Annotated in this window: 49 protein-coding genes and 2 tRNA genes (2 of these 51 only partly in view); 36 read left to right on the forward strand and 15 right to left on the reverse strand. The window is 60.7% G+C overall.

Features of this window, described 5'->3' with window-relative positions; all coding sequences use genetic code 11:
- The 9 genes from AC3IX1_RS02560 to AC3IX1_RS02600 all read left to right on the forward strand — a co-directional run.
- Positions 1 to 119 carry the 3' end of an NUDIX domain-containing protein gene (locus tag AC3IX1_RS02560; RefSeq protein ID WP_489387014.1) on the forward strand. It extends 499 nt beyond the left edge of the window, so only the last 119 of its 618 coding nucleotides appear in the window; its start codon lies beyond the left edge, outside the window; it ends in the stop codon at positions 117 to 119.
- The gene (locus tag AC3IX1_RS02565; protein ID WP_007977461.1) at positions 110 to 562 is read left to right on the forward strand and encodes a DUF1249 domain-containing protein; all 453 of its coding nucleotides are present in this window, start codon (positions 110 to 112) and stop codon (positions 560 to 562) included. Before AC3IX1_RS02560 ends, AC3IX1_RS02565 begins: the two co-directional genes overlap by 10 nt.
- A gap of 112 nt (positions 563 to 674) precedes the next feature.
- Complete coding sequence (gene cpdA / locus AC3IX1_RS02570; protein ID WP_489387015.1) at positions 675 to 1490, forward strand: 3',5'-cyclic-AMP phosphodiesterase; 816 nt, start codon at positions 675 to 677, stop codon at positions 1488 to 1490.
- Between the two features lie 202 nt (positions 1491 to 1692).
- Positions 1693 to 2301: a YqiA/YcfP family alpha/beta fold hydrolase gene (locus AC3IX1_RS02575; RefSeq protein ID WP_489387016.1), complete on the forward strand. Its 609-nt coding sequence runs from the start codon at positions 1693 to 1695 to the stop codon at positions 2299 to 2301.
- Positions 2302 to 2351: 50 nt separating this feature from the next.
- Positions 2352 to 4256 carry a DNA topoisomerase IV subunit B gene (gene parE, locus AC3IX1_RS02580; RefSeq protein WP_489387017.1) on the forward strand — a complete coding sequence of 635 codons (1905 nt, stop codon included), beginning with the start codon at positions 2352 to 2354 and terminating at the stop codon, positions 4254 to 4256.
- Entirely contained in the window at positions 4256 to 5245 is a 990-nt protein-coding gene (locus tag AC3IX1_RS02585) for an esterase-like activity of phytase family protein (RefSeq protein WP_489387018.1), read from the forward strand. Before parE ends, AC3IX1_RS02585 begins: the two co-directional genes overlap by 1 nt.
- Positions 5242 to 5766 carry a retropepsin-like aspartic protease family protein gene (locus tag AC3IX1_RS02590; RefSeq protein WP_489387019.1) on the forward strand — a complete coding sequence of 175 codons (525 nt, stop codon included), beginning with the start codon at positions 5242 to 5244 and terminating at the stop codon, positions 5764 to 5766. The genes AC3IX1_RS02585 and AC3IX1_RS02590 overlap by 4 nt, the downstream gene beginning before the upstream one ends.
- Before the next feature lie 7 nt (positions 5767 to 5773).
- Positions 5774 to 8041 carry a DNA topoisomerase IV subunit A gene (gene parC, locus AC3IX1_RS02595; RefSeq protein WP_150754803.1) on the forward strand — a complete coding sequence of 756 codons (2268 nt, stop codon included), beginning with the start codon at positions 5774 to 5776 and terminating at the stop codon, positions 8039 to 8041.
- A gap of 175 nt (positions 8042 to 8216) precedes the next feature.
- Positions 8217 to 8930 (forward strand): PqiC family protein, encoded by a 714-nt coding sequence (locus AC3IX1_RS02600; protein ID WP_489318104.1) that lies wholly within the window; start codon positions 8217 to 8219, stop codon positions 8928 to 8930.
- 252 nt (positions 8931 to 9182) lie between these two features.
- On the opposite strand, the gene AC3IX1_RS02605 is transcribed toward AC3IX1_RS02600, so the two are convergent.
- The gene (locus tag AC3IX1_RS02605) at positions 9183 to 10700 is read right to left on the reverse strand and encodes an AhpA/YtjB family protein (RefSeq protein WP_489387020.1); all 1518 of its coding nucleotides are present in this window, start codon (positions 10698 to 10700) and stop codon (positions 9183 to 9185) included.
- Positions 10701 to 10835: 135 nt separating this feature from the next.
- On the opposite strand from AC3IX1_RS02605, the gene serB reads away from it, so the two are divergent.
- On the forward strand, positions 10836 to 12050 hold the full coding sequence (gene serB, locus AC3IX1_RS02610) for a phosphoserine phosphatase SerB (RefSeq protein ID WP_489387021.1): 1215 nt from the start codon (positions 10836 to 10838) through the stop codon (positions 12048 to 12050).
- A 128-nt stretch (positions 12051 to 12178) separates the two neighbouring features.
- Here serB and asd read toward each other — a convergent pair whose 3' ends face one another.
- The 3 genes from asd to AC3IX1_RS02625 are packed head-to-tail and all read right to left on the reverse strand — an operon-like array spanning position 12179 to position 15453.
- A complete protein-coding gene (asd, locus tag AC3IX1_RS02615) occupies positions 12179 to 13039 on the reverse strand; it encodes an archaetidylserine decarboxylase (protein ID WP_489387022.1) in 861 nt (286 codons plus the stop codon).
- A gap of 18 nt (positions 13040 to 13057) precedes the next feature.
- Entirely contained in the window at positions 13058 to 13873 is an 816-nt protein-coding gene (rhdA, locus tag AC3IX1_RS02620; protein WP_489387023.1) for a thiosulfate sulfurtransferase, read from the reverse strand.
- A gap of 41 nt (positions 13874 to 13914) precedes the next feature.
- The gene (locus tag AC3IX1_RS02625; protein ID WP_489387024.1) at positions 13915 to 15453 is read right to left on the reverse strand and encodes an HDOD domain-containing protein; all 1539 of its coding nucleotides are present in this window, start codon (positions 15451 to 15453) and stop codon (positions 13915 to 13917) included.
- A gap of 167 nt (positions 15454 to 15620) precedes the next feature.
- On the opposite strand from AC3IX1_RS02625, the gene motA reads away from it, so the two are divergent.
- Both motA and motB read left to right on the forward strand, forming a co-directional pair.
- Positions 15621 to 16472: a flagellar motor stator protein MotA gene (motA, locus tag AC3IX1_RS02630; RefSeq protein WP_008048039.1), complete on the forward strand. Its 852-nt coding sequence runs from the start codon at positions 15621 to 15623 to the stop codon at positions 16470 to 16472.
- 3 nt (positions 16473 to 16475) lie between these two features.
- On the forward strand, positions 16476 to 17516 hold the full coding sequence (motB, locus tag AC3IX1_RS02635) for a flagellar motor protein MotB (protein WP_489387025.1): 1041 nt from the start codon (positions 16476 to 16478) through the stop codon (positions 17514 to 17516).
- A gap of 190 nt (positions 17517 to 17706) precedes the next feature.
- Here the strand turns inward: motB and AC3IX1_RS02640 are convergent, their stop codons facing one another.
- The 5 genes from AC3IX1_RS02640 to rsgA form a co-directional block, all read right to left on the reverse strand.
- A complete protein-coding gene (locus tag AC3IX1_RS02640) occupies positions 17707 to 18249 on the reverse strand; it encodes a hypothetical protein (protein ID WP_489387026.1) in 543 nt (180 codons plus the stop codon).
- 318 nt (positions 18250 to 18567) lie between these two features.
- Positions 18568 to 19059, reverse strand: a complete 492-nt coding sequence (locus AC3IX1_RS02645) for a toll/interleukin-1 receptor domain-containing protein (protein WP_489387027.1) — start codon at positions 19057 to 19059, stop codon at positions 18568 to 18570.
- Positions 19059 to 20018, reverse strand: coding sequence for a caspase family protein (locus tag AC3IX1_RS02650; protein WP_489387028.1), 960 nt, complete (start codon positions 20016 to 20018; stop codon positions 19059 to 19061). The genes AC3IX1_RS02645 and AC3IX1_RS02650 overlap by 1 nt, the downstream gene beginning before the upstream one ends.
- A gap of 2 nt (positions 20019 to 20020) precedes the next feature.
- Positions 20021 to 20428, reverse strand: coding sequence for a TIR domain-containing protein (locus AC3IX1_RS02655; RefSeq protein ID WP_489387029.1), 408 nt, complete (start codon positions 20426 to 20428; stop codon positions 20021 to 20023).
- Positions 20429 to 20626: 198 nt separating this feature from the next.
- Positions 20627 to 21658 carry a small ribosomal subunit biogenesis GTPase RsgA gene (gene rsgA, locus AC3IX1_RS02660; RefSeq protein ID WP_007978809.1) on the reverse strand — a complete coding sequence of 344 codons (1032 nt, stop codon included), beginning with the start codon at positions 21656 to 21658 and terminating at the stop codon, positions 20627 to 20629.
- A gap of 107 nt (positions 21659 to 21765) precedes the next feature.
- Between rsgA and orn the strand changes: the two genes are divergently transcribed.
- Both orn and AC3IX1_RS02670 read left to right on the forward strand, forming a co-directional pair.
- A complete protein-coding gene (gene orn / locus AC3IX1_RS02665; RefSeq protein WP_489387030.1) occupies positions 21766 to 22308 on the forward strand; it encodes an oligoribonuclease in 543 nt (180 codons plus the stop codon).
- Positions 22309 to 22395: 87 nt separating this feature from the next.
- Positions 22396 to 23007 (forward strand): trimeric intracellular cation channel family protein, encoded by a 612-nt coding sequence (locus tag AC3IX1_RS02670; RefSeq protein ID WP_489387031.1) that lies wholly within the window; start codon positions 22396 to 22398, stop codon positions 23005 to 23007.
- Here AC3IX1_RS02670 and queG read toward each other — a convergent pair.
- Complete coding sequence (gene queG / locus AC3IX1_RS02675) at positions 22989 to 24068, reverse strand: tRNA epoxyqueuosine(34) reductase QueG (protein WP_489387032.1); 1080 nt, start codon at positions 24066 to 24068, stop codon at positions 22989 to 22991. The genes AC3IX1_RS02670 and queG overlap by 19 nt on opposite strands.
- A 63-nt stretch (positions 24069 to 24131) precedes the next feature.
- Here queG and AC3IX1_RS02680 point away from each other — a divergent pair, with 63 nt between their 5' ends.
- From AC3IX1_RS02680 to AC3IX1_RS02735, 12 genes are all read left to right on the forward strand, one after another.
- Positions 24132 to 25631: an NAD(P)H-hydrate dehydratase gene (locus AC3IX1_RS02680; protein WP_489387033.1), complete on the forward strand. Its 1500-nt coding sequence runs from the start codon at positions 24132 to 24134 to the stop codon at positions 25629 to 25631.
- Complete coding sequence (gene tsaE / locus AC3IX1_RS02685) at positions 25619 to 26089, forward strand: tRNA (adenosine(37)-N6)-threonylcarbamoyltransferase complex ATPase subunit type 1 TsaE (RefSeq protein ID WP_150727883.1); 471 nt, start codon at positions 25619 to 25621, stop codon at positions 26087 to 26089. The genes AC3IX1_RS02680 and tsaE overlap by 13 nt, the downstream gene beginning before the upstream one ends.
- Positions 26090 to 27520 carry an N-acetylmuramoyl-L-alanine amidase gene (locus AC3IX1_RS02690; protein WP_489387034.1) on the forward strand — a complete coding sequence of 477 codons (1431 nt, stop codon included), beginning with the start codon at positions 26090 to 26092 and terminating at the stop codon, positions 27518 to 27520.
- Complete coding sequence (mutL, locus tag AC3IX1_RS02695) at positions 27517 to 29427, forward strand: DNA mismatch repair endonuclease MutL (protein ID WP_489387035.1); 1911 nt, start codon at positions 27517 to 27519, stop codon at positions 29425 to 29427. Before AC3IX1_RS02690 ends, mutL begins: the two co-directional genes overlap by 4 nt.
- Positions 29427 to 30398: a tRNA (adenosine(37)-N6)-dimethylallyltransferase MiaA gene (gene miaA / locus AC3IX1_RS02700; protein ID WP_046039821.1), complete on the forward strand. Its 972-nt coding sequence runs from the start codon at positions 29427 to 29429 to the stop codon at positions 30396 to 30398. Before mutL ends, miaA begins: the two co-directional genes overlap by 1 nt.
- A 92-nt stretch (positions 30399 to 30490) precedes the next feature.
- Entirely contained in the window at positions 30491 to 30751 is a 261-nt protein-coding gene (hfq, locus tag AC3IX1_RS02705; RefSeq protein ID WP_007902656.1) for an RNA chaperone Hfq, read from the forward strand.
- Between the two features lie 12 nt (positions 30752 to 30763).
- A complete protein-coding gene (gene hflX, locus AC3IX1_RS02710) occupies positions 30764 to 32065 on the forward strand; it encodes a ribosome rescue GTPase HflX (RefSeq protein ID WP_008048071.1) in 1302 nt (433 codons plus the stop codon).
- A gap of 96 nt (positions 32066 to 32161) precedes the next feature.
- Positions 32162 to 33337 (forward strand): FtsH protease activity modulator HflK, encoded by a 1176-nt coding sequence (hflK, locus tag AC3IX1_RS02715; protein ID WP_489387036.1) that lies wholly within the window; start codon positions 32162 to 32164, stop codon positions 33335 to 33337.
- A complete protein-coding gene (gene hflC, locus AC3IX1_RS02720) occupies positions 33337 to 34206 on the forward strand; it encodes a protease modulator HflC (RefSeq protein ID WP_056725458.1) in 870 nt (289 codons plus the stop codon). Before hflK ends, hflC begins: the two co-directional genes overlap by 1 nt.
- A 312-nt stretch (positions 34207 to 34518) precedes the next feature.
- On the forward strand, positions 34519 to 35706 hold the full coding sequence (locus AC3IX1_RS02725) for an ATP phosphoribosyltransferase regulatory subunit (protein ID WP_489387037.1): 1188 nt from the start codon (positions 34519 to 34521) through the stop codon (positions 35704 to 35706).
- A gap of 54 nt (positions 35707 to 35760) precedes the next feature.
- Complete coding sequence (locus AC3IX1_RS02730; RefSeq protein WP_477753169.1) at positions 35761 to 37050, forward strand: adenylosuccinate synthase; 1290 nt, start codon at positions 35761 to 35763, stop codon at positions 37048 to 37050.
- A 150-nt stretch (positions 37051 to 37200) separates the two neighbouring features.
- Positions 37201 to 39135 carry a methyl-accepting chemotaxis protein gene (locus AC3IX1_RS02735; protein ID WP_489387038.1) on the forward strand — a complete coding sequence of 645 codons (1935 nt, stop codon included), beginning with the start codon at positions 37201 to 37203 and terminating at the stop codon, positions 39133 to 39135.
- A 120-nt stretch (positions 39136 to 39255) separates the two neighbouring features.
- On the opposite strand, the gene AC3IX1_RS02740 is transcribed toward AC3IX1_RS02735, so the two are convergent.
- From AC3IX1_RS02740 to AC3IX1_RS02760, 5 genes are all read right to left on the reverse strand, one after another.
- Positions 39256 to 40812: an ABC transporter permease gene (locus AC3IX1_RS02740; RefSeq protein WP_489387039.1), complete on the reverse strand. Its 1557-nt coding sequence runs from the start codon at positions 40810 to 40812 to the stop codon at positions 39256 to 39258.
- The gene (locus tag AC3IX1_RS02745; RefSeq protein ID WP_489387040.1) at positions 40812 to 41822 is read right to left on the reverse strand and encodes an extracellular solute-binding protein; all 1011 of its coding nucleotides are present in this window, start codon (positions 41820 to 41822) and stop codon (positions 40812 to 40814) included. The genes AC3IX1_RS02740 and AC3IX1_RS02745 overlap by 1 nt, the downstream gene beginning before the upstream one ends.
- Before the next feature lie 18 nt (positions 41823 to 41840).
- Complete coding sequence (locus AC3IX1_RS02750; protein WP_489387041.1) at positions 41841 to 42071, reverse strand: hypothetical protein; 231 nt, start codon at positions 42069 to 42071, stop codon at positions 41841 to 41843.
- Positions 42072 to 42093: 22 nt separating this feature from the next.
- Positions 42094 to 42180 (reverse strand) — tRNA-Leu (locus AC3IX1_RS02755).
- Positions 42181 to 42347: 167 nt separating this feature from the next.
- Positions 42348 to 42434, reverse strand: a tRNA-Leu gene (locus AC3IX1_RS02760).
- Between the two features lie 225 nt (positions 42435 to 42659).
- On the opposite strand from AC3IX1_RS02760, the gene rnr reads away from it, so the two are divergent.
- From rnr to AC3IX1_RS02810, 10 genes are all read left to right on the forward strand, one after another.
- Positions 42660 to 45287, forward strand: coding sequence for a ribonuclease R (rnr, locus tag AC3IX1_RS02765; protein ID WP_489387042.1), 2628 nt, complete (start codon positions 42660 to 42662; stop codon positions 45285 to 45287).
- Positions 45284 to 46051, forward strand: a complete 768-nt coding sequence (gene rlmB, locus AC3IX1_RS02770; RefSeq protein WP_007973273.1) for a 23S rRNA (guanosine(2251)-2'-O)-methyltransferase RlmB — start codon at positions 45284 to 45286, stop codon at positions 46049 to 46051. The genes rnr and rlmB overlap by 4 nt, the downstream gene beginning before the upstream one ends.
- Positions 46052 to 46357: 306 nt before the next feature.
- Positions 46358 to 46780 (forward strand): 30S ribosomal protein S6, encoded by a 423-nt coding sequence (gene rpsF / locus AC3IX1_RS02775; RefSeq protein ID WP_008048087.1) that lies wholly within the window; start codon positions 46358 to 46360, stop codon positions 46778 to 46780.
- 28 nt (positions 46781 to 46808) lie between these two features.
- Complete coding sequence (gene rpsR / locus AC3IX1_RS02780; RefSeq protein ID WP_002551829.1) at positions 46809 to 47039, forward strand: 30S ribosomal protein S18; 231 nt, start codon at positions 46809 to 46811, stop codon at positions 47037 to 47039.
- A 36-nt stretch (positions 47040 to 47075) separates the two neighbouring features.
- On the forward strand, positions 47076 to 47969 hold the full coding sequence (locus AC3IX1_RS02785) for a hypothetical protein (protein ID WP_489387043.1): 894 nt from the start codon (positions 47076 to 47078) through the stop codon (positions 47967 to 47969).
- Between the two features lie 19 nt (positions 47970 to 47988).
- Entirely contained in the window at positions 47989 to 48435 is a 447-nt protein-coding gene (gene rplI / locus AC3IX1_RS02790; RefSeq protein WP_007973276.1) for a 50S ribosomal protein L9, read from the forward strand.
- A gap of 108 nt (positions 48436 to 48543) precedes the next feature.
- Positions 48544 to 49941 carry a replicative DNA helicase gene (gene dnaB / locus AC3IX1_RS02795; RefSeq protein ID WP_223447618.1) on the forward strand — a complete coding sequence of 466 codons (1398 nt, stop codon included), beginning with the start codon at positions 48544 to 48546 and terminating at the stop codon, positions 49939 to 49941.
- Between the two features lie 188 nt (positions 49942 to 50129).
- Complete coding sequence (locus AC3IX1_RS02800) at positions 50130 to 52433, forward strand: YgiQ family radical SAM protein (RefSeq protein ID WP_489318128.1); 2304 nt, start codon at positions 50130 to 50132, stop codon at positions 52431 to 52433.
- Positions 52434 to 52772: 339 nt separating this feature from the next.
- Entirely contained in the window at positions 52773 to 56048 is a 3276-nt protein-coding gene (locus AC3IX1_RS02805) for a transglutaminase family protein (protein ID WP_489387044.1), read from the forward strand.
- An 88-nt stretch (positions 56049 to 56136) separates the two neighbouring features.
- Positions 56137 to 57671 carry the 5' portion of a circularly permuted type 2 ATP-grasp protein gene (locus tag AC3IX1_RS02810; protein ID WP_489387045.1) on the forward strand. Its footprint extends 952 nt past the window's final position, so the window shows 1535 of its 2487 coding nt (coding positions 1-1535); it begins with the start codon at positions 56137 to 56139; the stop codon falls past the right edge of the window.

Genomic DNA, 57671 nt, shown 5'->3' on the forward strand with positions numbered 1-57671 from the left:
GGGCGTTCGAAGATGCCCTGCAAGCCGTACGCGACGGGCGTATTGCCAACGCGGCGAGCATCATTGCCTTGCAATGGCTGGCTTTGAATCGCGTTGAAGTGAGGGGGTTATGGTTGTAAACAAGCTGCGCGATCGCTATCGGGTGGACCTGGTGGGGCTGCAAGCATCCTGCGAGGCGAACTACGCGCGCTTGATGCGACTGCTGCCGGACATGCGCAGCGAGCCCGCCGCGCGGCGCATCGCCGTGACCCATGGCGACCAGATGCTCGGCGTGCTGGCGCTGGAGGTGCTGCTGACCTGTCCTTACACCACGACCCTGCAGGTGCGTCAGGAGCACAGTCTGCCCTGGCTGCCGGTGCCGCAACTGGAAGTGCAGGTCTATCACGACGCGCGCATGGCCGAAGTGGTCAGCGCCGAACATGCACGACGCTTTCGCGGCATCTATCCTTACCCGAATGCCTCGATGCACCAGCCGGACGAAAAGGCCCAGCTGAACATGTTTCTGGGCGAATGGCTGAGCCATTGCCTGGCGCTGGGGCATGAGTACGAAGTAGTACGTTAGTTGTGAAGCGCAGTTGTGAACCATGTCAGGTTCTCAGGTTTCCCCTTTCGATCGTCCCCCAGCATAATTGCGGCACTTACCCATCCCCGTGATCACGCCCTGGGAGAACGCCTTGCCGAGCGTATCCACATTGACCACCGCCGATTCGGCGTTGCTGGTGCAACTCTCCGACAGCCACCTGTTTGCCCAAGCGGACGGCGCGTTGCTGGGCATGAACACCCGTGACAGCCTGCAAAAGGTCATCGAACTGGTACGCGCGCAACAGCCGCGGATTGACTTGATCCTGGCCACGGGTGATCTGTCCCAGGACGGGACGCTGGAGTCCTACCAGCAATTTCGCGACATGACGCGCCAGCTCGATGCGCCGGCGCGCTGGATTCCCGGTAATCACGATGAACCACGGATCATGGCCGAGGCGGCGGTGCAGAGCGCTTTGCTCGAACCGGTGGTGGATATCGGCAACTGGCGAGTCACCTTGCTCGATTCGGCGGTGCCAGGCTCTGTGCCGGGTTATTTGGAGGATGAACAGTTGCAGCTGCTCGCCCGCGCGTTGAGCGAAGCGCCGGAGCGTCATCATCTAGTGTGCTTCCACCATCACCCGGTTTCGATTGGTTGTGCGTGGATGGAGCCTATCGGTCTGCGCAATCCCGAGGCATTTTTTGAAGTGCTGGATCGTTTTCCACAGGTGCGTGCCGTGCTGTGGGGGCATGTGCACCAGGAAATCGATCAAATGCGTAACGGCGTGCGTCTGATCGCCTCGCCCTCGACCTGCATCCAGTTCGAGCCCGGCAGCGAGGATTTCAAGGTCGGCGAACAGGCGCCGGGTTATCGCTGGTTGCGACTGCTGCCCGACGGGCGGCTGGAAACCGGGGTGGAGCGGGTCACCGGGTTCGATTTCACCGTGGACTACGGCTCCAACGGCTACTGATTGCTCTTTCATTTCCAGAAACCGAGGCGCGGCCATCGCGAGCAAGCTCGCTCCCACAGGTTTTTTGGAGCGCCTCAGGTCCCTGTGGGAGCGGGCTTGCCCGCGATGGCGTCCGTTCAGGCACCCTGAATTCCGCGGATATCCCCGATTCCCCCGGGTCCCTGTAAACTCCGCCTCTTTAGCCGACGCACAGGGAGCTCAAATGTCCGGTTCGATCCTTTATATCCACGGCTTAAACAGCTCGCCGTTGTCGAAGAAGGCCTGTCAGTTGGTCGAGGTGATGGAGCGTCTGGGCCTGGGCGAACACTTGCGCGTACCGGCGTTGCACCACCACCCGCGCCAGGCGATCGCGCAACTGGAGCAGGCGATTGCCGAGCTGGGGCGGCCACTGCTGGTCGGCAGCTCGCTCGGCGGCTACTATGCCACTCACCTGGCCGAGCGCCTTGGCTTGAAAGCCCTGTTGATCAACCCTGCCGTCAGCCCGCACCGGATGTTCGACGGCTTTCTGGGGACGCAGAAAAACCTGTATACCGAAGAGACCTGGGAAATGACCCACGACCACGTGACGGCCCTGGCCGAACTGGAAGTGCCGGCGCCCCAGGATCCACAGCGTTATCAGGTATGGTTGCAGACAGCTGACGAAACGCTGGACTATCGCCTCGCCCAGCAGTATTACCGGGCATGCGCCTTGCGTATCCAGGCCGGCGGCGACCACAGTTTCCAGGGTTTTGCCGCGCGACTGCCGGCCATGTTGAGTTTTGCCGGCATTGGCGCCGATTTGTATCAGGCAATCGATTTCACCGCATTGTGAGCGATAGCCCCATGAATTCCTTTTTCACCGAACACTGACGACGAGACCCCATGGCCACTCCCAGCGCTAGCTCTTATAACGCAGACGCCATCGAAGTCCTCTCGGGCCTCGACCCGGTGCGCAAACGCCCCGGCATGTACACCGACACCAGTCGGCCGAACCACCTTGCCCAGGAAGTCATCGACAACAGTGTCGACGAAGCCTTGGCCGGGCATGCCACATCGGTACAGGTGATCCTGCATGCCGACCATTCCCTGGAAGTCAGCGACGACGGCCGTGGCATGCCGGTGGACATTCACCCCGAGGAAGGTGTTTCGGGCGTCGAGTTGATCCTCACCAAGCTCCACGCGGGCGGCAAGTTTTCCAACAAGAACTACCAGTTCTCCGGCGGTCTGCACGGGGTGGGTATTTCAGTGGTCAACGCCTTGTCCACCGAAACGCGGGTGCGGGTCAAGCGTGACGGTAACGAATACCAGATGACCTTCAAGGATGGCTACAAGGCCACCGAGCTGGAAGTCGTCGGCACTGTCGGCAAGCGCAACACCGGCACCAGCGTGTTCTTTGCGCCGGATCCGAAATACTTCGACTCCCCGAAATTCTCCATCAGCCGCCTCAAGCATGTGCTCAAGGCCAAGGCCGTTCTGTGCCCGGGCTTGCTGGTCAGCTTTGAAGACAAGGCCACCGGCGAGAAAGTCGAATGGCATTACGAAGACGGCCTGCGTTCCTACCTGGTGGATGCGGTCAGTGAATTCGAGCGCCTGCCGAACGAACCGTTCTGCGGCGCTTTTGCCGGTAACAAGGAAGCCGTGGATTGGGCGCTGCTGTGGCTGCCCGAAGGTGGCGACGCGGTCCAGGAAAGCTACGTCAACCTGATCCCGACCGCCCAGGGCGGCACCCACGTCAACGGTTTGCGTCAGGGCCTGCTCGACGCCATGCGCGAATTCTGCGAATTCCGCAGCCTGTTGCCGCGCGGCGTGAAGCTGGCGCCGGAAGACGTCTGGGAGCGCATCGCCTTCGTTCTGTCGATGAAGATGCAGGAACCGCAATTCTCCGGCCAGACCAAGGAGCGCCTGTCGTCCCGTGAAGCGGCGGCGTTCGTCTCCGGTGTGGTCAAGGATGCGTTCAGCCTGTGGCTCAATGCCAACCCGGAAACCGGCATGCTGCTGGCGGAGTTGGCGATCAACAACGCCGGTCGTCGCCTCAAGGCCAGCAAGAAGGTCGAGCGTAAACGCATTACCCAAGGGCCGGCGTTGCCGGGCAAGCTGGCCGACTGTGCCGGGCAGGACCCGATGCGTTCCGAACTGTTCCTGGTGGAAGGTGATTCCGCCGGCGGCTCGGCCAAGCAGGCGCGGGATAAGGAATTCCAGGCGATCCTGCCGTTGCGCGGCAAGATCCTCAACACCTGGGAAGTCGACGGCAGCGAAGTGCTGGCCAGCCAGGAAGTGCACAACATCGCCGTGGCCATCGGCGTCGATCCGGGCGCGGCGGACATGAGCCAGCTGCGCTACGGCAAGATCTGCATCCTCGCCGACGCCGACTCCGACGGTCTGCACATCGCAACCTTGTTGTGCGCGTTGTTCGTCCAGCATTTCCGCCCGTTGGTGGATGCCGGTCACGTCTACGTCGCGATGCCGCCGCTGTACCGCATCGACCTGGGCAAGGAAATCTACTACGCCCTGGATGAAGCCGAACGCGACGGCATCCTTGATCGTCTGGTGGCCGAGAAGAAGCGCGGCAAGCCGCAAGTCACCCGATTCAAGGGTCTGGGCGAAATGAACCCGCCGCAGCTGCGCGAGACCACCATGGACCCGAACACCCGGCGTCTGGTGCAGTTGACCCTGGAAGATTTCGAGGCTACCTCGGAAATGATGGACATGCTGCTGGCGAAGAAACGCGCCGGTGACCGCAAGACCTGGCTGGAGTCCAAGGGCAACCTGGCCGAGGTGCTGGGCTGATGCGTCTGGGCTTTGCCCTGGCCTGTGGGTTGCTGCTGACGTCGATTACGGTATCCGCCGAGCCGGTGCCACAGCTGCGCCTGTTGTCCGGGCATGTCATCGACGGCATGCGCGGTGGCAACCTGTCCGGGCTTGCGCAGTGCGGCAATGACCTGTGGGCAGTTTCCGACCGCGACGATGATCAGATCTACCGCCTGGATACCCGCGAATCAGTGTGGCAGGCACAAACGGTGCACATCGACGTACCGCCGGTGCCTGACAGCGGTTTGCCCTGGGGGCTGAAGTCTCGCGTCTGGGGGGCGTCGTTCGTGCGTGGCGGCGATCTGGATTTCGAAGGCATCACCTGCGACAGCGCCGGCAATCGCTATATCGTCAGCGAAGGCCATGCCGCTGTCTTGCAAGTGCCGCCAATGGGGCCCGCCGCCTGGCTGAAAGTCTCGCCGATGCTGGTTCGCGAGGCCCGGGCCAGAGGCCTGCTGTTGCAATTCAATGCGTTGTTCGAAGGGCTGGCGGTCAATCCGGCGGGGGATCAGATGTGGCTCGCCGCCGAGCGTCAAGGCCGGGGATTGCTGATGATCAAGCGCAAACAGACGTTGTGGGATTGCGACGGTGGCTGCGTGCTGCTGAGCGAGGCGGGCATGGAAATGCAGCCCGAGCAGTTTCCCCATGCCAAGCCCGTGCCGCGGGACTTCTCTGATTTGTCGCTGTTCAACGGCAAGCTGTTCACCCTTGAACGCAATGCCTTCCAGATCTGCCGCCGTGATGCGCAGACGGCCAAGGTCGAGCGCTGCTGGTCGTACGCTGCCGAGTTGTTGCAGGAAAACCGTCGTTATTCACAGGACTACGGGTTGGAAGAGGCGTTGATCGTGGATGCCGATGGCGCCTGGATCGGTGTCGACAACAATTTTGGCGCGCGCGCCGATGGCGAAGTCCGTCCGGTGGTCTGGCGCTTCGCTGCACCGGACGGTGGCTGGAGTGCCAGGCCATGAGACAACAAAGCCCGGGGCAGCGCATCGGCCGAGTGTTCATGGTGCTGGCCTGGTGTGCGGCGCTGTTTCTGGCCACGCGGTTTTTCGGCCAGTGGGAAGCGCGTCAGCAAAATCCGAATGTGGTGGTCAGTTCGGAGCAGGGCGAAGGTTTCATTGAGGTGAAACTGGTGAGCAACGCTCAGGGGCATTTCGTCGCCAGCGGCCAGATCAACGGCCAGACGGTGGACTTCATGCTCGATACAGGGGCGACCGATGTATCGATCCCACTGGACCTGGCCAAGCGCTTGAAGCTCGAAGAAGGATTCGGCGTGACCCTGAGCACGGCCAATGGCCTGAGCCAGGGCTATCGCACCCGTATCGAACGCCTGCAACTGGGCGACATCGTGCTGCGGGATGTACGCGCACTGGTGGCCCCGGGGCTGCATGGCGATCAGGTGTTGCTCGGCATGAGCGCACTGAACAAACTTGAATTTACCCAGCGCGGTGGCACCATGCTGCTGCGCCAGACAACGAACCGATGAGGCCCGCATGAGCGACTCCCTTGATCTCAGCCTGGACGGTGTAGAGCGCCGGTCACTGGCTGACTTCACCGAAAATGCCTACCTCAACTACTCCATGTACGTGATCATGGACCGTGCCTTGCCGCATATCGGCGACGGTCTGAAACCGGTACAGCGCCGCATTATTTATGCGATGAGCGAGTTGGGGCTGGACGCCGATTCCAAGCACAAGAAGTCGGCGCGTACCGTCGGTGACGTGCTCGGTAAGTTCCACCCCCACGGCGATTCGGCCTGCTATGAAGCCATGGTGCTGATGGCCCAGCCGTTCAGCTATCGCTACACGCTGGTCGACGGCCAGGGCAACTGGGGTGCGCCGGATGATCCCAAATCCTTCGCCGCCATGCGTTACACCGAAGCGCGTCTGTCGCGTTATTCCGAAGTGCTGCTCAGCGAGCTGGGCCAGGGCACGGCGGACTGGGGCCCGAACTTCGACGGCACGCTGGACGAGCCACTGGTGTTGCCGGCCCGTCTGCCGAACATTCTGCTCAACGGCACCACCGGTATCGCCGTGGGCATGGCCACCGACGTTCCGCCGCACAACCTGCGGGAAGTCGCCACGGCGTGCGTGCGTTTGCTCGACGAGCCCAAGGCCACGGTCGAACAGCTCTGCGAACACATCCAGGGCCCGGACTACCCGACCGAAGCGGAAATCATCACCCCACGCGCCGACCTGCTGAAAATCTACGAAACCGGCCGCGGCTCTGTGCGCATGCGCGCCGTGTATCACATCGAAGACGGCGACATCATTGTCACCGCGCTGCCGCATCAGGTTTCCGGTGCCAAGGTGCTGGAACAGATCGCTGCGATGATGCAGGCCAAGCCGTCCAAGGCGCCGCAAATTGCTGACCTGCGTGACGAATCCGACCACGAAAACCCGTGCCGGATCGTGATCATTCCGGGTGCGCGGAAAAACTTCGACCACGATGCGTTGATGCAGCACCTGTTCGCCAGCACCGAGCTCGAGTCGAGCTACCGGGTCAACATCAACATCATCGGCCTGGACGGCAAGCCGCAGCTGAAGAACCTGCGGGCGTTGTTGGTCGAATGGCTGGAGTTCCGGGTGCAGACCGTGCGTCGTCGCCTGCAATTCCGCCTCGACAAGGTCGAGCGTCGCCTGCACCTGTTGGACGGTTTGTTGATCGCCTACCTCAACCTGGATGAAGTGATCCACATCATCCGTACCGAGGAGCATCCGAAAGCCGCGCTGATCGAGCGTTTCGCCCTGAGCGAAATCCAGGCCGACTACATCCTCGACACCCGTCTGCGTCAGTTGGCGCGACTGGAAGAGATGAAGTTGCGTGCCGAGCAGGATGAACTGCTCAAGGAACAAGCCAAGCTGCAAGCCCTGCTGAGCAGCGAAGCCAAGTTGAAAAAACTGGTGCGCAGCGAACTGATCAAGGACGCTGAAACCTACGGTGATGACCGCCGGTCGCCTATTGTCGAGCGCGCCGAAGCCAAGGCCCTGACCGAGCACGATCTGCTGCCGAACGAGAAAGTGACGGTCGTACTGTCGGAAAAAGGCTGGATTCGCTCCGCCAAAGGCCACGAAATCGACGCCACCGGGCTTTCCTACAAGGCCGGGGACGGTTTCAAGGCGCTGGCAGCCGGGCGCTCCAACCAGTTTGCCGTGTTTATCGACTCCACCGGCCGCAGTTATTCGGTGGCCGCTCACACCTTGCCGTCGGCCCGTGGCCAGGGCGAACCGCTGACCGGTCGCCTGACGCCGCCGCCAGGGGCGAGTTTCGAATGCGTGCTGATGCCCGAAGACGATGCGCTGTACGTGATCGCCTCCGACGCCGGCTACGGTTTCGTGGTCAAGGGTGAAGACCTGCAGGCCAAGAACAAGGCGGGCAAGGCCCTGTTGAGCCTGCCGAACAACGCCAAGGTCATGCTGCCGCGCCCTGTGGCCGATCGTGAGCAGAACTGGCTGGCGTCGGTGACGACCGAAGGTCGCCTGCTGATATTCAAGATCAGCGACCTGCCACAATTAGGTAAGGGCAAAGGCAACAAGATCATTGGGATTCCCGGTGAACGAGTGGCCAGTCGTGAAGAGTATGTGACGGACATCGCCGTATTGCCGGACGGTGCAACACTGGTGTTGCAGGCCGGTAAACGTACCTTGTCACTGAAAGCGGACGACCTCGAACACTACAAGGGTGAACGTGGCCGTCGTGGCAACAAGTTGCCGCGTGGCTTCCAGCGGGTTGATGCGTTGCTCGTCGAAAACCTCAATTAGGCGACTTAGAAGCGCCGAACTACGAATTAACCCGTAGTTCGGCGCTTTACGCTGGAGTCGGAACGCATATTCACGGATGATATGGCCTTTCAAGCGCCGGCATTGCCGCGCGTTCTTCATATTTATTGAGTATTTTCACTGTGGTCAGCCTTTTAGCGACCACCTGGATGGGACGATGACTGCTCTGCGCCTTCCTTTTATTCTTTTGCTCGCCGGCGTTCTTGGCCTGGCGGGTTGCAGCGTTCACCAACCGGTGTCGCTGTATCAGCTGGACGCGGGTAGTCCGGTTCAGCCCGCACAGAACGCGGGCATGGCGGTATTGTTGGGGCCGGTCACCGTGGCCGACTACCTGCAACGCGAAACCCTGTTGCAGCGTCAGCCGGATGGCAGCCTGCAAGCCTCGACCGACGGTCGATGGGCTGGCAGCCTTTCGTCGGATATCGATCAGCTGCTGCTGCGTCAGGTCGCAGGCCGCCTGGACAGCCAGCGCGTAGTACTGGCCCCGGCGACAGTGGGCTTCACCCCGGACGTTCAGGTGCTGCTGACCATCACGCGCCTGGATTCGGGTGAAAAACAACCGGCGATTCTCGACGCGCAATGGCGCCTGATCGACCGTCGCGGGCAGGTCCGCGACAACCGCATCATCCATTTGCAGGAACAGCATGCCGGTACCACGGCGGCGCAGGTCCAGGCGCAGGGTGTGTTGTTGCAACGCCTGGCCGAGCAACTGTCGGTGGCGCTCAAGCCCCTGGCCAATCAGCCGCCGATCGCCGAAGTCCCGCGCAAGCCGGCAGCCAAGGCGGCAGCACCTGCGGTAGAGCAGGAAAAGCAGCCGAAGATCCCGATGGCCGCGCCGATTCGTACGGATATGGAAGTGTTCCGCTTCTAAGTCTTGATGGATTCAAAAATAAAGCCCGCCTTGATGCGGGCTTTGTTGTATCTGCAGTCTGGAGAATCTTTACTGCCTGTACCGGCCTCTTCGCGGGCAAGCCCGCTCCCACACTTATCTCTGTGAACACAGATCTTGTGTACGACCACGTCTCTGTGGGAGCGGGCTTGCCCGCGAAGGCGTCATGACAGGCAACAAAAAAGCCCGCAGACGATCACTCATCTGCGGGCTTCTTCACATCGGGATCAAGGCTTAAGCGCGGCGCTCGTGCATCCGCGCCAATTGCCGTTCCAGCATCGATGGATACGGCTCCATCAACCGTTCCACGCAGCACGCGCCCTCAGGACTGGCAATCGGGCGGATCCGCGCGCGTTGACGGATCAGCGCGTCATCACTGATCTTGCGCTCCACCAGCAGCAGGTTGCGGCTGTGTTGCGACAGGGCCAGGGCGTCCTGGGCGGGGTCGGTCAGCAGCAGGTCGATCTGGCTCAGGCCGAACAGTTCGTCGCCCAGGGTCAGGCCCAGCTGCAATTGCAGGGTGATGCCGCTGTCCGCGACTTCGATCTGCAACTGGTGGCCCAGGGCCCGCAGCAGCTCGCCACAGCAAATGGCGTTGGTCAGGTAATCGTCACCGCAGTCTTCGGAGTGGAACAGCATCAGCGTGCTGCCATCGTTCAAGGTCTCCACTTCGCCTTGATACAGCGACGCGGCCTGATCGAGGCAGTCGCGATAGCGTTCGAGCAGTTCTTCAAGACGCGCCCGCGGCAGGCGTCGCAGTTGCTCCTGGGAGCCCAGTTGCACCGCCAGCACCGCGCTGTGTTGCGGCACGCTCGGCGTGGCCTTGCGAATCACTGGTTGTGGGGGGCTGTCCAGCGATTCGTCGCGTAGATCGGCGAACGGGTCTTCGTCATCGTCGTCTTCGACGGTGCTGACGATCTGCCGCGGGGCTGGCTTGAGCGCCGCTACCGGGCGACTCTCGTCGAAACTCGGGTCGCGCAGGTTACGGACTTCGAAGGCCGGGTCGGCCTCGTCATCCATGTCGTCGAGTTCCGGTTCCGGTTCCGACACTGGGGCGGGCTCCGGGGCGAAGTTGGCGTGCAGCTGGCGCGCCAGGTCGCCGATTTCGTCCTGGCGGTCGGTGGCCGGGGTGTATTCATCGATATTGCGCAGCCACACCCGCAATTGCAGCAGCGGTGTTGAGAGATAACGCCCCATGCGCAGGCTCAGGGCCAGGGACAGGGCCAGCAGGATGGCGCTCAGGATGCCCATGCTTTGCAGGCTGATGGTCATCGGCTGCTGGAACTGGTCCATGTCCAGGCTGATGCGCAACTGCCCGGCCGTCACGTCCTGGAAGGTGATCTTGCTCTGGTACATACCCTCGGCTTCGCCCAGCAGGCCATGCTTGGGACGCTGGCCGGATTCGGCGAGGATGCGGTTGTCCGGGCTGTAGATGGCGGCGTGGGCCACCAGCTTGTTCTTGGTCAGGTTATTGAGCAGCACATTGAGGCTGAGGATGTCGTTGGACACCAACAGCTCGGTGGCCGAGGTGGCCGTCTGCGTGGTCAGGCTTTCGCCCAGCGCATCCGCCTGCTCGTGCATGGCCTGCTTGAACTGCAGGCCCATCACACCGGCATAGATGACCAGGGCCAGGGCGACCAGGATCACGTTATGGCTGGCAATGCGCAATGCAATCGGTACACGGCGGTGGCGCAGTGCCCGGAAGATCAGCAGGAAGAAGTTGTCGGTTTTTACTGGCGTAGGCCGGTTCACTTGAGCTCGGCTCTTTTGTCCGTGGAGTTGACGCGCAGTATAGCGACAGGCCCTAGGCCGTCAAAGCGCTCACGGTGCCCGATGGTCACTGAAAGTGGGTAGAATGCGGTTTTTTTCCACCTGCGGGGGTGCGCCTTGCGCGAAATCGTCCTGATAAACATCACGGGAGTCGACCGTCCGGGTCTGACTGCGGCCATTACCGGCGTTCTGGCCCAGGGTGGTGTGAACATTCTCGACATCGGTCAGGCGGTGATCCACGACACCTTGTCGTTCGGCATCCTGGTTGAAATTCCCGACACCGAACAAGGCAAGTCCGTGCTCAAGGACATCCTGTTCAAGGGCTATGAACTCGATCAACAAGTGCGTTTCACGCCGGTGTCCGAACAGGATTACCAGCAGTGGGTCGGCAACCAGGGTAAAAAGCGCCACATCGTGACCCTGTTGACCCGCAAGGTGACAGCCGGGCAGTTGCAGGCCGTGAGCTCGATCACCGCCAAATATGGCCTGAACATCGACCACATCGATCGCCTGTCCGGGCGCATGCCGCTGGATACGCCGGCCGACAAGGGCAAGGGCTGCATCGAGTTTTCCGTGCGTGGCGAAGCGGCTGATCCGCAGGCGCTGCGTGCCGAATTCCTCAGCGTTGCCCAGGAACTGAACGTCGATATCGCCTTCCAGGAAGATTCGCTGTTCCGTCGCAACCGTCGCCTGGCGGTGTTCGATATGGACTCGACGCTGATCGAAGCCGAAGTGATCGACGAACTGGCCAAGGCCGCCGGTGTAGGTGACAAGGTCTCGGAAATCACTGAGCGGGCAATGGCCGGTGAGCTGGATTTCCGCGCCAGCTTCAAGGAGCGCCTGGCCTTGCTCAAAGGTCTGGACGTCAACGTGCTGGATTCCATCGGCGCCTCGCTGCGCCTGACCGAAGGCGCCGAAACCCTGTTCGCCGAACTCAAGCGCCTGGGCTACAAGACTGCGATTCTGTCGGGTGGCTTCACCTACTTCGCCAGGCAATTGCAGGCCAAGCTGGGTATCGACTACGTGTTCGCCAACGAACTGGAAGTGGTCGATGGCAAAGTCACCGGCGTGGCGGTCGAGCCGATTGTCGATGCGCAGCGCAAGGCGGATTTGCTGAAGGAACTGGCACACAAGGAAGGCTTGCGCCTGGAGCAGACCATTGCGGTCGGTGACGGTGCGAATGACTTGCCGATGCTGGCGATTGCCGGGTTGGGCGTGGCGTTCCGTGCCAAGCCGCTGGTGAAGCAGTCGGCCAAGCAGGCGATTTCGACGCTGGGGCTGGATGGCGTGCTGTATCTGCTGGGCTTCCGCGATCGCGACGGCCAGCTGTAACACCGCAAAACTACTGTAGGAGCGAGCTTGCTCGCGATGAGCAGCGGGGCGACGCGGGCATTCAGATTGCCCGCGTCATCGTTAACGTCCATCGCGAGCAAGCTCGCTCCTACAGGTATGTGCGTTGATCAGGCTTTTGGCGAGCCCATACCCTGACCCATCTGCACCGCTGTACCGGCGGTCATTTCTTCAGCCCACTTCACCTGATCCGGCCCGAACAGCACGACGGCGGTCGAACCCAGCTTGAAGCGTCCCAGCTCCGCACCTTTTTCCAGGTGGATCGGCGCGCGGGCGGCTTCGTCGTAGCGGAAGGTTTTCAATTCACGCTTCGGCGGCGTGACCAGACCGGCCCAGACGGTTTCAATCGACGCAACGATCATCGCGCCCACCAGCACTACGGCCATCGGACCGCGCTCGGTGTCGAAAATGCACGCCACGCGCTCGTTGCGGGCGAACAATTCCGGAACGTTTTCAGCGGTGGTCTGGTTGACCGAGAACAGACGGCCCGGGATGTAGACCATCTCGCGCAGGGTGCCGGCCAGTGGCATGTGCACGCGGTGGTAGTCCTTCGGCGACAGGTAGATGGTCGCAAAGTCGCCACCCATGAACGGCGCAGCGTTTGCCGCATCGCCACCCAACAGTTCCAGCACGCTGAAGCTGTGGCCCTTGGCCTGGAACACGCGGCCGTGCTCGATCGGGCCGAGCTGGCTGATCGCGCCGTCGGCCGGGCTGAGGATCGCGCCCGGAGTCTCGTCCAGCGGACGGGCACCGTCTTTCAGTGCGCGAGTGAAGAACGCGTTGAAGTGCTCGTAGGCGGTCAGGTCTTCGACCAGCGCCTGGGACATGTCCACCTGATAACGCTTGGCGAACCAGGCGGTAAAGGCATTCTTGAACCAGTGCACGCGGCATTCGGCGATGCAGCCGGCCAGACGCGAGAGCAAGTTGTGGGGCAGCAGGTACTGGCCGAGGAGAAACAGACGCTTGTTCATTAACTGTCCTTAAAAACCTTAAATTTCTACCGGAGTATCGGGGTGGTTGCCCCATTCGCCCCAGGAGCCGGCGTAGCCTTTGACCCGCGGATAACCGAGAGCCTTGGCCACCAGATAGGTGAAGCCAGACCGATGGTGTGTCTGGCAGTGGGTAATCACTTCTTTGTCTTTGCTGATCCCGAGTTGTTCGAGGATCTGCGGCATGTCGGTGCGGATGCGCAGCTGGCGTGCCCGATCCATGCCCGCGGTCCATTCGAAATTGACCGCGCCGGGAATGTGCCCGCCCTTGGCTGCCAGGACTTTCTCGCCGGAGTACTCCAGCGGCCCGCGCGCATCCCAGATTGCCAGGTCGGCGGCGCCGAGACGGCTTTGCAGGTATTCGCGGGTGGCGGTGGGTTCGTCGTGCAAGGTCAGTGGAACCGGGCCGCCCACGGGTGGCGGGATCTGGATTGACATGGGCAAGCCTTCCGCCAGCCAGGCCGTCAGGCCGCCATCTATATAGTGGTACTTGCTGTGGCCGATGACATCCAGCAGCCAAATGAAGCGCCCGGCCCAACCGCCGCCTTCGTCGTCATACACCACGTAGACCGCGTCGGGGTTGTGTCCCAGCTCACCAAACAGCGCTTCGAGTGCTGCCTGCGGAGGTATCAGCCCCGGGGCGGGGGGCTGGCCGAGCTGCGTGCGCTTCGGATCGACAAAGCGCGCGCCGGGAATGTGCCCTTCGGCGTAGCGGGCGGGACTGGTCAAGTCCACCAGAATCAGTTCGCGGGCGTCGAGGCGAGGGAGCAAGTCGCTCGGCTCGATCACCAGCGGCAAGCCAGAGAAGTCAGACATGTGAGGTCTCCAGAGCACAAAAGGGAGGATTGTAACGCAGCTTATTGGCCACGGTGGCTAAAGCTGTGCAGGGCTTTCTCGATGCACTGTGCGGTTTTGCCGAAGGCCTGTACGGAAATTTCCGAAAACGGCCCACCGCCTTGATCCGCCACGACGATCATGATCACCCGTCCATTGTTGACCAGCGAACGCAGGAGCAGGTGTTCACCGCTGAACTGTGAGCGCAGGCTGTTGGGCAGCAGGGCCGAGAATTGCGCGTTGTTGGCTGGCGTCAGGCGCACCTGGGCCTGTTGCGCGAGCAAGCGCTGCAACACGTTGCTCTGGCTGACCACGAAGTTCAACCCGGCCGCTTCCTTCGGTAGGCCGGCCGTCTGGTGCACGCGCAGGTTGGCGTGGGTACGGTCGGCCATCAGGATCATCACCCGGCGCATGCCGCAGGCCACGAGGGCGTCCCGGGCGGCGATGGTCAAGTGCATGGCGTTGGTGAAGCGACTCGGCTCGACCAGCAATTCGGCGCATTGCTTGCGCCACTTCGCCAGGTCTTCGGCGGTGGGTGCCGCCGCCGGCAGCAAGCCTGCGTGGACAAGGTTCATGCCCCACGGCCAGATCAGCGACTCGGCGGGGTGCCAGAGGTCGGGCATGGCATGTTGGCGTGCGCTATTGGCGGCTTGCTGGTGCAGTTGTTGCTGCAGCTCGTCCATCGGCATTTGCAGGTAAAGGCTGGTCAGGTACTGCCAGCGCTCACTGTGGGGGCTGTCCCAGGCGTGTTGCGCCGACAGCGCCAGCCCGTTGGCCAGCAGCACCGTATTGGCCGGTTGATTGAGCCAGCGGCGCAGGGTCGGATCGTCATCGAGGCGGTTCTGCTGGCGCAGTGGATGTTCGCTGTCACGGGCGATACGCAGGACCTTCACCAGTTCCCGCTGTTCAGTGAGCAGTAATCGATAGCCCTGCTGCACCCAGATCGGCAAGTGCCAGACCTCCACCAGTGCCCGGCCGATATCCAGCAGGCGTACGCCAAACAGTTGCTGTTCGACTTTGCGTGCCGATTCACCTTTATGGATGACCCGCAGCTCCCAGTCTTCGAGCAGTTCTGGATGGGTCAGCGCCAGCGGCCACAGGGGCGAAAGAAACAGCAGGCTGCCCCAGTGGATGTCCTGCCAGAGGCGCGCCAGGCGACTGGCAAAAAAACCGTTGGCCTGTTGCGTGGCGTGCTGGCTGATCATCTGCAACTGACGCAGGGCTTTGGGAATCTCGGACTGAGGTTCGGCGAGCAGCCGCGCGAGCAGTTCTTCGGTGCGTTTCAGGCCGAGGCGATTGATCGCAACTTCAAGGTTTTCCGCAGGCTCGGTCATGCCGCCATGGGTATGCCGGTTGGCTTCGCGAATCACGCTCAAGGCCAGGGCCGGGCTGCCTTGCATGAGGTCGGCGATATCGCGCAGCGAGCTGCGATTGTCGCGGATGGCCTTGCAGACCCGGTCGTGGCTGGCTTGCGGAACCGGCAGGCGCACGCCATCGAGCAGCTTGACCCAGCCTTCGAGAGTGGTCGGTTTCGGGGTTGGGACGTTCGTTTCGTTAACCATGGTGGGAGGCGATCATCGTCAACATTACCTATGCCCGCAAGGGGTCAAATTAGCTTTTCGCCTGAACTGGCTATAGTCTGGCGCAGTTTTGCCGATAAGTAGAAGAAGAGATTTTTTAACTTCCGAATATGACCTTGAACCCGACTCAGTAAGTGCTCTCCTAACCTATGGCTAAAATTATCGGCATCATCGTCGTATTCGCGAGCGTGCTCGGCGGATACGTGCTTTCCCACGGCAAGATTGCAGCCCTGATCCAGCCTTTCGAGGTCATGATTATCGGCGGTGCGGCCCTCGGCGCCTTCCTGCAGGCCAACCCCGGCTACATGACGATGCACGTGCTCAAGAAGTCCCTGAGCATGTTCAGTTCGCGTTTCAACCACGGCTTCTACCTTGAAGTGCTGGGCCTGATCTACGAGATCCTCAACAAGAGCCGCCGCGAAGGCATGATGGCCATCGAAGGCGACATCGAAGATGCCGCCGCGAGCCCGATCTTCGCCAAGTACCCGACGGTGCTAAAGGACGAGCGCATGACCGCGTTCATCTGCGATTACCTGCGCATCATGTCGTCCGGCAACATGGCTCCCCACGAGCTGGAAGGCTTGTTCGACATGGAACTGTTCAGTCTCAAGGAAGACCTCGAACACCCATCCCATGCCGTCAACGGCATCGCCGACGCCATGCCCGGTTTCGGTATCGTCGCGGCGGTACTGGGGATCGTGGTGACCATGGCTTCGCTGGGTGAAGGCGACCAGAAGTCCATCGGCCTGCACGTGGGTGCGGCACTGGTGGGTACCTTCTTCGGTATTCTCGCCGCCTACGGCTTCTTCGGTCCGCTGGCCCATTCCCTGGCCCACGATGCCAAGGAAGAGCTGAACGTCTACGAAGCCATCAAGGCCTCGCTGGTGGCTTCGGCTTCCGGCATGCCGCCATCGCTGGCCGTGGAGTTCGGGCGCAAGGTCCTGTACCCGGCGCACCGTCCAAGCTTCGCCGAGCTGGAACAAGCGGTTCGCGGTCGTTAAGCCATGGAGAATAACCAGCCGATAATCATCAAGCGCGTCAAGCGCATCGCCGGTGGGCATCACGGGGGCGCGTGGAAAATCGCCTTCGCCGACTTCGCCACGGCGATGATGGCGTTCTTCCTGGTGTTGTGGCTGCTGTCCACCGCCACGCCGGAACAGAAGATTGCCATTGCCGGTTACTTCAAGGACCCGATCGGCTTTTCCGAAAGCGGCACGCCCTACATCATCGATCTGGGCGGCACGCCGACCCTGGCGCCGGAAAACACCCTCAACCCCGAGGTCAAGTCCCAGCCACAGCCGGACAAGGTCACCATCGATACCGACCAGGTCGAAGGCATGGCCGAGCAGGTCGAAAAAGAGCGCCTCGAGCTGTTGCTGCAAGAACTGCAGAACAAGGTCGAAGAAAACCCGCAGATGCAGAAGTTCAAGGACCAGATCCTGTTCGAAATCACGCCGGACGGCCTGCGTATCCAGATCATGGACGCGGAAAACCGCCCGATGTTCGACTCAGGCTCAGCTCGCTTGAAGCCGTATTTCGAAGACATCCTGCTGGCCATGGCCGACACCATCAAGGCGGTGCCGAACAAGATCAGCATCAGCGGCCACACCGATGCCAAACCATACACCGGCACCGGTGACTTCGGTAACTGGGAGCTCTCGGCCAACCGCGCCAACGCCGCACGTCGTGCGCTGGTGGCGGGCAGTTATCCGGATGCACAGGTGGCACGCGTGGTCGGCTATGCCTCGTCGGCCCTGTTCGATCGCGAGCATCCGTTCAACCCGGTGAACCGCCGTATCGACATCGTCGTACTGACGAAGAAAGCCCAGCGTGCGATCGAAGGTTCGCAAGGCGCGGAGCCAGCTCCTGATGCACCACAAGGTTCGGCCGCTCCGGGAGCCGCACCGGCTGCACCGGTCGACCCGAACGCATTGCCGGCGGACAAGGAGCCTCTGCCGGCTCATGAACTGCGTGAGCGTCTGAACCTGTTTGATGACCCGGCACCGAAACCGGGTGGGCCTGGTATTCCGGCGGTCAAGCCGTGACCTCTGAGCCATGGGATGGGTGGCTCGTTGGGCGTGATTTCATTTGACTGGGTGGCAGCGAGGTGACCTGAGTGTCTGTATCACCAAGAATCTAATGTATAAGAAAATGCCCGGATCCTTAGATTCGGGCATTTTTTTGCTGATGCACATTGTGTAATCAGTTTGATTTTATGTGCTAAAACAAGTGAAGTTATTTCTTGCTGATGCTTGTGAAGTCAAAATTGAAGCTTCCCCCCAGTAGTGCAGGGTTGTCGCTGTCGAGGTTTTTATAACAGTAGAAAGCACCGGAGAAGTTGCTGTCGCTATCGTCAGTAATGAACACCTCACCCCGTACGGCATTCCATGCTTCTGGCTGGGTCGGATGCCCAAGGCTTGGCTCGAATCTAATGACTTTCGATTCCGTTGTTAAAGTATGAAGTCCTTTTTTCCAGTCTGTCGGGATAAAAAACAGGATGAAGTCAGTATTGCGGTTTGAAGAGTTAATGTAACGTAAGTTATTGTTGATGGAGCCATATATGAATAATGATTCGTAGGGTCGGTTGATATCCATTGCCATTCTTGCCGCAACTTTACCCTGCATTTCTTGTGCTTTGTGCTCTTTATCTAACTCTTTAATGTTCATCGTTGGTTTCTCGGTTGTGAAGTTATACAGCGGTCTCTCCGGGGCGGCTACACCCGGATCGCGGAGTGTTAGTGGGAGAAACGCAATGATTGGCCGGTTAAGTAACTTCATTCGACACTTTCAAAAAAAGCGGTTCTCAGCTCTATGATTAATGAGGTGTACTGTTTTTTCTACTGTCAAATCTGACAGGTATTTAGAACGGAATGTAATAAGTCGATTACTTAATATTTCTGTTGGCTTTTAGTTGCTTTGGTTGTCGGTTCTATCGCTTTTGAGTTGAGTTGTGTTGATTTCGAGATTTATGTGGCTGGCCAGTAAAAAATTTAGTTGGGCATAAAGGCAGGAGAACACCCATATCTGGTGATATGGGTATTCTTCGTTAGAGTGACGGGAGATACGGTATTTCATGCGGGTCAGACGATATCTGCATTAGAACCCACGAATGATTCTGGACTTGAGGTCCGTGTGGAATCGATCGGCGTTACTCCTGTTAGCGCTGCGCACCGACTCGCTACCTGTCACCGAATCCAGTGACATCGAGCGCTTGAGCATCGACTCGTTGCGATAAGCATCAATAAAGAACTCAATGTCCCGGTCATTGGTCAGCTTCGGCCATTTGTCCAGGTACAGCGGCAGCTCTGTCGGGCCGGTCTTGAACGAGCAGATACGTCGGTTGGTGATGGTCGCCTCGCCGATTTCGAACGGCACCCACCAGGACAGTGCGGTTTTCTCCGACACCACCGCCAGCAGGTGCGTGCATTCACTGATGTTGCGGGTGATCACCCCGGTGATGTCGTCGGTGGTCTGGGATTCGGCATCCAGTACGTCGAGGTAAGTCTTGATGTTGGCCTGGATCAGGCGCGCGTTGATGTTGATCGCGTAGGCGCGGTCCATGTGGCGGTAGCTGATAAACACAGGCATCAGAAATGTCCCTTGATCGCGAGTTCGCGGTAATAGGCACCGAGGGCGGTGAGGCGGCAGCCGGTGGAGTGGATGGCGGCGTAGTACATGTGTTCGGCGTCCACCGGTTCGATCAGGCTGTGGCGGTTGCACTTTTGCAGCTGCGCGAAGACTTCGCCCTGTTCCGGATTGAACTCGGGTTCGGTGGGCTCGAAGCTGGGGGAGAGGGGGTACACCGACTCCGCTTCGGCAAACCATTCGGGGAGTTTGCGCAGGATTTCCTTGGGGATCAGCGGCGACACTTCGCGCAGGGAAATGAACTGCGAGACGTTGGTCTTGAACACCGGACGCTGTTCCCAGGCATCGAGGGCGTTGTCAACAAACGAATAGAGGCTGCCGGGAGTGATCTTGCCCAGGATGTTCGCTGCGCCACCGTGCAGAGCCTGGAGCAACAACCCGGTGAACACGCCGTGCTGCATGCCCTCCATTGCCGGTTCTTCCTTTTTGCAGGCGGTCAGAATGGTCATGCCTTCGCCGACCACGCTGCCCTCACTGCGCAAGGCGCGCAGTTCGCCGGCCGAGCCGCTCTGGCAACAGTCGAGAATGATCACTTTGTTTTTGATCTTCGTGGCTTTGCTCGCCCAGTTGAGAATGTCGCTGAGGCGAATCCCGTCCTTGGCGCTCTTGTAATCCTGCGGGATCAACATGCCTTCGTCGGTGTCGGTGTCGAAGCTGCCGTGGCCGGCGAAATACAGCAGCGCGACATTGCAGTCCCCGGAAAACAGCTCGCGGATCTGGTCTTCGAGTTTTTCCCGGCCGAGGTAGTCCTCAGCGGAGGTCAGTACGATGTTCTTGAAGTTCGGATCGCCGTTGGCGTCGGTCTTCAGCACAGAGGCCATGGCCATGGCGTCGTTGCTGCAACCGCTCAGGCGCGACACATGGGTGTAGTCGTTGATGCCGATAAACAGTCCCTTGCGCATGGTTACACCGCCGTATGCTTGCGAATCGCATCGATGATGCTGTTGGTGTTCCACGCACATTCGGCATGTGCCGCGTCACGTACCACCGTGGAAATCCGCTCGGCACCGAACGGCTTGATCGCAATGATCACCTTGTCCATGCGCTTGGCGATCTCGATTTCCTTGTTGATCCACTTGCTGTAGGTGGAGTACATCCCGGCCATGATCAATACCGCCGAACACGGGCGAATCTTGTTTTCGATGGCCTCCTCGAGTTGTTTGTCGGTTTTCGCACCGACAATCGGATTGTCCGGTGGCACCGAAAAATTCTTGTAGGTGAAACCGGGCTTGGCGTTGAGCAGGCGCACGAGATTGTCGTGGGCGTCGGAGTAGTTCCACGAGTGGCTGATGAACAGGTGGTAGGTTTGCATGGGTGTCCCTCGGAGTCGCTGGAGTGCGAAGAGGGTCTGAAACTAGGCTATTGGCTGGCGGCTACAAGGGGATGTGACTTAAAGAGAAATGCCCTACAAGCGCCGGTGCGGGTGTCTTACAGAAAGGTCTGATGTTTAAGCGGGCGAAGATCCAGCCGCCGGCCGCCCCGCTGAAGGCAGGGCAGTCGGCGCGTCTGTTTAGTAGCCGTTTTCCGGCAGGCTGGCGATGATCGAGCGGTAGCTGTTCATCCGTTGCTGCTGCACGCGGCCGTCTTCAAGGGCCTTGAGCAGGGCGCAACCGGGTTCGCGGTCATGCTTGCAGTCACGGAAGCGGCAGGTGCCGAGCAGGTCGTTGAACTCGATGAAGCCGGCTTCGACGTCGGCACGGCTGACGTGGCCCAGACCGAATTCGCGGATACCCGGGGAGTCGATCAACTCACCGCCGCCGGGGAAGTGGAACAACCGCGCGGTGGTGGTGGTGTGGGTGCCCTGGCCGGACAGTTCGGACAGCGGACCGACGCGGGTTTCGACATCCGGCAGCAAGCTGTTGACCAGCGACGACTTGCCGACACCGGACTGGCCGACGAACACGCTGATGCGTCCGTCGAGCTGCGTCTGCAACTGCTCCATACCGTTACCGTGATGCGCCGACACTTCCAGCACCGGGTAGCCGAGGGTGCGGTATACGGCGAGCAAGGCATTCAGCGCAGGCGCGTTGTTTTCGTCGATCAGGTCGAACTTGTTCAGCAGCAACAGCGGCTTGATGCCCGCATGTTCGGCCGCCACCAGATAGCGGTCGATCAGGTTGGCGTGGGGCTCGGGCAGCGGTGCAAACACGATGACGATCATGTCGACGTTAGCCGCCACAGGCTTGAGCTGACCACGGCTGTCCGGGCGACACAGCTCGGTGTTGCGCGGCAGTTGCGCCACGATCACGCCGATACCCTGGTTGCCGGCACGCCAGACCACCTGATCGCCGGTCACCAGCGCCGGCAGGTTGGCGCGCAGGTGGCAACGGAACACCTGGCCGGCCAGTTCGCCATCACGGGCCTCGACTTCGACCTGCACACCGAAGTGCGCGATCACCAGACCGTGCTGTTCCGGGCCCAGATCGCCGCCCTCAAGCGCCTCGACGGCCGAGGACTCGCGTTTGGCGGCGCGGGCAGCGCGTTCGCCCTGAATCTTTTCGATGCGCCAGTTTTGACGACGATTGAGTTGGCGTTTGGCCATGGGTGTTCCGTATCAAGAATGCAGCGATTAGGTAAAACGGCCGCGAGTTTAGCACGCCCGGCCACCGGCCTAGGCTAAACTGCGCAGCATTGCCTAGGAGCCGACACATGCAAAACCCACAGAACCTGATCTGGATCGACCTGGAAATGACCGGTCTGAACCCGGACACCGACGTCATCATCGAAATGGCCACCATCGTCACCGACAGTGACCTGAACACCCTGGCCGAAGGCCCGGTGATCGCCATTCACCACAGCGACGAAATCCTCGCCGGCATGGACGAGTGGAACACCCGTCAGCACGGCGGTTCCGGGCTGACCCAGCGGGTTCGCGACAGCCGCATCAGCATGGCCGAAGCCGAAGCCGAAACCATCGCCTTCCTGGAGAAGTGGGTGCCGAAGGGCAAATCGCCGATCTGCGGCAACAGCATCTGCCAGGACCGGCGCTTCCTTTATACCCACATGAAATCTTTGGAAAGCTATTTCCACTACCGCAACCTCGACGTGTCCACGCTCAAAGAGCTGGTTGCGCGCTGGGCGCCGGACGTGCGGGACAGCTTCAAGAAGGGCAGCACCCACCTGGCGCTGGACGACATCCGCGAATCCATCGCCGAGTTGCAGCACTACCGCAAGCATTTCATCAAGGCTTGAAGCTATCGGGCTTTTGTGGCGACTCGCCCTCTTTTGGTGCTCAAGCGAAGTCAGTAGACTGCGCGCCTTTTTGCAAGGACCGCCACTATGCTGCTGATGCTCTACCTGATCGCCATCACCACCGAAGCCATGACCGGCGCCCTGTCTGCCGGGCGTCGTGGCATGGACTGGTTCGGTGTGGTGTTGATCGCTTGCGTCACGGCATTGGGTGGCGGTTCGGTGCGTGATGTGTTGCTCGGGCACTACCCGCTGACCTGGGTCAAGCACCCGGAGTATCTGGTGCTGACCACGGCGGCCGCCATGATCACGGTGTTCACTGCGCGCTGGATGCGGCATTTGCGCTCACTGTTCCTGGTGCTCGACGCCATGGGCCTGGTGGCGTTCACCCTGATCGGCTGCATCACTGCCTTGGAAATGGGCCATGGCATGCTGGTGGCTTCGGTCAGCGGCGTGATCACTGGGGTTTTTGGCGGCATCCTGCGGGACATTTTCTGCAACGATATTCCGCTGATTTTCCGGCGTGAGCTTTATGCCAGCGTTTCGTTTGCGGCGGCGTGGTGCTACATGCTCTGCATTTCTCTGCAATTACCCGATGAACAATCGATTCTGATCACCTTGTTCGGTGGCTTTCTGCTGCGCTTGCTGGCGATCCGTTTTCATTGGGAGATGCCCAAGTTCGTCTACAACGACGAAGCCTGACGTTCGGCATGTTGGCGCAACGCCCACTCGACATGTTCACGTACCAGTTGCGAAGGATGTTCCCGTCGCGCCTTCAGCGCCTCCAGCACCGGAATCGTTGAAGGCGCATTCCCCAACCCCACCGCCAGGTTGCGTAACCAGTTTTCGTAACCGGTCCGGCGTAGCGGCGAGCCTTCGGTGCTGCTCAGGAATTTCTCTTCATCCCACATGAACAGTTCCGCCAGCCCGGCATTGTCCAGATTGTGCCGCGGCTTGAAGTCGCTTTCACCGGACGGACGAGCGAAGCGGTTCCACGGGCAGACGATCTGGCAGTCATCGCAACCAAACACACGATTGCCGATCAGTGGCCGCAGGTCTTCAGGAATGGCGCCTTTGAGTTCGATGGTCAGGTAGGAAATGCAGCGTCGGGCATCCAGCACATAGGGGCCGACGAAGGCATTGGTCGGGCAAATGTCGAGGCAGGCGCTGCACCGCCCGCAGTGTTCGGTGGCGTGGGGCGGGTCTACTGGCAGCGGTAAGTCAACGAACAGTTCGGCGAGGAAGAAGTAACTGCCAGCCTTGCGATTCAAGACCAGGGTATTTTTGCCGATCCATCCAAGCCCCGCCTGTTCGGCGATGGCCTTTTCCAGCACCGGAGCACTGTCGACGAATGCGCGAAAGCCGAAAGGTCCGATGACCGCCTGAATCTTTTCTGCCAGTTGCTGCACGCGTTTGCGGATCAGCTTGTGGTAATCGCGCCCCAGGGCATAACGGGAGACGTAGGCTTTTTCCGGTTGGGCCAACACTTTCGCCATTTGGGTGTCGCCGGCCAGGTAGTCCATGCGCAAGGACACCACGCGCAAAGTGCCCGGTACCAGCTCTTCGGGGTGGGAGCGCTTGCTGCCGTGGGCGCCCATGTAGTCCATTTCGCCGTGGTAGCCGGCTTCGAGCCAGCGTTCCAGGTGCTGCTCATGCTCGGCCAGGTCGAGGCCGCTGATGCCGACTTGCTGGAAGCCAAGCTCGCGGCCCCAGTCCTTGATGGATTGGGCGAGGGCGGGCAGGTCTGTGGTAATAGCGGGCATGAGACGAGAGAAACCGGAGCTGAGGTGCGTATAATTCTGCCAGACATCGGAGCCCGAAGACGCATGCCGCACACTAAAGATGAATTACCCGACGCGCTGTATAGCGCCGCCCAGGTGCGAGCACTCGACGCAAGCCTGATCGCCGCCGGCACAGCAGGCTTCGAATTGATGCAGCGCGCGGCGCGAGCGACGTGGCGCGCGCTGGTGCGGCAGTGGCCGACTGCGAACGAGCTGAGCGTGCTGGCCGGGCATGGCAACAACGCCGGGGACGGGTACCTGGTGGCCGTGTTGGCCCGGCGTGCCGGTTGGTCGGTGCGGGTGCTGGCGGTGGGGGATCCGCAGCGCTTGCAGGGCGATGCGGCCTTGGCCCATGCCGAGGCGGTATCCGAAAGCGTGCTCATCGAGCCCTGGACGGCACAATCCGGATTGCGCGGCATTGTGCTGGATGCTTTGCTTGGCACTGGTCTTAGCGGAGATGTGCGTGAGCCGTATGCCAGCGCCATCGGCGCGATCAATGCTAGCGGACTGCCGGTTGCGGCGGTGGATATTCCGTCAGGGTTGTGCGCGGATACGGGCCGCATCCTTGGTCGTGCCGTACGTGCCGACCTGACGGTCACCTTTATTGGCTTGAAGGTGGGATTGCTCACCGGCGAGGCGGCCAATGTGGTCGGTGAACTGCTGTTCAACGACTTGCACGCTGACCCTCAGCTGATAGAAGGCGCTGCTTTCACCGCCCGTCGCTTGACCGCTGCTAATCTGCCGCGTCCAACGGCGCGGGCACAGGCTTCCCATAAAGGTAAATTCGGCCATGTGTTGCTGATCGGTGGCGACCGTGGGTTGGGTGGCGCGATCCTGCTGAGCGCGCAAAGTGCGCTGCGTAGCGGCGCGGGCATGGTGTCCGTTGCGACCCGCAGCGAACATGTCCCGGCCGCGCTGGCGCGGATACCCGAGGCGATGGTGCAGGGTACTTCGTCGGCCAATCAGTTGATGGGGTTGCTTCAAAAAGTTTCTGTGTTGGTTGTCGGTCCGGGGCTGGGCCAGGCTGGCTGGGGGCGCAGCTTGTTATCGGCTGCTGCCAATGCACCGCTGCCGCAAGTCTGGGACGCCGATGCGCTGAACATGTTGGCCGAGGAGCGTGTGAGTTTGCCCGGCAATTGCGTGATCACTCCGCACCCGGGCGAAGCGGCACGTTTGCTTGGGGTGAGCACTGCCGACGTTCAGTCTGACCGTCCCGCCGCAGCCCATGCCTTGAGCAAAAAATATACAGCGGTCGTCGTCCTCAAAGGTGCCGGCAGCCTGATCGCCCATCCCGACGGGCGTCTGGCGCTGTGTCATCAGGGGCACCCGGCCATGGCCACCGCCGGTTTGGGCGACGTGCTGGCCGGTTTGCTCGGCGCATTGCTGGCCCAGGGCATGGAGCCATTCGACGCGGCCTGCCTGGCGGTCTGGCTGCACGCCAATGCCGGCGAGCAACAAGGAAAATCGGGCCGTGGGCTGGCGGCCAGTGATCTGATCCCAGCCATTCGTCAGTTGTTGGAGGAGCAAGCACCGTGTCTGAAGTAACCCTGTACCTGGCCGATGAGCAGGCCATGAGCGACTTTGGCGCACGCATTGCCCGAATCACCCAAGGCCATGGCCTGATCTTCCTTGAGGGCAACCTGGGGATGGGCAAAACCACGTTGTCCCGAGGCATCATCCGCGGCTTTGGGCATGTCGGGGCAGTCAAAAGCCCGACCTTCACCCTGGTTGAGCCCTACGAGATCGGCGACATTCGCGCCTTCCATTTCGATTTGTACCGTCTGGTCGATCCGGAAGAGCTAGAGTTCCTCGGTATCCGCGACTACTTCGAAGACGATGCCCTGTGTCTGATCGAATGGCCCGATAAAGGTGCAGGCTTTTTGCCAAAGCCTGACCTGACCATTACCATTAGCCCGCAAGACAGCGGGCGTTCGCTGAAAATTTTATCCCAGGGCTCGCGTGGCGAGGCCTGGTGTGCCGCTTTGGCATTGGAATCCAAATAGATGATGGGGTTAGGTATGCGCTTTCGCGCGTTGGTGGCTGCCGTAGGGGTGTTGTTTTTGGCGGTGACCGTCGACGCTGTGGCCGATTCGAAGGTCAACAGTGTTCGTCTGTGGCGGGCACCGGACAACACACGACTGGTGTTTGACCTGACCGGCCCGGTACAACACAGCGTCTTTACCCTGACGGCCCCGGATCGCCTGGTCATCGACATCAATGGCGCGACCCTCGGTGCGCCGCTCAACGTCAACACCTCGAACACCCCGATTACCGCCATGCGCTCGGCTCAACGCACGCCGACCGACCTGCGGGTGGTCATCGACCTGAAAAAGGCCGTGACGCCGAAAAGCTTCTCCCTGGCGCCGAACGCCCAGTACGGCAACCGGTTGGTGGTCGATCTGTTCGATAACGCCGCAGACGCCGCGCCTCCTCCAGCGCCGACACCGTCGGTCGCCACGGTGCCTGCCGTACCGGTCACGCCGACGGAACCAGCAATCAAATTGCCGCCAGCACCGGCCGGCAAACGCGACATCATTGTGGTGATCGACGCCGGTCACGGTGGCGAAGACCCGGGGGCTTCCGGCTCCCGAGGCCAGCGCGAAAAAGACGTGGTGCTGCAGATTGCCCGCGAAACCCAACGCCAGGTCAACGGCATGAAAGGTTTCCGCGCCGAATTGACCCGTACCGGCGACTACTTCATTCCACTGCGCGGCCGTACTGAAATCGCCCGCAAGAAAGGCGCCGACCTGTTCGTCTCGATCCACGCCGACGCTGCGCCTTCTACCGCTGCTTTCGGTGCCTCGGTGTTCGCCTTGTCCGACCGTGGTGCCACCTCGGAGACTGCCCGCTGGCTGGCCGACAGCGAAAACCGTTCCGACCTGATCGGTGGTGCCGGCAATGTCAGCCTCGATGACAAGGACCGCATGCTCGCCGGCGTACTGCTCGATTTGTCGATGACGGCATCCCTGACCTCCAGCCTGAACGTTGGCCAGAAGGTGCTGAGCAACATCGGCCGGGTGACACCGCTGCACAAGCAGCGGGTCGAACAGGCCGGGTTCATGGTGCTGAAGTCGCCGGATATTCCGTCGATCCTGGTGGAAACCGGGTTTATCTCCAACGCCAACGAAGCCTCGAAGCTTGCCGCGTCGAGCCACCAGCAGGCGCTGGCGCGTTCGATCAGCAGCGGCGTGCGCCAGTTCTTCCAGCAGAACCCGCCACCGGGCACTTACATTGCCTGGCTGCGCGACTCCGGCAAGATTGTGCAAGGTCCGCGTGACCACCGCGTCAACCCGGGCGAGACCCTGGCGATGATCGCCGTGCGCTATCAGGTATCGCCCGCGACCCTGCGCAGCGCCAACAGCCTGTCGACCGATGAGCTCAAGGTCGGTCAGCACCTGACGATTCCGGGCACTGAACTGGCGGCCAAAGAATGAATCAGGTCGTGAACAACGGCGCGCGAATCGAACTGCTCAGCCCGCGACTGGCGAACCAGATTGCCGCGGGTGAGGTGGTCGAGCGCCCGGCTTCGGTGATCAAGGAACTGCTGGAAAATAGCCTGGACTCCGGCGCCAAACGCATCGATGTCGATGTGGAGCAGGGCGGCGTCAAATTGCTGCGGGTGCGCGACGATGGCAGCGGCATTTCCGCCGATGACCTGCCGCTGGCCCTGGCCCGTCACGCCACCAGCAAGATCCGCAACCTGGAAGACCTCGAACAGGTCATGAGCCTGGGGTTTCGCGGCGAGGCCCTGGCATCGATCAGCTCCGTAGCGCGCCTGACCCTGACCTCCCGCACCCGCGACGCCGATCAGGCCTGGCAGGTCGAAACCGAAGGTCGTGACATGGCGCCCCGCGTGCAGCCTGCGGCCCACCCGGTGGGCACTTCGGTTGAAGTGCGCGACCTGTTCTTCAACACGCCGGCGCGGCGCAAGTTTCTCAAGACCGAAAAAACCGAATTCGATCATCTGCAAGAAGTGATCAGGCGCCTGGCCCTGGCGCGCTTCGATGTGGCGTTCCATCTGCGCCACAACGGCAAGACCATCCTCAGCCTGCACGAGGCCCATGATGATTCGGCCCGTGCCCGGCGCGTGGCGGCGATCTGCGGGCCGGGCTTCCTGGAGCAGGCACTGCCGATCGAAATCGAGCGCAACGGCCTGCATCTATGGGGCTGGGTCGGCCTGCCGACCTTCAATCGCAGCCAGGCCGACTTGCAGTATTTCTTCGTCAATGGCCGTGCCGTGCGCGACAAACTGGTGGCCCACGCAGTGCGCCAGGCCTATCGCGATGTGCTGTTCAACGGTCGGCACCCGACCTTCGTGCTGTTTTTCGAAGTCGACCCGACCGGCGTCGACGTCAACGTGCACCCGACCAAGCACGAAGTGCGCTTCCGTGAAGGGCGCATGGTTCACGATTTCCTCTACGGCACCTTGCACCGCGCCTTGGGCGATGTGCGCCCCGACGATCAGCTGGCGGCTCCGGTCGCCACGGCCATCGTCCGGCCTACCGGCCTTGAAGCCGGTGAATTCGGGCCCCAGGGCGAAATGCGCCTGGCCGCCAATGCGCTGCTGGAACAGCCCCAGGCTCAGCCGTCGTTCAATACGCCGGCGGGATCGGGAGCTGGCGCGGGTTATCAATATCAGTACACGCCGCGACCGCAGTCCGGTGCCCCTGTTGCCGAAGTGCAGGCCGCCTATCGCGAGTTTTTTGCGCCGCTGCCCGAGGCCAATGCTGTCGCGCTGCCGGCCGGGCAGGACGACATCCCGCCGCTCGGTTATGCGCTGGCACAACTCAAGGGCATCTACATTCTTTCGGAAAACGCCCAGGGCTTGGTGCTGGTGGACATGCACGCCGCCCACGAGCGGATCATGTATGAGCGACTGAAGGTGGCGATGGCCAGCGAAGGTCTGAGCGGCCAGCCGTTGCTGGTGCCGGAGTCCCTGGCCGTCAGTCAGCGTGAAGCCGATTGCGCTGAGGAACATGTCGCCTGGTTCCAGCGCCTGGGCTTTGAATTGCAGCGCCTGGGCCCGGAAACCCTGGCGATTCGGCAGATCCCGGCACTGCTCAAGCAGGCCGAAGCCAACCGGCTGGTCGCCGACGTCCTGGCTGATCTGATGGAGTTCGGCACCAGCGACCGCATTCAGGCGCACCTGAACGAATTGCTCGGGACCATGGCCTGCCACGGTGCGGTTCGTGCGAATCGGCGCCTGGCCCTGCCGGAAATGAACGGTCTGCTGCGTGACATGGAAAACACCGAGCGCAGCGGTCAATGCAACCATGGCCGACCGACCTGGACCCAACTGGGCCTGGACGATCTGGACAAACTGTTCTTGCGCGGTCGTTGATGAGCCAGTTCCCACCTGCGATTTTCCTGATGGGCCCGACCGCCGCCGGCAAGACCGACCTGGCCATCGAACTCACCAAGGTCCTGCCTTGCGAGTTGATCAGCGTCGATTCGGCGCTGGTCTACCGTGGCATGGACATCGGCACCGCCAAGCCTTCCAAAGAACTGCTGGCGCAATATCCGCATCGTCTGATCGATATTCTCGACCCGGCCGAGAGCTATTCGGCCGCGGATTTCCGCCGTGACGCCCTGGAAGCCATGGCCGATATCACCGCGCGCGGAAAAATTCCGCTGCTGGTGGGCGGCACCATGCTCTATTACAAGGCTTTGGTTGAAGGTCTGGCGGATATGCCGGCCGCCGATCCCGAGGTCCGTGCGCAAATTGAAGAAGAGGCTGCGCGCCTTGGCTGGCAAGCCTTGCACGAACAATTGGCGGTGATTGATCCGGAATCCGCAGCCCGAATACATCCGAACGATCCCCAGCGATTGAGTCGAGCACTGGAGGTTTATCGTGTCAGCGGTCAAAGCATGACCGCCCTGCGATTGCAACAATCTGTGCAAAGTACCGAAGCAGCCGCTTCGGGACTGCAACAATTGCCCTATACTGTCGCGAACTTGGCCATTGCTCCGGCAAATCGCCAGGTACTGCACGAGCGAATTAAACAAAGATTCACTTTAATGTTGGAACAGGGATTCATTGACGAGGTCGTAGCCCTGCGTAATAGAGGTGACCTGCATGCCGGGTTGCCGTCTATACGTGCAGTAGGCTACCGCCAAGTCTGGGACTACCTGGATGGCAAGCTGACGTCAGCCGAGATGCAGGAGCGTGGAATCATTGCCACGCGCCAATTGGCGAAACGCCAGTTCACCTGGCTGCGCAGTTGGACTGATCTGCATTGGCTGGACAGTCTGGATTGCGACAATCTGCCGCGCGCCTTGAAATACCTTGGGACCATCTCCATATTGAGCTGAGTCCTTGCAATTGCCGTCTATCCTTGGGGGTGTGGCGGCCAAAGCCATCTGATTACCTATTTTTATATTGAATCCTTAAAGGAGTGCGGCACATGTCAAAAGGGCATTCGCTACAAGACCCTTACTTGAATACTTTACGTAAAGAGAAAGTTGGGGTGTCCATCTACCTGGTCAACGGTATCAAGCTGCAAGGCACGATCGAGTCTTTCGACCAGTTCGTTATCCTGCTGAAAAACACCGTCAGCCAGATGGTCTACAAACACGCGATCTCTACAGTGGTGCCGGTTCGTCCAATTCGTCTGCCTAGCGCAACTGAATCCGAAGCTGGTGACGCTGAGCCAGGTAACGCCTGATAGGAGTCTCCTTTGTTCTTTGAGCGCCACGGTGGTGGTGAGCGAGTAATCCTCGTTCACTTGGATGGACAGGACCCTGAGGCGCGCGAAGATCCGCAGGAGTTTCAGGAATTGGCTAATTCGGCGGGTGCCGAGACCGTTGCGTTTTTTAACGTGCCGCGTCATCGGCCAACCGCCAAGACCCTGATTGGCAGTGGCAAGGTCGAGGAACTGCGCGACCTGGTCAAAGCCGAACAGGCCGATCTGGTGATTTTCAATCACATCCTCACACCCAGTCAGGAACGTAACCTCGAACGTGTTTTCGAGTGTCGCGTGATCGACCGTACCGGTCTGATTCTCGATATTTTCGCCCAGCGCGCCCGTACCCATGAAGGCAAGCTCCAGGTCGAACTGGCCCAGCTTGACCACATGAGCACCCGGCTGGTTCGTGGCTGGACTCACCTTGAGCGCCAGGGTGGCGGTATCGGTATGCGTGGCCCGGGTGAAACCCAGCTGGAAACCGACCGCCGTTTGCTGCGGGTTCGCCTGCGGCAGATCAAGGGTCGGCTGGAGAAAGTGCGCAGCCAGCGAGAACAGTCGCGCCGTGGCCGATCGCGTGCGGATATTCCTACCGTGTCCCTGGTGGGGTACACCAACGCCGGTAAATCCACGCTCTTCAATAACGTGACGAAATCCGACGTCTACGCAGCTGACCAATTGTTTGCCACGCTGGACCCGACCCTGCGTCGTCTGGATATAGACGATCTGGGGCCGATTGTCCTGGCGGACACTGTGGGTTTCATTCGCCACTTGCCCCACAAGCTGGTCGAAGCATTTCGGTCTACTCTCGAAGAGTCGAGCAACTCCGATCTGTTGCTGCACGTGATCGATGCGGCCGAACCAGATCGCATGTTGCAGATCGAGCAGGTAATGGTGGTGCTCGGCGAGATTGGTGCTCAGGACTTGCCGATCCTCGAGGTCTATAACAAACTCGATTTGCTTGAAGGCGTTGAGCCACAAATCCAGCGCGACGAAAACGGCAAGCCCCAACGGGTCTGGCTGTCGGCACGTGATGGCAGTGGTCTGGAATTGCTTGAGCAAGCCATTGCCGAGTTACTGGGCAGTGATTTGTTTGTCGGTACCTTGCGCTTGCCGCAACGATTCGCTCGACTGCGTGCGCAGTTCTTCGAACTCGGTGCGGTGCAGAAAGAAGAACACGACGAAGAAGGCATCAGTTTGCTGGCCGTTCGTTTGCCCCGGGTCGAGTTGAATCGACTGGTAAGCCGCGAGGGATTGCAGCCGATGGAGTTCATCGAACAACACACTTTGCAATAAAAGCCTGAGAAAGCGGTTGTGCCGTGGTGACAGGCATTCTGTAGCATTGGTCGGCGCGCCGTGGGTGCGTCTTTGCTTTATCAGATGGAGAGCGCTATGGCTTGGAATGAGCCGGGTGGCAACTCGAATAATCAGGATCCTTGGGGTGGCAAGCGTCGTAACAACGGCGACCGCAAGGGACCACCGGATCTCGACGAGGCCTTCCGAAAGCTGCAGGAAAGCCTGAACGGTTTGTTCGGTGGCGGTAAGAAACGTGGTGGCGACGACGGCGGTGGCCCGGGCAAGAGTGGCGGCTTTGGCGGCCTGCTCGGCATCGGCCTGGTCGTCTTGGCCGCCGTTTGGCTGTACAGCGCGGTTTATGTCGTCGACGAGCAGGAGCAAGCTGTAGTGCTGCGCTTCGGCAAGTACTACGAAACCGTGGGTCCGGGCCTGAACATCTACTTCCCGCCGATCGACAAGAAGTACATGGAGAACGTCACGCGTGAGCGTGCCTACACCAAGCAGGGCCAGATGCTGACTGAAGACGAGAACATCGTCGAAGTGCCGCTGACCGTGCAGTACAAGATCAGCAACCTGCAGGACTTCGTGCTGAGCGTCGATCAGCCGGAAATCAGCCTGCAGCACGCGACCGACAGCGCCTTGCGCCATGTGGTGGGTTCCACCGCGATGGACCAGGTACTGACCGAAGGTCGTGAGTTGATGGCCAGCGAGATCAAGGAGCGTCTGCAACGCTTCATGGACACCTATCGCACCGGTATCACCGTTACCCAGGTCAACGTACAGAGCGCAGCGGCACCGCGCGAAGTCCAGGAAGCCTTCGATGATGTGATCCGTGCCCGGGAAGACGAGCAGCGTTCGCGCAACCAGGCCGAAACCTATGCCAACGGCGTCGTGCCGGAAGCTCGTGGTCAGGCCCAGCGCATCCTTGAGGATGCCAATGGTTACCGTGACGAGACCGTCTCGCGCGCCAAGGGTGAGGCCGATCGCTTCACCAAACTGGTCGCCGAGTACCGCAAGGCGCCTGAAGTCACCCGCCAGCGTCTGTACCTGGACACCATGCAGGAAGTCTTCACCAACACCAGCAAGGTTCTCGTGACCGGCAACAAGAACGGCCAGAACAACCTGTTGTACCTGCCGCTGGACAAGATGGTCGAAAGTGGTCGCAGCACCAGCACGCAGGTGAGCAGTGCGGCAGCCACCAGCAATGAAGCGAGTTCGCGTGCGGCAGCAGATCCGCAGCAACAGCAAGCTCGTACCAGGGAGAGTCGCTGATGAGCAATAAATCGCTGATCGCCCTTATTGTCGGCGTCGTCGTGGCGATCGCTGCCTGGAACTGCTTCTACATCGTGGCTCAGACCGAGCGTGCGGTGTTGCTGCAGTTCGGTCGCGTGGTCCAGACCGATGTTCAGCCAGGCCTGCATGTGAAAGTGCCTTACGTTAACCAGGTGCGTAAATTCGACGCACGCCTGATGACGCTGGATGCACCGACACAACGCTTCCTGACGCTGGAAAAGAAAGCCGTGATGGTCGATGCCTACGCCAAGTGGCGCGTGAAGGACGCAGAGCGTTACTACACCGCGACTTCCGGCCTCAAGCAGATCGCCGACGAGCGTTTGTCCCGTCGTCTGGAATCGGGCCTGCGTGACCAGTTCGGTAAGCGCACCCTGCACGAAGTGGTGTCGGGTGAACGTGATGCGCTGATGGCGGATATCACGGCTTCGCTGAACAAGATGGCCGAGAAAGAGTTGGGCATCGAAGTGGTCGATGTTCGGGTCAAGACCATCGACCTGCCGAAAGAAGTGAACCGCAGTGTGTTCGAACGTATGAGCACCGAGCGTGAGCGTGAAGCTCGCGAGCACCGCGCCAAGGGTAACGAACTGGCAGAAGGCATCCGTGCCGACGCCGATCGTCAACGCCGCGTGCTGCTGGCTGAAGCCTATCGTGAATCCGAAGAGGTTCGCGGTGACGGTGATGCCCAGGCCGCTGCGATCTACTCCAAGGCGTACGGTCAGGACCAGGAGTTCTACGCGTTCTACCGTAGCCTGCGTGCGTACCGTGAAAGCTTTGCGAACAAATCCGACGTACTGGTCCTCGACCCAAGCAGTGACTTCTTCCACTACCTGGAAAAAGCCAAGCCTTGATACGGCGTTGACCTGATTTATCCCCCGCCGGGCGGCTAAAACCTCTGGCGGGGTGATCCTTTGGGAAAACGTGTGTATGATGCGGCAGCCGGGAAATTCCCGGCTTTTTTGCGTCTGCATGTTTGATTGCTGTTTTTAAGCAGATGCCGGGCCGATTGGCTCGACAGTTTTTCGAGGAAAGTGGTTGGCGAAGCCGGTAGAAGGGCTTTTCGCTCCGTCGCTCATGCGCGTGGTTTGTGCGCAAGCCGATCATTTTCTGCTTCACTCAAGGCTCGCCGACAGGCTGGTCGCCCGGAGATAGGGGAAGGCGTAATGGCAACGGTAGACCGCTGGCTTCTGCCAGATGGCATCGAAGAAGTACTGCCACCGGAAGCTGCGCGTATTGAAGTCGCGCGTCGTCAGGTGTTGGATCTGTTCCAGAGCTGGGGTTACGAGTTTGTCGTGACTCCCCATATCGAGTACTTGGAATCCCTGCTGACCGGCGCGGGCCAGGACCTGGATCTGCGCACCTTCAAGGTCATCGACCCGCAATCGGGCCGTCAGATGGGTTTCCGTGCCGACATCACGCCGCAGGTGGCGCGCATCGATGCGCATACCCTGCGTCGCGAAGGCCCGAACCGTCTGTGCTATGCCGGCAGCGTGCTGCATGCCCAGCCACGCGCCTTGTCGACCTCGCGCAGCCCGATCCAGTTGGGCGCCGAGTTGTACGGCGATGGCAGCCCGAGCAGCGACGTCGAAGTCATCAGCCTGATGCTGGCCATGCTGCAACTGGCCGACGTGCCGGATGTGCACATGGACCTCGGCCATGTCGGTATCTACCGCGGCCTGGCCCGCGCGGCCGGTTTGTCCGGTGAAGTCGAGCAGCAGTTGTTCGATGCCTTGCAACGCAAGGCCATCGACGAGGTCATTACCTTGACCGAAGGCTTGCCTGCCGATCTGTCGGGCATGCTGCGTGCGTTGGTCGACCTGTGTGGCGGTCGTGAAGTGCTGGCTGCGGCCCGCGAGCGCCTGGCCAAGGCGCCTGCCCCTGTTCTGGCAGCGCTGGACGACTTGCTGGCGATTGCCGAGCGGCTGTCCGTGCGTTTCCCTGAGCTGCCGCTGTATTTCGACCTGGGCGAGCTGCGCGGCTACCACTACCACACCGGTGTGGTGTTCGCCGTGTTCGTGCCGGGCGTTGGCCAGTCCATTGCCCAGGGCGGTCGTTACGACGACATCGGCGCCGACTTCGGTCGCGCCCGTCCGGCGACCGGCTTCTCCACCGATTTGAAAACCCTGGTGACCCTGGGGCGTGCTGAGATCGAGCTACCGTCTGGCGGTATCTGGATGCCTGACAGTACGGATGCGGCACTCTGGCAGCAGGTTTGCCAGTTGCGCAGTGAGGGTCAGCGTGTCGTTCAGGCCTTGCCTGGACAGCCTTTGGCCGCCGCCCGTGAAGCGGACTGCGACCGGCAATTGATTCAGCAGAACGGGCTTTGGCAAGTATCGCCACTGGCTTCTTGAGTTTTCCTGCCGGCTGCCGCCGGCACCAAGTTTGCGCGAATGAGGACAAGTGTTATGGGTAAGAATGTCGTAGTCCTGGGCACCCAGTGGGGTGATGAGGGCAAAGGCAAGATCGTTGATCTGCTGACCGAACATGCTGCCGCCGTAGTGCGCTACCAGGGTGGCCACAACGCTGGTCACACTCTGGTGATCGATGGCGAAAAAACCGTCTTGCACCTGATCCCGTCGGGCGTGCTGCGCGAAGGCGTGCAGTGCCTGATCGGCAACGGCGTGGTGGTTGCACCTGACGCCCTGCTGCGCGAGATCACCAAGCTGGAAGAAAAAGGCGTACCGGTGCGCGAGCGTCTGCGTATCAGCCCGTCCTGCCCGCTGATCCTGTCCTTCCACGTTGCGCTGGACCAGGCCCGTGAAAAGGCCCGTGGCGAGCTGAAGATCGGTACCACCGGTCGCGGCATCGGCCCGGCCTACGAAGACAAGGTTGCACGTCGTGGCCTGCGTGTGGGCGACCTGCTCAACATGCCGCGCTTTGAAGACAAGCTGCGTGAACTGGTGGATTACCACAACTTCATGCTGGTGGGTTACTACAAAGAGCCGGCCATCGAATTCGACAAGACCCTGGCCGAATGCAAGGAATACGCTGAGCTGCTCAAGCCGCTGATGCTGGACGTGACTGCCGAGCTGCACGACCTGCGTCGCGCTGGCAAAGACATCATGTTCGAAGGCGCCCAAGGCTCCCTGCTGGACATCGACCACGGTACCTACCCGTACGTGACCAGCTCTAACACCACCGCTGGCGGCGTTGCTACCGGCTCGGGTGTTGGCCCTATGTTCCTGGACTACATCCTGGGCATCACCAAGGCTTACACCACACGTGTAGGTTCGGGTCCATTCCCGACGGAGCTGTTTGACGAAGTCGGTGCGCACCTGGCTAAACAAGGTCACGAGTTCGGCGCGACTACCGGCCGTGCTCGTCGTTGTGGCTGGTTCGACGCTGTTATCCTGCGTCGCGCTATCGATGTGAACAGCATCTCGGGCATCTGCCTGACCAAGCTGGACGTACTCGACGGTCTGGAAACCATCAACATCTGCGTCGGCTACAAGGATGCGGAAGGTAATGGCGTTGCCCCGACTGATGCTGACAGCTACGTGGGCCTGCAGCCTGTGTACGAAGAAGTGCCGGGCTGGACCGAGTCGACCGTGGGTGCCAAAACCCTGGAAGAGCTGCCAGCTAACGCCCGTGCTTACATCAAGCGCGTTGAAGAGCTGATCGGCGCGCCGATCGACATTATTTCGACGGGCCCGGACCGCAACGAAACCATCGTTCTGCGTCATCCGTTTGCTTGATAAGTCGTTGATGTAAAACACAAAGGCCCCTTAATTGGGGCCTTTGTCGTTTATGCCTGTTGGACGGCATGACCTTTGCTGTGAACATTAAAAAAAGCATTGCTTCCGGCGTGCTATCAATTTAATGGCGCCAAAGCAGAGGGATTTCAGATGTCGGCCGTTCTCTCGTTGTTACAAAGCCGTTTGTTGCGGCCCGTGTTCGTTACCCTTGGTATCGCCCTTTTGGTGCAGGTGCTGGTGGCTGTTGCTCTGACCCGGAGCACGGTGACCGCGCTGGAGGCCGATCTGGGCATGCGCCTGGGGGCGGACAGTCAAAAGCTTTCCGCTGAGCTTGAGCAGGCGGGGCGTGAAGTCACGTCGAGCCTCGACAGCCTCTCCACCAGCACGCGTCAACGCCTGACGGCCGGTTTGTCCTCGCGGCTGAAGGACGAGCAGGCGCAACTGCGCTCAACGCTGGAAAAAGATCTGAAGGACTCCGCCAACGACATGGCGCAGCTATTGGCCTCTGTCGCGCCCCGCGCCATGTGGGACAACGACGTTCCGACGCTTTCCGAATTCGCCCGTCGGGCCCAGCGCAATCCCAATGTGCTGTTCGTGGTGTATGACGACGCCACCGGCCAGCACCTGACGCGCTACCTCAACCGGGAAAACCCGATCAACAAGGCGCTGCTGGAAAAAGGCCAGGGCGAGCGTGCGCTGGACAAGGTGCTGGATGCGGCGAAGAACGATCCGTCGGTGTTCTACATCGAGGCCCCGATCAATCCTAACGGCGTAGAAATCGGCAAGGTCCTGATGGGGGTCTCGACGGCTTCGGTGGAGACTGATCTGGCGGCCCTCGACAAGCGCTTCTCGGCGTTGATCGCCAGCAGCGATCAACTGGTGGGCGATAGCCTCAAGGGCGCGGCCGCCGACAGCGCCACGGCCATGCGCTCGCGCCTGCAGTCGGCGCAGTCCACAGCGGCTGAAATGAAGGCCAATACCACCAGTACCGTGCAGGAAGCCGCTGCGACATTGCGCTGGCGCATCGGTGTGTGTCTGGCGGCGGTGGGTTTCGGTGTCCTGCTGTTGTTGGCGGTGGTGCTCGGTCGCCGGGTGGTCAATCGCCTGAAAATGCTGATCGTTGCCATGGATGACCTGGCGGCGGGCGAGGGCGATCTGACAAAGCGTGTGCAGATCAACAGCAAGGATGAAATCGGCGACATGGCCTCGGCGGTCAATCGCTTTGTGGATAAGTTGCAGCCGATTGTGCGCGAGGCGGGTGATGTGGCCCAGCGTACCGGCGTGGAAATCGGTGCGATGACTTTGCGCAACGCCGGCGCGGATGCGGCGGCCGGCATGCAGCGTGACGAGGTGGCGGAGAGTTTGCGCGCCTTGTCGCAAATGGCCGATGAGGCCCAGTCGGAAAGCCACGCCATGCAGGCGGCGCTGAAGCAGGTGGTGGACATTCGCCAGGCCACCGATGAAAACACCCGGACCTCGGCGAAGGTCGGCAGCCTGATCGAGGCGTTGGCCGGTCAGGTCGATACCGGGGCGCAGGTCATCGAGCGTCTGGCGCAGCAAAGTGAGCAGATTGAGGTGGTTCTGACGGTAATTCACGGGATCGCCGAGCAGACCAACCTGCTGGCGCTGAACGCGGCGATTGAAGCGGCGCGTGCCGGCGAGACCGGGCGCGGGTTTGCGGTGGTGGCCGATGAGGTGCGAGCGCTGGCGAGCAAGACGCAGAGCTCCACCGGCGATATTCAGGCGCACATTGTCGCTTTGCAGCAAGGCGCGCGTGAGGCGGTGGCGGCGATTGGTCAGGCCGGGCGCCAGGCCAGTGAGGGGTTGCTGGTGCTGCGCGACAGTGCGCGGTTGCAGCAGTCGGTGCAGGCGTCCGTCGAGCAAGTGCATGCGGCGATCGGTCTGGCCACCCAGGCGGCGGCGCATCAGGCTCAGGGCGCACAGGCGGTTCGGGGGCGGGTCCAGACCATTCATGCCCAGGCCGAGAAAGCGGCGCAAGCGGTTGTGGAGACCACGGCGAGCGGCAAGGTGCTCGATGGTCTGGCGGCGCAGTTGAAGGCGAGCCTGGGGCAGTTCAGGGCTTAGTGTTTTGTCAGGGATGGCCTCATCGCGAGCAAGCTCGCTCCCACAGTGATGGTTGGCGGACACAAAAATTGTGGGCGCCTCAGATCAAATGTGGGAGCGAGCTTGCTCGCGATGGCGGTCTTAACGACTCAGATACATCCGGGTCGTCAGCAAATAGACCGGCAACCCCGACACCACTATCAACAACGCCGCATAAGGCGCCGCCGCCGCGAACTCCACATTCGCGGTATGTGCCCAGACTTCCGTCGCCAGTGTATTGAGCCCGGTCGGACTCAACAGCAAGGTCGCCGTCAGTTCCTTCATCGCATCCAGGAACACCAGGGCAAAAGCCGCCCCCAGCGCCGGGAAAATAATCGGCAGTGTCACTCGGCAGAAAGCACTGAACGATGAGGCGCCCAACGTGCGCGCCGCCTCTTCAAGCTGCGGTGCCGCCTTGTTCAGGGCAGTGCGGATCGGCGCCTGGGCCAGCGGCAGAAACAGCAGGGCGTAGGCGATCAGCAGCAATGCCGAAGTCTGGTAAAGCATCGGTACGTAGTGCAGGGCGAAATACACCAGGGTCAGGGCAATGACCAGCCCCGGCAGCGCATGCAGCAAATACGGCAGGCGCTCGGCCCAGATCGCCAGTTGACCTTTGTAGCGCACGACCAGCAGGCCGACCGGCACCGCCAGCACCAGGCACAGTGCGGCGCCACCCAGCGACAGTGCGAGGGATGACATCAATGCTTCGCCGATTGCCACCACGGGAAAGGCGGCCGATGATCCCACCGCCAACCAGTAGGCCAGCATGCCGAGCGGAATCCCGCTGCCAATGATTGCCAGCAGCAGGCAATAAAGCTGTCCCGCCACGGCCCAAGGTCCCAGTTGAACCTGTTCCGCGCGTCGCGCCGCACCCTGGCCGGTGCGCACGTGTCGACCCTTGCCGCGTACGCGCAACTCCAGCCACAGCAGCGCCAGGCACAACATCAGCAGTACGGCGGAGAGCATCGCCGCGTTGGCATTGCTGAACTCCAGTTCGAACTGTTGATAGATCGCCGTGGTGAAGGTTTGCAGGCCGATGATCGACAAGGCGCCGAACTCCACCAGCATGTGCAAGGCAATCAGCAACGAACCCGCTAGCAGCGAAGGCCAGAGCAGGGGCAGGGTGACCTTGAAAAATACGCCCCAACGATTCTGCCCCAGCGTGCGCGCGGACTCTTCGAGGGACGGGTCAAGGTTGCGCAGGGTTGCCGCCACGGGCAGGAAAATCAGCGGGTATTTGGACAGGCTCATCACCAGGGTAGCCCCGCCAAGGCCCTCGAAATGAGCGCTGAGGGAAACCCAGGTGAAGCTGCTGACAAAGGCCGGTACGGCAAACGGCAAGCAGAGGATCACGCCCCACAATCGTCGGCCCGGCAGATTGCTGCGCTCCAGCAACCAGGCCAGCGACAGCCCGATTACCCCGCAAACAATGGTGACGCCAATCATCAATGCGAGTGTGTTGCGCAGCAAGCCGAACACATAAGGTCGCCACAGCAAATGCAGTGCTTCTGCCCAGCCTGCTTGCCAGGCTTTCAGGCCGACATACAGCAGAGGCAGGAGGCTGAGCGCCACCAGCAGCAACACGGGCAGTATCAGCCAGATAGACGGCCGCTTGCGCCGTGGTGCGTGCGCGTGATGCGCGGACAGTGAGGCACCCATCAATTCAGGCCAACATCACGTTCCAGGTCCAGCGCTTCTTCGGCGTTGCCGAGGTCAGCAGGCGTGACTTTTGGTGCTTCCAGTTCGCTGAACGGCTTGAGTCCGCGATCAGACTCCATGCCCTTGTGCAGTGGGTATTCGGCGGTGGTCTGGGTGATCACGCGCTGGCCTTCCTCGCTGGCCATGTAGGCGAGCAATTGCTGGGCTTCTTCGGGGTGTTTGCTGGATTTGAGTACTGCTGCGCTGGAAACGGTGATCAGCCCACCGACGTCGCCGCCAGTGAAGTAATGCAGCTTCGAATCGAGCTGGCCCTTTTCCCGTTGCAAGGCAAACCAGTAGTAGTTGTTCACCAGCACAGTGGCTACTTCACCATTTTCCACGGCTTTGAGTGCGACCATGTTGTTGCTGTAGGTCTTGCCGAATGCGCGCAGACCGGTCAGCCATTCTTCGGCTGCGTCCATGCCGTGCACCTTGATAATCGCCACCGCTTGTTCCTGGAAAGCGCCGCTGGTAGGAACGAAGCCGACTTTGCCTTGCCATTTCGGATCGGAGAATTCCATCACCGAGGCTGGCAGGTCTTTTTCATCGATCAGCTTGGGGTTGAAGGCGACGACGCGCACCCGGGCAGTCACGCCAATCCAGGTGCCGTTGCCGGCGACGTATTCCTTGGGTAGAACGGCCAGCGTGGCGTCATCGGTCTTGGCTAGCAGGCCTTGTTCGCCGAGTTTGTTCAGTGGCGGCGATTCTTCGGTATAGATCACGTCGGCGGGGGAGCGATCGCCTTCTTCGACGATCTGGCTGGCGAGCTGGTTGCTGCTGCCTTTGCGCACATTGACGTGGATCCCGGTCTTGGCTTCGAAGGCTTTGGCGACCGCGTCGCCGACTTCTTTGTGCTGGCCGTTGTAGAGGGTCAGGGCAACCGGATCGGCGGCTTGGGTGAGGGGAGTGGCGAGTGCCAGGCCGAGCAGGGTGGTGATCAGGCCGCGGCGCAGGGTATTTCGAAACATCATTCGCGGGGTTCCTCACTGTCACATTGCAAAAACTTGTAACAATGATAAACGATATTGTTTCTCAAATGCGCCGATAAATCCTGTAGGAGCGAGCTTGCTCGCGATGGGCGTGAACGAAAACGAGGGGTGTCTGGAGAAATGCGTCGCCTGTACATCCATCGCGAGCAAGCTCGCTCCTACCGGGGGCGAGTCATTTTCGGAAGGCCAGAAACGCAAAAACCCGCTTTCGCGGGTTTCTGTGAAATCCAAGGTCGTAACCTTGAATTTGAATTGGTGCCCAGAAGAAGACTCGAACTTCCACGACCGTAAGGTCACCAGCACCTGAAGCTGGCGTGTCTACCAATTTCACCATCTGGGCATTCATCTTCAGCGTTGCCGCTGTTGATGTGGCGCACTATACGGAGAGCATTTTGATCTGTAAACCCCTGATTCTAAAAATAATAAACCAATGGTCAAAAATGCAAAAACCCGCTTTCGCGGGTTTTTGTGTGAGCCTTGAAATTGAACTAATCTCAAGCTCGAAATTGGTGCCCAGAAGAAGACTCGAACTTCCACGACCTTGCGGTCACCAGCACCTGAAGCTGGCGTGTCTACCAATTTCACCATCTGGGCAGTATCGGCAACGTTGTCCGTCGTCGATGGCGCGCACTATACGGAGCGTCTTTTTAACTGTAAACCCCCGAGGTCAAAAAAACCTGGATAATTTCGCCAGCGGTCTTCAAAACAGCTTTGCGGTGTCGATACAGGGCTTTAGAAGGGGCGTCTTAGCCTGAAATTTCCCGTTTCATTACGCCTATGCCAAACTAACCCGCATATAGACAAGGTGAAAACTCTCTAATGGCCGATTGGCAGTCCCTCGATCCCGAGGCCGCTCGTGAAGCGGAAAAATATGAAAACCCTATTCCTAGCCGCGAGCTGATCCTTCAGCACCTTGCTGATCGAGGTTCGCCTGCTAACCGCGAGCAACTGGTCGAAGAGTTTGGTCTGACCACAGAAGACCAGATCGAAGCCCTGCGCCGCCGCCTGCGCGCCATGGAGCGCGATGCTCAACTCATCTATACCCGTCGCGGCACTTATGCGCCGGTGGACAAGCTTGATCTGATCCTGGGTCGCATCAGCGGTCACCGAGATGGCTTCGGCTTCCTGGTGCCGGACGACGGCAGTGACGACCTGTTCATGAGCCCGGCGCAGATGCGTCTGGTGTTCGACGGTGACCGTGCCCTGGCCCGGGTTTCCGGCCTGGACCGTCGTGGTCGCCGCGAAGGCATGATCGTCGAAGTGGTGTCCCGCGCTCACGAAACCATCGTCGGCCGCTACTTCGAAGAGGGCGGCATCGGTTTTGTGGTTGCCGACAACCCGAAGATCCAGCAGGAAGTGCTGGTGACCCCGGGTCGTAACGCCAACGCGCAGATCGGTCAGTTCGTCGAAGTGAAGATCACTCACTGGCCGACGCCACGCTTCCAGCCGCAAGGCGACGTGGTTGAAGTCGTGGGCAACTACATGGCGCCGGGCATGGAAATCGATGTCGCCCTGCGCACCTACGACATTCCTCACGTCTGGCCTGACGCCGTGCTCAAGGAAGCCGGCAAGCTCAAGCCGGAAGTCGAAGAGAAAGACAAAGAGAAGCGCATCGACTTGCGTCATCTGCCGTTCGTCACCATCGACGGCGAAGATGCCCGCGACTTCGACGATGCGGTCTATTGCGAAGCCCGTCCGGGCAAGCTGCGCCTGTTCTCCGGCGGCTGGAAGCTGTACGTGGCGATTGCCGACGTATCCAGCTACGTGAAGCTCGGTTCGGCGCTGGATGCCGAAGCGCAGGTTCGCGGCAACTCGGTGTACTTCCCCGAGCGCGTGATTCCGATGCTGCCTGAGCAACTGTCCAACGGTTTGTGCTCGCTGAACCCGCAAGTCGATCGCCTGGCCATGGTTTGCGAGATGACCATCTCCAAATCCGGCGAAATGACCGACTACTGCTTCTACGAAGCGGTGATCCACTCCCATGCCCGTCTGACCTACAACAAGGTCAGCGCCATGCTGGAAACGCCGAAAGCCACCGAAGGGCGCAAGCTGCGCGGTGAATACACCGACGTTGTGCCGCACCTCAAGCAACTGTACTCGCTGTACAAGGTGTTGCTGGCGGCCCGTCACGTACGTGGCGCGATCGATTTCGAAACCCAGGAAACCCGGATCATCTTCGGTACCGAGCGCAAGATTGCCGAAATTCGTCCGACCGTGCGCAACGATGCGCACAAGCTGATCGAGGAATGCATGCTGGCGGCCAACGTGGCCACCGCCGAATTCCTGAAGAAGCACGAAATCCCGGCGCTGTATCGCGTCCACGATGGTCCGCCACCGGAGCGCCTGGAAAAGCTGCGCGCCTTCCTCGGCGAGCTCGGCCTGTCCCTGCACAAAGGCAAGGACGGCCCATCGCCGAAGGATTACCAGGCACTGCTGGCCGGCATCAAGGATCGTCCGGACTTCCACCTGATCCAGACCGTCATGCTGCGCTCGTTGAGCCAGGCGGTGTACAGCGCCGATAACCAGGGCCACTTCGGCCTGAATTACGAGGCGTACACCCACTTCACTTCGCCGATCCGCCGCTACCCGGACTTGCTCACGCACCGGGCGATCCGCAGCGTGATCCATTCGAAGCAGAACACCCCGCACGTTCGCCGTGCCGGTGCGATGACCATTCCGAAAGCGCGCATCTATCCGTACGACGAAGCGGCCCTGGAGCAACTCGGCGAGCAGTGCTCGATGAGCGAGCGTCGTGCCGACGAAGCGACCCGCGACGTAGTGAACTGGCTCAAGTGCGAGTTCATGAAAGACCGCGTGGGCGAATCGTTCCCGGGTGTGATCACCGCCGTGACCGGTTTTGGCCTGTTCGTCGAGCTGACCGATATCTACGTCGAAGGCTTGGTGCACGTCACCGCGCTACCGGGCGATTACTACCACTTCGATCCTGTGCACCACCGCCTGGCCGGTGAGCGTACCGGTCGCAGCTTCCGCCTGGGCGACACCGTGGAAGTGCGGGTCATGCGCGTCGACCTCGACGAGCGCAAGATCGACTTCGAGATGGCCGAAAAAACCATCAGCGCGCCGATCGGCCGCAAAAAACGTGGCACCGAAGCGGCAGCGCCTGCGGCTAAAGCCGAAGCAGAGCCGGCCCCGGCGAAAACCGGTCGTCGTCCTGCCAAGGAAAAGGCTGTAGAAGCCTATCGCCCGAGCGATGCGGCGGCGAAAAACGCCGAAGTGCGCAGAAGCCGTGAAATGAAACAGGCGTTGCTCGCCGGTGCGAAAAGCGGCGGTAAAGCGGCGTCTGGGGGAAAGACCAGTCGGTCGACGCCTGACAAGGCCGTCGGCGGCAAGCCGGCCAAGCCGAGCAAACATCGTAAAGGCCCGCCAAAAGCGGGCTCGGCTCCAGCCAAGAGTGGCGGGGCGCGTAAACCTAAGGCCAAGCCATGAGTCAGTTGGAAAAGATCTACGGCGTACATGCTGTAGAAGCGTTGTTGCGTCACCACCCGAAACGGGTGAAGCAGATCTGGTTGGCCGAAGGTCGCAATGACCCTCGGGTCCAGACGCTGATCGAACTGGCCAACGAAAACCGGGTCCAGGTCGGCCAGGCCGAGCGCCGCGAAATGGACGCCTGGGTTGAAGGCGTGCACCAGGGTGTGGTCGCGGACGTGAGTCCGAGCCAGGTCTGGGGCGAGGCGATGCTCGACGAGCTGCTCGATCGCACTGATGGCGCGCCGTTGTTGCTGGTGCTCGACGGTGTGACCGATCCGCACAACCTCGGCGCCTGCCTGCGTTCTGCCGATGCGGCGGGTGCGCTGGCAGTGATCGTGCCGAAGGATAAGTCTGCGACCCTGACTCCGGTTGTACGAAAAATTGCCTGCGGCGCAGCGGAAGTGATTCCGCTGGTTGCCGTGACCAACCTGGCGCGCACCCTGGAAAAGCTCCAGCAGCGCGGCTTGTGGGTTGTCGGTACGGCCGGTGAAGCTGAGGTCAGCCTGTATGACCAGGACCTGACCGGCCCGACCATCCTGATCATGGGTGCCGAAGGCAAGGGCATGCGTCGCCTGACCCGCGAGCATTGTGACTACCTGGTGAACCTGCCGATGGCCGGCAGCGTCAGCAGTCTCAACGTTTCCGTAGCGACCGGCGTTTGCCTGTTCGAAGCGCAGCGTCAGCGCAGTGTCAAAGCCAAGGCTGCTGCCAAGAAGTCCTAAGTTCGACGCAATCAAAATGTGGGAGCGGGCTTGCTCGCGAAAGCGGAGTAACATTCAGCAAAGATGTTGGATGTAGTACCGCATTCGCGAGCAAGCTCGCTCCCACAGTGTTTTGTGGTGTGGCATGAATGGTGGCTGTTCAAATAATCACCAATTACCTTGCGCCTCCCTCGCCCCTTCTCTACAATTGCGCCCCTTGCTGTGATGGCAGGCAGCAACGTGTCTAGCGTCCGCAAGTCCATAAGTGTCATTCACTCCTTGTCTGACCGCTTTTGAGCGGCAGGCTACAACCCGTAAGGAGCATTCATGCGTCATTACGAAATCATCTTTTTGGTCCACCCGGATCAAAGCGAGCAAGTCGGCGGCATGGTTGAGCGTTACACCAAGCTGATCGAAGAAGACGGCGGCAAAATCCACCGTCTGGAAGATTGGGGCCGTCGTCAACTGGCCTACGCAATCAACAATGTTCACAAGGCTCACTACGTGATGCTGAACGTTGAGTGCACTGGCAAGGCCCTGGCCGAGCTGGAAGACAACTTCCGCTACAACGATGCAGTGATCCGTAACCTGGTCATCCGTCGCGACGAAGCCGTTACCGGCCAGTCCGAGATGCTCAAGGCTGAAGAAAACCGCAGTGAGCGCCGTGAGCGTCGCGACCGTCCTGAGCACGAAGGCGCTGAAAGCGCTGATAGTGATGACAGCGACAACAGCGATAACGCTGACGAGTAATCCACGGACCTTTTAAGGAGCCAATTACATGGCACGTTTCTTCCGTCGTCGTAAATTCTGCCGCTTCACCGCTGAAGACGTGAAAGAGATCGATTACAAAGATCTCAACACTCTGAAAGCCTACGTATCCGAGACCGGCAAAATCGTTCCAAGCCGCATCACCGGTACCAAAGCTCGTTATCAGCGTCAGCTGGCCACCGCTATCAAGCGCGCCCGCTTCCTGGCCCTGCTGGCCTACACCGACAGCCACGGCCGCTGAGACCGGGCAGTCGACACGTAGCAAAGGATTGAATGCATGCGGGCCATAGCTGAGTTCATCATGCGCGGCCGTATGCAGGCCACTCTGGTAGTGGCTGGATGCGCGGCGATGCCGTTGTTGTATTGGTTGGGTGCTGCCGCCGGATGCCTTGTGCTCCTGCGGCGCGGATTGAGGGACGCCCTGGGCGTTCTTGCTCTGGGACTGCTGCCGGCATTGGCCTGGTGGCTTTACTCCGACGACCCACGGGCACTTCTGGTGCTGCTGGGGTCTGCGAGCCTTGCGTTGGTTTTGCGCGCAAGCGAGTCCTGGAACCGCGTGCTGCTGGTCAGCATAGCGATGGGAGTGGTGTTTTCAGTGGTGTTGGGGACAGCTTTTGCTCCCCAGATCGAGATGCTGGCGCAGGCTTTGATCAAAGTCATGCCGTCGCTACTCGGTGATGTCTACCAGAAGTTGTCGGTAGACGAACAAGCGCGTTTCGCGTCCCTGATTGCACCGGTCCTGACCGGCCTGATTGCGGCGTTGTTGCAAATCGTCAGCTTGCTGAGCCTGCTTGTCGGGCGCTACTGGCAGGCGTTGTTGTACAACCCGGGCGGTTTTGGTCGCGAGTTTCGCGCCATCCGCATCCCGCTGTTGCCGGCGATGTTGCTGCTGGCGTGCATGCTTCTGGGGCCGAATCTTGGTTCACAGATGGCCATGTTGACGCCGTTGTGCAGCGTACCGCTGGTGTTCGCCGGGCTGGCCCTGATTCACGGGCTGGTGGCGCAGAAGCGACTGGCCAGGTTCTGGCTGGTGGGGTTGTACGTGACGCTGTTGCTGTTCATGCAACTGATCTATCCGTTGCTGGTGGTCCTGGCCATCGTCGACAGCCTGATTGATTTTCGCGGTCGTTCGGCACCGAAAGATGCCGATAACGCGAACGGTGAAGGTTAAAAGTTAAGAGGATTTTCACATGCAACTGATCCTTCTGGAAAAAGTCACCAACCTGGGCAACCTGGGTGACAAAGTGAACGTTAAGGCTGGTTACGGTCGTAACTACCTGCTGCCTTACGGCAAAGCTACCGCTGCGACCCCAGCCAACCTGGCTGCGTTCGAAGAGCGTCGCGCTGAGCTGGAAAAAGCTGCAGCAGATCGCAAAGCATCGGCTGAAAGCCGCGCTGCCCAACTGGCCGAGCTGGAAGTGACCATCACTGCCACCGCTGGCGACGAAGGCAAGCTGTTCGGTTCGATCGGTACTCACGACATCGCTGACGCACTGACCGCCTCCGGCGTTGAAGTGCAGAAGAGCGAAGTTCGTCTGCCGAACGGCACCATCCGCAACGTAGGCGAATTCGACGTAGCCGTGCACCTGCACGCCGAAGTTGAAGCCACCGTACGCGTTGTCGTGGTAGCAGCTTAAGCAGCACTTGTCGGCTGGCACCCTCGGGTGCTTGCCGGTAACATCGGGCACGATCCTGTTTACAGGTCGTGCCCTTTGTCTTTCTGATTCCTCCAATTTCAAGTGGCCATGAACGATATCTCCGCTCCTGAGCAATACGATCTGCAAACCGCCGCGCTGAAAGTGCCGCCGCATTCCATCGAAGCCGAACAGGCTGTGCTCGGTGGTCTGATGCTGGACAACAACGCCTGGGAACGCGTGCTCGATCAAGTCTCCGACGGCGATTTCTATCGACATGACCACCGCCTGATTTTCCGTGCGATCGCCAAGCTGGCCGATCAGAACATGCCGATCGACGTCGTGACCCTGTCCGAGCAACTGGACAAGGAAGGTCAGACTTCACAGGTCGGCGGCCTCGGTTACTTGGGCGAACTGGCGAAAAACACCCCATCTGTCGCCAACATCAAGGCCTATGCGCAGATCGTTCGCGAGCGGGCGACGTTGCGCCAATTGATCGGCATCAGCACCGAGATTGCCGACAGCGCGTTCAACCCTGAGGGGCGCACTGCCGCCGAGATTCTCGACGAAGCCGAACGGCAGATCTTCCAGATCGCCGAGGCCCGGCCAAAAACCGGTGGCCCGGTGGGCGTCAACGACCTGCTGACCAAGGCCATCGACCGCATCGACACCTTGTTCAACACCGACAACGCCATTACCGGCCTGTCCACCGGTTACACCGACCTCGACGAGAAAACCAGCGGCCTGCAACCGTCCGACCTGATCATCGTCGCCGGCCGTCCATCGATGGGTAAAACCACCTTTGCGATGAACCTGGTGGAAAACGCCGTGTTGCGCAGCGAGAAAGCCGTGCTGGTTTACTCCCTCGAGATGCCAGGTGAATCGCTGATCATGCGTATGCTGTCTTCCCTCGGTCGAATCGACCAGACCAAGGTCCGTTCCGGTCAGCTTGAAGACGACGACTGGCCACGCCTGACCTCGGCGGTCAACCTGCTCAACGACCGCAAGTTGTTCATCGACGATACCGCCGGCATCAGCCCGTCGGAAATGCGCGCCCGAACCCGCCGTCTGGTGCGTGAACACGGCGAAGTCGGCTTGATCATGATCGACTACCTGCAACTGATGCAGATCCCGGGTTCCAGTGGCGATAACCGGACCAACGAGATTTCCGAGATCTCCCGGTCCCTGAAAGCCCTGGCGAAAGAATTCCAATGCCCGGTGGTGGCGTTGTCCCAGCTCAACCGTTCCCTGGAACAACGTCCGAACAAACGCCCGGTGAACTCCGACTTGCGGGAATCCGGAGCGATCGAGCAGGACGCCGACGTGATCATGTTCGTTTACCGCGACGAGGTGTATCACCCGGAGACCGAGCACAAAGGCATCGCCGAAATCATCATCGGCAAGCAGCGGAACGGCCCGATCGGCTTTATCCGCCTGGCGTTCATCGGCAAGTACACCCGCTTTGAGAACCTGGCGCCGGGTAGCTATAACTTCGATGATGATGAATAGTTTGTAGCGTCTGAGCTGACGCCATCGCGAGCAAGCTCGCTCCCACAAGGATCACGCCAAACCTGTGGGAGCGAGCTTGCTCGCGATAGGGTCACCGCAATTTCCGACCATAGCCGTCGGAATTGGTCAAAATTTGTGCTATATTCCGCGCCCGCGAAATTCAATGAAAGCCAACACCGGTTATCGACATGCAAGCAGCCAAGCCGTTATTTGACTATCCCAAGTACTGGGCCGAATGTTTCGGGCCAGCGCCGTTCCTGCCCATGAGCAGGGAGGAGATGGATCAGCTTGGCTGGGATTCCTGCGACATCATCATCGTCACCGGTGATGCCTACGTCGACCACCCGTCGTTCGGCATGGCGATCATCGGCCGGCTGCTGGAGTCCCAGGGCTTCCGCGTCGGGATCATTGCCCAGCCGAACTGGCAGTCCAAAGACGACTTCATGAAGCTCGGCGAGCCGAACCTGTTCTTCGGTGTCGCGGCCGGCAACATGGACTCGATGATCAACCGCTACACCGCGGACAAGAAAATCCGTTCCGACGATGCCTACACCCCGGGTGGCCTGGCCGGCAAGCGTCCGGACCGCGCCAGCCTGGTCTACAGCCAGCGCTGCAAGGAAGCCTACAAGCACGTGCCAATCGTGCTCGGCGGCATCGAAGCGTCCCTGCGCCGCATCGCCCACTACGACTACTGGCAGGACCGTGTGCGCAACTCGATCCTGATCGACGCCAGCGCCGACATCCTGCTCTACGGCAACGCCGAGCGCGCGATCGTTGAAGTCGCCCAGCGCCTGTCCTACGGTCACAAGATCGAAGACATCACCGATGTGCGCGGCACCGCGTTCATACGTCGTGACACGCCGCAAGGCTGGTACGAAGTCGACTCCACTCGCATCGACCGTCCGGGCAAGATCGACAAGATCATCAACCCGTACGTCAACACCCAGGACACCCAGGCCTGCGCCATCGAGCAGGAAAAGGGGCCGGTCGAGGATCCGCAGGAAGCCAAGGTCGTACAGATTCTGGCCAGCCCGCGAATGACCCGCGACAAGACCGTGATCCGCTTGCCATCGGTTGAAAAAGTCCGTGGCGATGCGGTGCTTTATGCCCACGCCAACCGCGTATTGCACCTGGAAACCAACCCGGGTAACGCCCGTGCGCTGGTGCAGAAGCACGGCGAAGTCGATGTCTGGTTCAATCCGCCACCGATTCCGATGACCACCGAAGAAATGGACTACGTGTTCGGCATGCCTTATGCGCGCATTCCGCACCCGGCGTACGGCAAGGAGAAGATCCCGGCCTACGACATGATCCGTTTCTCGGTGAACATCATGCGTGGCTGCTTTGGCGGCTGCACCTTCTGCTCGATCACCGAGCACGAAGGCCGGATCATCCAGAACCGTTCCCACGAGTCGATCATTCGCGAGATCGAAGAGATTCGTGACAAGGTCCCGGGCTTTACCGGCGTGATCTCCGACCTCGGCGGCCCGACCGCGAACATGTACCGCATCGCGTGCAAGAGCCCGGAAATCGAATCCGCATGCCGCAAGCCATCGTGCGTGTTCCCTGGCATCTGCCCGAACCTGAATACTGACCACTCGGCGCTGATCCAGCTGTACCGCAGCGCCCGTGAGTTGCCGGGTGTGAAGAAGATCCTGATCGCTTCCGGTCTGCGTTACGACCTCGCGGTCGAGTCGCCGGAATACGTTAAAGAGTTGGTGACCCACCACGTCGGTGGCTACCTGAAGATCGCCCCGGAACATACCGAGGAAGGTCCGCTCAACCAGATGATGAAACCGGGCATCGGCAGCTATGACAAGTTCAAGCGCATGTTCGAGAAGTACTCCAAGGAAGCCGGTAAAGAGCAGTACCTGATTCCGTACTTCATCGCCGCCCACCCGGGCACCACCGATGAAGACATGATGAACCTGGCCCTGTGGCTCAAGGGCAACGGTTTCCGAGCCGACCAGGTGCAGGCGTTCTACCCGTCGCCGATGGCCACCGCCACCGCGATGTACCACTCGGGCAAGAACCCGCTGCGCAAGGTCACCTACAAGAGTGACGCGGTGACCATCGTCAAGAGCGAGGAGCAGCGTCGTCTGCACAAGGCGTTCTTGCGTTATCACGACCCGAAAGGCTGGCCGATGCTGCGTGAGGCATTGACCCGCATGGGCCGCGCCGACCTGATCGGGCCGGGCAAGAACCAGTTGATTCCTTTGCACCAGCCGTCGACTGACAGCTACCAGAGTGCCCGTCGCAAGAACTCGACGCCGGCCGGCAGCCACAAGGTTGCGGGGGAAAAGACCACCAAGATCCTGACCCAGCACACCGGCCTGCCACCGCGTGCCAGCGATGGCGGCAACCCGTGGGACAAGCGCGAACAGGCCAAGGCTGCGGCGTTCGCCCGCAACCAGCAGGCGGCCAAGGAACGCAAGGACGCGGCCAAGGGCAAAGGCCCAAAACCGACCCGCAAGCCGGTCGTGCCGCGCTAAACCTCGCTTGAGCTGAACAGAACGCCAACCTTCGGGTTGGCGTTTTGCATTTCAGGCTTGAAAAAATGTACTGGAGCTACTGGCCTCATCGCGAGCAGGCTCACTCCTACAATGAAATGCATTCCCCTGTAGGAGCGAGCCTGCTCGCGATGAGGCCGGAATTGCCAACCAATTTTTGGTTGGTCGCCACATTTACGTGCACCTACGCCAAACCATTTTCCTGCATCGCCCGATTTTGGTGCTGTACTGCCTCAGGCAACCGAAGAAAGCGCCAGCGCTGCTGGATGGCATAAGTCTTGCGCGCTTTTGAATACGCTTAGGGCTCGCAGGAGGCACGCCGTGTCGATTCATGTCGCATTGCACCATGTCACGCATTACCGCTATGACCGCGCTGTCGAGCTCGGTCCGCAGATAGTTCGTCTGCGCCCGGCCGCTCACAGCCGCACGCGGATTCTGTCTTATGCGCTGAAAGTCTCCCCCGAACAGCACTTCATCAACTGGCAGCAGGACCCTCAGGGCAATTACCTGGCGCGGCTGGTGTTCCCGGAGAAAACCGAGGAATTGCGAATCGAAGTCGATCTGCTGGCAGAAATGGCGATCTTCAATCCGTTCGACTTCTTCCTTGAACCCTACGCGGAAAAAATCCCCTTCACCTATGCCGCGGATGAGCGCAAGGAGCTGGCGCCGTACCTGGAAACCCTGCCCCTGACGCCGAAGTTCAAGGCCTACCTGGACGGCATCGACCGCACGCCGTTGCCCGCCGTGGACTTTCTTGTCGCGCTCAACCAGCGCCTGAGCGAAGACATCGACTACCTGATCCGCATGGAGCCCGGCGTACAAACACCTGAGCACACCCTCGACCAGGCCTCCGGTTCGTGCCGCGACTCCGCTTGGTTGCTGGTGCAACTGCTGCGCAACCTGGGGCTGGCGGCGCGTTTCGTGTCGGGTTACCTGATCCAGCTGACCGCCGACGTCAAAAGTCTCGACGGCCCGTCCGGCACCGAAGTGGATTTCACCGACCTGCACGCCTGGTGCGAGGTGTACCTGCCCGGCGCCGGCTGGATCGGCCTGGATGCGACCTCCGGACTGTTTGCCGGTGAAGGGCATATTCCGTTGGCCTGTAGTCCCGATCCGTCCTCTGCAGCGCCGATCAGTGGTTTGGTGGAGCCGTGCGAGTGTGAATTCAGCCACGAAATGTCCGTGGAGCGGATTTGGGAAGCTCCACGGGTCACCAAGCCCTACAGCGACGAACAGTGGCTGGCGATCCAGGCCCTGGGCCGTCAGATCGATGCTGACCTGCTGGAAGGCGATGTGCGCCTGACCATGGGCGGCGAGCCGACCTTTGTGTCCATCGATGACCCGGACGGCGCCGAGTGGAATACCGCGGCACTGGGGCCGGATAAACGGCGGTTGTCCGCCGAACTGTTCCAGCGCATGCGCAAACACTACGCGCCCCAGGGGCTGGTGCATTTCGGGCAGGGCAAGTGGTACCCCGGCGAGCAACTGCCGCGCTGGTCGCTCAATTGCTACTGGCGCCGTGACGGCGTGCCGATCTGGCACAACAGCGCGCTGATCGCCGACGAGCAGGAAGACTATGGCGCCGACGGAGCGCTGGCCGGGCGTTTTCTGGCGAGTGTCGCCGAGCGCCTGAAGATTCCGACACGCTTTGTGTTTGCGGCCTACGAAGACAATTTCTATTACCTCTGGCGCGAAGGGATGCTGCCGCAAAACGTCAGCGCCGAAGACTCGCGTCTGGAAGAACCTTTGGAGCGTGAGCGTCTGCGCAAGGTCTTCAGTCAAGGCTTGGACAAGGTCATCGGCCAGGTCCTGCCGCTGGCGCGCACCGCCAAGGGCGACCAGTGGCAGAGCGGGCGCTGGTATCTGCGCGACGAGCACTGCCGTCTGGTGCCGGGGGACTCGCCGCTGGGTTATCGCCTGCCGCTGGGTTCGCAACCGTGGGTGAAAGCGGCGGAATATCCGTTCATCCATCCGCGAGACCCGAATCAAGACTTCCCGCCGCTGCCCGATACCGAGCAACTGCAAAGCCAAAGCGAAGCTGCCGAGGTACAAGAGCGCGCCCCGAAGATCGACGAATCCGCCGACCGGCTGACCCGTACCGCCTTCTGCGCCGAGGCGCGGGAAGGCCGGTTGTACCTGTTCATGCCGCCGCTGGAGCGGGTCGAGGATTACCTCGAACTGGTCGCCGCCATCGAAGCCACAGCCGAAGAGCTGATGTGCCCGGTGTTGCTGGAGGGCTATGAGCCGCCGAGCGATCCACGTTTGAGTAACTTCCGCATCACCCCGGATCCGGGAGTGATCGAGGTCAACGTGCAGCCGTCCGCGACCTGGGATGAGTTGGTCGAGCGCACCGAGTTTCTCTACGAAGAAGCGCGCCAGACCCGGCTGACCACCGAGAAATTCATGATCGACGGCCGGCATACCGGCACGGGCGGCGGTAACCATTTCGTGCTGGGTGGCGCGACACCGGGGGACTCGCCGTTTCTGCGTCGCCCGGATCTGCTGCGCAGCCTGATCAGCTATTGGCACAACCATCCGTCGCTGTCCTACCTGTTTTCCGGATTGTTCATCGGCCCGACGTCCCAGGCGCCCCGTGTCGACGAAGCGCGCAACGATGCCTTGTACGAACTGGAGATCGCTTTCGCGCAGATGCCTGAAGCGGGTGAAGAATGTCCGCCATGGTTGGTGGACCGGCTGCTGCGCAATCTGCTGATCGATGTGACCGGCAATACCCACCGCGCAGAGTTCTGCATCGACAAGCTCTATTCGCCGGACGGTGCCACCGGGCGCCTCGGATTGCTGGAGCTGCGTGCGTTCGAGATGCCGCCCCATGCCCGAATGAGCCTGGCGCAACAATTGTTGCTGCGGGCGCTGGTCGCGCGGTTCTGGCGCGAGCCCTATGCGCCGCCGAAACTGGCGCGCTGGGGCACGGAGCTGCACGATCGCTTCCTGTTGCCGCACTTTATCGAGCAAGACTTCGCCGATGTCATCGTCGACCTCAACGCCGCCGGTTATCCGGTGCGGGCCGAATGGTTCGCCGCGCATCTGGAGTTCCGTTTCCCCAAGGTTGGCGACTACGCCGTCAGCGGCATTGCACTGGAACTGCGCCAGGCCCTCGAGCCCTGGCATGTGCTGGGCGAGGAGGGCGCCATGGGCGGTACGGTGCGCTACGTGGATTCGTCACTGGAGCGTTTACAGGTCAAGCTCAGTGGCTTGCCGCCCCAACGATATCTGCTGACCTGCAACGGCATTCCGGTGCCATTGCAGCCCACCGGGCGTGTAGGCGAATTCGTCGCTGGCGTGAGATTTCGTGCCTGGCAACCGGCCAACTGCCTGCAACCGACCATCCCGGTCCATGCGCCGCTGGTATTTGACCTGCTCGACACCTGGATGCAGCGTTCGCTGGGCGGTTGCCAGTACCACGTTGCCCATCCGGGAGGGCGCAATTACGACAGCTTGCCGGTGAACGCCAATGAAGCGGAGAGCCGGCGCATGGCGCGCTTCTTCCGCATCGGACACACGCCAGGGAAACTTCCTGTGCCCAATCTGGAAATCAGCGACGAGTTGCCGATGACACTCGATTTGCGACGTTTCTAAACCGTACGCGACGCACGGATTTTTCGTATATCCGGGTGTCACGAGCCTGCGTTAGTCTGACCGTTCATTGCTGTCTGCCGAGCTTTCCATGCCTGACCTGCTAGACCGCTACCCGCTGACGGCGGGCACCTATCACGAACTGCTCGACGACAGTGGCGCCGTGCGCCCGCACTGGCGCCGGCTGTTCGAACAGTTGCAACGCAGCACGCCGGCACAACTGGTGCAGCGTCAGGCCCTGCTGACCCGGCAGATTCAGGAAAACGGTGTTACCTATAACGTCTATGCCGATCCCAAGGGCGCGGACCGGCCGTGGGAGCTGGACATGCTGCCCCATGTCATCGCGGCTGATGAGTGGCAACAGTTGTCGGCCGGCATCGCTCAGCGGGCGCGATTGCTCAATGCCGTGCTGGCTGACCTTTACGGTCCACAACGGCTGATTGCCGAAGGACTGCTGCCCGCCGAACTGGTGTTCGGTCACAACAACTTCCTTTGGCCCTGCCAGGGCATCAGCCCGCCTGACGGAGCCTTTCTGCATCTGTATGCCGTGGATCTGGCGCGCACACCCGATGGCCGCTGGTGGGTGACGGCGGATCGTACCCAAGCGCCGTCGGGAGCCGGGTATGCGCTGGAAAACCGCACGATTGTTTCCCGGGCCTTTCCCGAGCTGTACCGCGATCTGAAAGTACAGCACCTGGCCGGGTTCTTCCGCACCTTGCAGGAAACTCTGGCCCGTCAGGCCCCGAGTGACGGGGACGCGCCGTTGGTGGTGCTGCTGACACCGGGGCGTTTCAACGAAAGCTACTTTGAACATCTGTATCTGGCTCGCCAGCTCGGTTATCCGCTGGTGGAGGGCGGCGACCTGACGGTGCGCGACGCCACGGTCTACCTGAAAACCCTGAGTGGCCTGCGTCGGGTCCACGCGATCATGCGCCGGCTCGACGATGATTTCTGTGACCCGTTGGAGCTGCGTACCGATTCGGCCCTCGGCGTGCCGGGCCTGCTGGAAGCGGTGCGGCAGGGGCGGGTGCTGGTGGCCAACGCCCTCGGCAGCGGTGTGCTGGAATCGCCGGGCTTGTTGGGTTTTCTGCCGAGGATCAATCAATTTCTGTTTGGCGAAGAGCTGATCTTGCCGTCCATCGCCACCTGGTGGTGCGGCGAAGCGCCGGTATTGGCCCAGGCCCTGGAGAAATTGCCGGAGCTGCTGATCAAACCGGCGTTTCCGTCCCAGAGTTTTGCTCCGGTATTTGGCCGAGACTTGAGTGAAAAACAGCGCCAGGAGCTCGCCGAGCGCATGCAGGCTCGGCCATACGCCTATGTGGCGCAAGAGCTCGCACAGTTGTCCCAGGCGCCGATCTGGCAAGCCGAAGATGGTCAACTGCAACCCCGTGCCATCGGCATGCGCGTGTATGCTGTGGCCAGCCGTGAGGGTTATCGAGTCTTGCCCGGCGGCCTGACCCGGGTCGCCGCCGAAGCCGATGCCGAAGTGGTGTCGATGCAGCGCGGCGGCGCCAGCAAGGACACCTGGGTGCTGGGCGAGCGTGCGCCCAGTGGCGAACAATGGAAGGCCCAGCGCAACATCGGCGTGCATGATCTGGTGCGGCGCGATCCGTATTTGCCATCGCG

The organism is Pseudomonas sp. KH_046_2 (assembly GCF_057838985.1).

Coding starts and splice junctions, on each gene's coding strand:
- mutL (WP_489387035.1), top strand. CDS start 27,517: ATGAATCAGGTCGTGAACAACGGCGCGCGAATCGAACTGCTCAGCCCG.
- rlmB (WP_007973273.1), top strand. CDS start 45,284: ATGAGTCAGTTGGAAAAGATCTACGGCGTACATGCTGTAGAAGCGTTG.
- AC3IX1_RS02565 (WP_007977461.1), top strand. CDS start 110: ATGGTTGTAAACAAGCTGCGCGATCGCTATCGGGTGGACCTGGTGGGG.
- rhdA (WP_489387023.1), bottom strand. CDS start 13,873: ATGTCTGACTTCTCTGGCTTGCCGCTGGTGATCGAGCCGAGCGACTTG.
- AC3IX1_RS02640 (WP_489387026.1), bottom strand. CDS start 18,249: ATGAAGTTACTTAACCGGCCAATCATTGCGTTTCTCCCACTAACACTC.
- parE (WP_489387017.1), top strand. CDS start 2,352: ATGGCCACTCCCAGCGCTAGCTCTTATAACGCAGACGCCATCGAAGTC.
- AC3IX1_RS02800 (WP_489318128.1), top strand. CDS start 50,130: ATGCAAGCAGCCAAGCCGTTATTTGACTATCCCAAGTACTGGGCCGAA.
- asd (WP_489387022.1), bottom strand. CDS start 13,039: ATGAACAAGCGTCTGTTTCTCCTCGGCCAGTACCTGCTGCCCCACAAC.
- hfq (WP_007902656.1), top strand. CDS start 30,491: ATGTCAAAAGGGCATTCGCTACAAGACCCTTACTTGAATACTTTACGT.
- hflK (WP_489387036.1), top strand. CDS start 32,162: ATGGCTTGGAATGAGCCGGGTGGCAACTCGAATAATCAGGATCCTTGG.
- dnaB (WP_223447618.1), top strand. CDS start 48,544: ATGAACGATATCTCCGCTCCTGAGCAATACGATCTGCAAACCGCCGCG.
- hflC (WP_056725458.1), top strand. CDS start 33,337: ATGAGCAATAAATCGCTGATCGCCCTTATTGTCGGCGTCGTCGTGGCG.
- AC3IX1_RS02690 (WP_489387034.1), top strand. CDS start 26,090: ATGATGGGGTTAGGTATGCGCTTTCGCGCGTTGGTGGCTGCCGTAGGG.
- AC3IX1_RS02745 (WP_489387040.1), bottom strand. CDS start 41,822: ATGATGTTTCGAAATACCCTGCGCCGCGGCCTGATCACCACCCTGCTC.
- rplI (WP_007973276.1), top strand. CDS start 47,989: ATGCAACTGATCCTTCTGGAAAAAGTCACCAACCTGGGCAACCTGGGT.
- AC3IX1_RS02650 (WP_489387028.1), bottom strand. CDS start 20,018: ATGCGCAAGGGACTGTTTATCGGCATCAACGACTACACCCATGTGTCG.
- AC3IX1_RS02585 (WP_489387018.1), top strand. CDS start 4,256: ATGCGTCTGGGCTTTGCCCTGGCCTGTGGGTTGCTGCTGACGTCGATT.
- rpsR (WP_002551829.1), top strand. CDS start 46,809: ATGGCACGTTTCTTCCGTCGTCGTAAATTCTGCCGCTTCACCGCTGAA.
- motB (WP_489387025.1), top strand. CDS start 16,476: ATGGAGAATAACCAGCCGATAATCATCAAGCGCGTCAAGCGCATCGCC.
- AC3IX1_RS02680 (WP_489387033.1), top strand. CDS start 24,132: ATGCCGCACACTAAAGATGAATTACCCGACGCGCTGTATAGCGCCGCC.
- rsgA (WP_007978809.1), bottom strand. CDS start 21,658: ATGGCCAAACGCCAACTCAATCGTCGTCAAAACTGGCGCATCGAAAAG.
- AC3IX1_RS02725 (WP_489387037.1), top strand. CDS start 34,519: ATGGCAACGGTAGACCGCTGGCTTCTGCCAGATGGCATCGAAGAAGTA.
- rpsF (WP_008048087.1), top strand. CDS start 46,358: ATGCGTCATTACGAAATCATCTTTTTGGTCCACCCGGATCAAAGCGAG.
- rnr (WP_489387042.1), top strand. CDS start 42,660: ATGGCCGATTGGCAGTCCCTCGATCCCGAGGCCGCTCGTGAAGCGGAA.
- AC3IX1_RS02740 (WP_489387039.1), bottom strand. CDS start 40,812: ATGGGTGCCTCACTGTCCGCGCATCACGCGCACGCACCACGGCGCAAG.
- miaA (WP_046039821.1), top strand. CDS start 29,427: ATGAGCCAGTTCCCACCTGCGATTTTCCTGATGGGCCCGACCGCCGCC.
- parC (WP_150754803.1), top strand. CDS start 5,774: ATGAGCGACTCCCTTGATCTCAGCCTGGACGGTGTAGAGCGCCGGTCA.
- AC3IX1_RS02730 (WP_477753169.1), top strand. CDS start 35,761: ATGGGTAAGAATGTCGTAGTCCTGGGCACCCAGTGGGGTGATGAGGGC.
- AC3IX1_RS02625 (WP_489387024.1), bottom strand. CDS start 15,453: ATGGTTAACGAAACGAACGTCCCAACCCCGAAACCGACCACTCTCGAA.
- AC3IX1_RS02575 (WP_489387016.1), top strand. CDS start 1,693: ATGTCCGGTTCGATCCTTTATATCCACGGCTTAAACAGCTCGCCGTTG.
- AC3IX1_RS02590 (WP_489387019.1), top strand. CDS start 5,242: ATGAGACAACAAAGCCCGGGGCAGCGCATCGGCCGAGTGTTCATGGTG.
- AC3IX1_RS02645 (WP_489387027.1), bottom strand. CDS start 19,059: ATGCCTGTGTTTATCAGCTACCGCCACATGGACCGCGCCTACGCGATC.
- AC3IX1_RS02600 (WP_489318104.1), top strand. CDS start 8,217: ATGACTGCTCTGCGCCTTCCTTTTATTCTTTTGCTCGCCGGCGTTCTT.
- AC3IX1_RS02655 (WP_489387029.1), bottom strand. CDS start 20,428: ATGCAAACCTACCACCTGTTCATCAGCCACTCGTGGAACTACTCCGAC.
- motA (WP_008048039.1), top strand. CDS start 15,621: ATGGCTAAAATTATCGGCATCATCGTCGTATTCGCGAGCGTGCTCGGC.
- orn (WP_489387030.1), top strand. CDS start 21,766: ATGCAAAACCCACAGAACCTGATCTGGATCGACCTGGAAATGACCGGT.
- AC3IX1_RS02670 (WP_489387031.1), top strand. CDS start 22,396: ATGCTGCTGATGCTCTACCTGATCGCCATCACCACCGAAGCCATGACC.
- queG (WP_489387032.1), bottom strand. CDS start 24,068: ATGCCCGCTATTACCACAGACCTGCCCGCCCTCGCCCAATCCATCAAG.
- AC3IX1_RS02735 (WP_489387038.1), top strand. CDS start 37,201: ATGTCGGCCGTTCTCTCGTTGTTACAAAGCCGTTTGTTGCGGCCCGTG.
- AC3IX1_RS02785 (WP_489387043.1), top strand. CDS start 47,076: ATGCGGGCCATAGCTGAGTTCATCATGCGCGGCCGTATGCAGGCCACT.